Source organism: Flavobacterium psychrotolerans, assembly GCF_003097635.1.
In the GTDB taxonomy this organism is placed as follows: Bacteria; Bacteroidota; Bacteroidia; order Flavobacteriales; family Flavobacteriaceae; genus Flavobacterium; species Flavobacterium psychrotolerans.
Genome location: NZ_QCZI01000002.1, coordinates 115,344 through 173,014, shown reverse-complemented (window position 1 = coordinate 173,014; position 57,671 = coordinate 115,344). Strand labels below are relative to the sequence as shown.

Here is a 57,671-nt window from a genome sequence, read left to right as displayed (position 1 = left end):
CGGACGTGAATCAGGTTCCGATGCATGGAAAATCTATATGAGAAGACAAACAAATACCATTAATTACACCACGAGTTTGCCATTGGCACAAGGAATAAAATTCGATTTGTAAAAATCCAATTTGTTTTTAATAAAAAAGACAATTTGAAAGTTTAATTTTCAAATTGTCTTTTTTTATATAATCCTAGTATTATCAGCTAAAAACGGTATTACAAGTTAAATGAAACTCCAGCATTAACTATAAATTGGTTGTTGTAATGATCAAAACCAGTTAAATGAGTATCGTATTTAGCAATAGGAATTCCAGCTTCGGTAAAAACACCAAAACCTTCCGTAAAGAAATAACGGAATCCTAAGTGACCTCCAAAATTTTTCAACCCTAAATCCAAACCAGGGTATATATCCATCTTTGGATCTAGTTTAAGGACGTTTCCTAAATTGGCATTAAATCGCACTTTTACATCTATTCTGTCTCCAAATTTTGGTTTTTCTCCCAAAATATTTTCTTGAACAGACAATAAATATGTTCCAGTAAAACCATAAGACATGTTTTCTCCAAGTCCAAAATCTACTGAGGTGTGAATTCCAGTTGCGCCATCTTGAAAATTAGCGCCAACTTGCCCTTTAATGTCTCCATTCCCTTTGTATGCTTGTGCATTTACAAATCCGGCAGAAACTACAAATAATAATGTAATAATTTTTTTCATGGTGTATAATTTAAAATGTGGGCAAATGTAATAATTTTCAATCTAATTCCGACCTTTTTCATTTGGGTATAAATGAGGTAAAGGTTCGCTTTGCCAAAATTCTTTACTGTCGATATCCATAATGGTTAATGGGCCTGCAAATGCCGCACCTGTATCTAGATTCCAAACGGTTGCCATTTGTACCGGAATGGTTTTCCCAATTCGTGTTACGGGCGTGTGGCCGATGTAGATTTCTTTATATAATGTAAATCGTTTCGGATAGGTTAAATCGTTGGTTTTTATGTTTTTATCTAATGCTAAAGCCGTTTCCCATAACGTTCTGTCCCAATAAAACAATTCGGGAAAATATTCAAAATCAATGCCATTCATATTGGTGAATCCAGCGTGAACAAATAACCGGTTTTTTTCGTCGAGATAGTGATTTGATAATGATTTCAAAAATTTGATGTGTTTTTTCTTTGTCTCATCATCGACTTTTGCATAGGCTAACACAGTGGCTTCGCCTCCATGTTTGTACCACAACAGGTTGTCTTTGCTTTCATGGAGCCAAGAAAGTAAAAGATCATCGTGATTGCCACGGATGAAAACACAGTTTTGTTTTTTATCTAATTCAATTAAAAAATCTATAACCTGTGGTGATTGGCTCCAGCCATCTACATAATCTCCCAGAAAAATTAAGGTATCTTTTTGGGTCACATTAGCTCTTTCCAAAATTTGATGTAACGCACGCAAGCCTCCGTGTATGTCACCAATAATAAGTGTTCTCATTTATATTCAATATTTTTATTGCACATCGTATTTCATTTTCCTTAAAATCCGAAACGCTTCTTTAAAGGACAAATATACTTGTGGAAAAGGTTTTAATAGCAATTTCGCATCTATTAGTTTTTGTTTTGCATCTTCAAAACCGTTGAGGTAGCAAATCATAAAAGTCGATGGCAGGTTTTCTAAATCTTTATATTCCGTATCAGATAAGGAATGCTCTTTTTGAAGTTTTTTCAGCAATGCAATGTTGGAATTGTAAATGTGAAAAAGCATCTTCATGTTGAATTCGGGTGGTTGAAAAAGTATTTCATGGTCTATTTTATAATACCCATTTTCATAAAAACGAATGGTTTGTTTTTCTAGCGGATAGTAGCTTGTTTTGTCATTCAATCCCAAGGGGACATATTCAATAATTGTAAAAGTATCCTCGTCAAAATTGATGGATACTACATCCTGAGCAGAATAAAACAGTTTGATTTGTTCGTTTATTAACTCAATATCTACCCGAGACAAGTATGTTTTATCGTGGACTTTTTTAGGAATTCCGGCCCAGCATATCACGAACAATTCTTTAAAAACCTTATATTTTGGCGCCATATCTTTGTGCCGAAAATTCATGAAATCAATCACACCGTCTAAAGTGTACTCTATACTATTTCTGGAATTGTTTTCAATACCAATGACGGTTTCTGTATTTTGATAATTTTTCTCAAATTCAGTTTCAATGGGTACGGTATTACTTCCTCGCCTTATAAATATACTATTGGCTGGAATTGTATGGATGCCTTTTTTGAAATACGAGGTTGTGTTTTTAGCTTTTATGGTAACCAGACCTATTACTTTGTCTTTTGGTAAACTAGGGAACGGTACATTTTCGTATTGAATCTTTGGCGGAAATTCCAAATAAGCATTCACTAAATTCTGAATCCGACTGTCGTCAAAAAAATCGTCGCCAACAATTTCATTATCATAGTCTTCTACACCTACGACAATATAAGAATTGTTTGTTGGATTAGAATTTGATAGGGCGCAAATGTGCTTTAAAAATTTTGCCTTTCCCTCTCGGGTATGCAAATTTAACTGGCGTTTTTTATCATAAAAGCTGCATTCATCATTGTGAGCTAGCAGGTTTTTAATTAAAAGGCGTTTGTTAATCATTTTTTATAATCGTTACCCAAGCTATAATGGCGAATTAGTGAAGAAATTTGAAATTTTTAAGGCACGTTTTCACCCATACTTTCGGTCCAAATGGCAAACCAATCTTCTTTGTCCAGTTGCAATTCGGCAGCTTTCATCAAGGATTGGATTCGGGCTATGTTTACAGTCCCTGCTATTGGAATTATTTTTGCGGGATGTTGCAAAATCCAAGACAGTAAAATAGAATCGGCGCCCAAATGGTATTTTTCTACCAGTTGGGCCAGTAATTTTTTTAATCTTCGGGTTTGCTCGATATCTTCTCTAAAAACTGTTCCAAGAGGATTCCATGACATGGGCCTGATATTATGTATTTGCATATAATCCAAACTTCCGTCTACCATGGCTTCATAATGCGTTGCAGAAAATTGCACTTGATTGTAGCTGATTTCCGTTTTTTGCCGAATCAATTCAGTTTGTGATGGTGTAAAATTTGAAAGCCCGAAGTCTAAAATTTTCCCTTCAGTTTTTAGTTTCGATATCGCTTCGGCAATCTCATCGGCCTGCATCAATGGACTTGGTCGATGTAACAAAAGCACATCTAAATAATCCGTTTGCAAATTTTTCAATGAATTTTCAACAGACCAAATAATGTAGCTTTTGGAATAATCGTAATGCTTGATTTTGTTGTTTCTGTTTTCTGAAATATGCTGAATCCCACATTTCGAAATCAATTGCATTTTTTCTCTAGCAATCTTACTTGAGGCAAAGGCTTTTCCAAAATCAGATTCAGTGGTATAGGAACCGTAAATGTCGGCGTGATCAAAAGTGGTGATTTTGTTTTCTAAACAGATATGAATCATGTTTTCCATCTCTTTCGTCGTGAGATTCTTATCCCAAATTCCCCAGTTCATAGTGCCGGCAATAATGGGCGATACAGTTGTTTTATTCATGGCTTATTTTTCTTTATTTCCCCAATTGATATGAGGCGTGAATCCTTGATTTTTTAGTATTTGTTTTGAGTTCTTAAAAATAAGAAAAAACAATCATAAATCACCCTTAAAATTCAGCCTTTAAGACAAGTTTTAACCATAATTTAACATCTTACCTCTGATTTTTTTTTCAATTTGCACTCACAAAATTTAACAGTGCAATTCACAGTAATAAAAAAGGAAATGGAAGAAAATACATCGACTCTAGACATTAGAGCTATTAATGAAAAAATTGAAAGAGAAAGTGCTTTTATCGATTTGCTTACCATGGAAATGAACAAGGTAATTGTAGGTCAAAAACACATGATTGAGCGATTGCTAATTGGACTTTTGGGTCAAGGGCACATTTTATTGGAAGGAGTTCCCGGATTAGCAAAAACCTTGGCAATTAATACGCTTTCACAAGCCGTTCATGGAAGTTTTAGTAGAATCCAGTTTACACCCGATTTATTGCCAGCCGATGTCGTGGGAACCATGATATACAACATCAAACAGAACGAATTTTCTATAAAAAAGGGACCTATTTTTGCTAATTTTGTATTGGCAGATGAGATCAATCGTGCTCCGGCCAAAGTGCAATCGGCACTGTTAGAAGCTATGCAGGAAAAACAAGTAACTATTGGAGATACTACTTTTAAACTAGAAAGACCCTTCTTAGTTTTAGCAACTCAAAATCCAATTGAGCAAGAAGGAACTTATCCTTTGCCTGAAGCTCAGGTCGATCGTTTTATGCTAAAAACAGTTATCGATTACCCAAAAATGGACGAGGAGCGCATGGTAATTCGTCAAAACTTAAAAGGAAGTTACGAAAAAGTAAATCAAGTGGTTTCAGTAGAACAAATTCTTAGAGCTCAGGAAGCCGTTCGTGAGGTTTACATGGACGAAAAAATAGAAAAATACATTCTTGACATTATTTTCGCCACTCGTTACCCTGAAAAATACAAATTGGAAAGTTTAAAACCATTAATTAGTTTTGGCTCTTCTCCACGTGGAAGCATCAATTTGGCAAATGCTGCAAAATGCTATGCTTTTATCAAACGTCGCGGATATGTTATTCCAGAAGACGTTCGCGCCGTAGTTCATGATGTGTTGCGACACAGAATTGGATTGACTTATGAGGCAGAAGCAGAAAATATTACTACAGTTGACATTATCAACAAAATCATAAACGAAGTAGAAGTACCGTAAATAAGTTGGCAGTGTTCAGTTTTCAGTAATCAGTTGTCATCTGAACATATAAAGACTTACGAATTAAATAAAACTTTGCGCCTTTGTGCCTTTGTGGTAAGAAAAAAATGGATACAAAAGAGCTTTTAAAAAAAGTACGAAAGATAGAAATCAAAACCCGAAGATTGAGCGATCATATCTTTTCGGGCGAATACCATACGTCATTTAAAGGGCGTGGAATGACTTTCTCCGAAGTGCGTCCTTATCAATATGGTGATGACATTCGTGCCATTGACTGGAATGTTACGGCGCGTTATAACGAAGCACATGTAAAGGTTTTTGAAGAAGAACGAGAGCTTACCATGATGTTGATGGTTGATATTTCGGGTTCCGAAAGTTTTGGGACAAAAAACCAATTCAAAAAAGACATCGTTACCGAGATTGCCGCAACTATGGCTTTTTCGGCTACACAAAACAACGATAAAATTGGGTTGATTTTGTTTTCAGACCAAATCGAATTGTATATTCCACCAAAAAAAGGGCGTTCACATGTGTTGCGTATTATTAGGGAATTGATAGAATTTGAACCTAAAAGCTACAAAACGGACATTGCACAAGCATTAAAATTTTTATCGGGAACCCAGAAAAAGAAGGCTATTGTATTTGTGATTTCAGACTTTATGTCGGGCGATTATGAGCAAACCTTGAAAATCGCTTCCAAAAAACATGATATTACAGGCATTCGGGTTTATGATGTTCGCGAAGAAAAAATGCCAAATGTCGGAATGGTTTCCATGTTGGATGCCGAAACAGGAGAAACCCAACTGATAAATACCGGTTCGAAATCTTTGAGGCTGAATTATGAAAAATACTATCAAGATAATTTAAAATATTTTAAAGAAACATTTAGCAAATCAGGTTCAGGCGTTGTTAACACAAGGGTTGACGAAAGTTATGTTACTAAATTATTGGGGTATTTTAAATCGAGATAAATCCCCTCCCAGCCTCCCCGAAGGGGATGAGTTAGGAAAGGAAATAAAAACCAAAAATTAGAATTCAGTATGACTACTGATTATCAATACAGTAAATAAATTAACAAAAGCATACCAGGCTCGGCTCCCTCTCTTTTGGAGAGGGTTGGGGAGAGGATAATAAAATGAAAATTAAACTTTACTTACTATTACTGCTTTCCACCACCATTTTTGCACAACAAAAACAGGTGGTTACAAGCATTGATACTAACAAAAACAAGATTGGAGCGGAGTTTAAACTAACGCTAAAAACGTCTGTCAATACTTTGTCGAAAGTGGTTTTTCCAAATTCAAAAAACCTTGGGCCATTAGAAGTCATACGATCATATGCGGTTGATACCATAAAAAATAAAGACCGCTATGAGCTAATAAAAAAATACGGACTAACTCAATTTGATAGCGGGAAATATAGCATTCCAAGTGTCAAAGTTTTAATTAACAACAAACCTTTTTTTACAGACAGCATTAAAGTAGAGGTTTCAAATGTTGTGGTGGATACTTTAAAACAAAAAATGTACGACATCAAACCCATTGCCGAAGTTACATCGAGCAAAAGTTGGATTTGGAAATTGTTTTTAATCTTAGTTTTACTTGCCGGAATTGCAGCTTTTGTTTATTGGTGGCTTAAAATTCGTCAGAAGAAAGAAATAGAAGAAGAAATCTTTAAAACTCCAATAGAAAAAGCAACCAGTTTGCTGAATACTTTAGAGAAAAAAGAACTTTGGCAAAAAGGCGAAGTCAAAGCCTATTATAGCGAACTAACCGATATTGCCAGAAACTATATAGAAGAAGCAATTGATATTCCGGCCATGGAAAGTACTACTTCTGAATTGATTGAAGGAATTAGAGTGGCTTCTCTCAAAAAGAAAATGGTACTTTCTCAGGAAACCATCGAGAACCTGGAACGCGTTTTAAAACAAGCCGATTTAGTGAAATTCGCCAAATCAAAACCTTTAGATTTCGAAATTACAGAAGATCGCAAAAAAATAGAAAAGGCAATAATCACGCTTGATAAATCGATTCCAGTAGTTGTAGAAACCGAAGATGATATGTTGCTTAACGAATTGCAGCGTCAAGAACAACTTAAATTGCAATTGAAAAAACAGAGAAAAACTCAAATTATAATGTCTGTCGGAATTGTTGTCACATTAATTTTAGCCGTTTTTTTGTTCCTGATTACGACTAGAGGTTTTGATTATGTAAAGGACAATATTCTGGGAAATCCATCCAAAGAATTGCTGGAAGGCGAATGGATTTATAGCGAATACGGAAACCCAAGCGTGAAAATTGAAACGCCAAAAGTGCTTAAAAGAACTGATTTAACCCAGTCCTTGCCTAAAGACGGAATGGCGCTTATTAAAGAAATGCAATCCTTTGTTTATGGAAGTATTTCAGATAATTTTCAGTTGATTCTTTCTACTATAAAATACAAAAAGGAAGGTGAAATCGATTTGTCAAAATCAATGGAAAGTTCTTTACAAGTTCTAGAATCTCAAGGCGCTCAAAATATGATTGTCAAAAAAGAAGATTTTGAAACCAAAGAAGGCGTAAAAGGAATGAAAGGATTTGGTACTTTTTCTAGAATAGATGGAATCAATAAAACAAGCACCAAATTGTATTATGAAATCTTATTGTTCAGTCAAGAAGGAGGTTTACAACAAATTTTATTCTTGCACGAAGAAGGAGACAAATATGCCAACCAAATATCGGAACGAATTTTAAACTCAGTCGAACTTAAAAAAGCAAGCGAATAATGAAAAACGTCACCTTTTTAAATCCCGAGTTTTTTTGGTTATTTCTTTTAATTCCAGTGGCAATTGCATGGTTATTATGGAAGAGAAATCACCAAGAACCTACATTAAAAATAAGTTCCTTAAAAGGATTTCAAGCTTCAAGTTCTTTTTTGGCCAAATTAAAACCACTTTTAATGGTAATGCGGCTTTTGGCTTTAAGCTCGCTTATTGTTGCCATGGCACGGCCAAGAACGGTTGATGTAAGCAACAAAACCAAAACAACTAAAGGAATTGATATTGTGATGGCAGTAGACGTTTCCGGAAGTATGCTGGCCAAAGATTTAAAGCCCAGCCGAATGGAAGCGCTAAAACGAGTAGCTTCTGATTTTGTGGAAGAACGACCAAACGACCGAATAGGACTTGTTGTTTACGCAGCCGAAGCCTATACTAAATCGCCAGTAACCAGTGATAAAGCAGTTGTGTTAGACGCCATAAATAGCATAAAATACGACAACGTTTTGCAAGACGGAACGGGAATAGGAATGGGATTGACCACGGCCGTAAATCGATTAAAAGACAGCAAAGCCAAAAGCAAAATAATTATTTTATTGACCGATGGGGTAAACAATGCTGGATTTATTGAGCCCGAAACCGCTTCAGATATTGCACAACAATACGGCATAAAAGTATATACCATAGGAATTGGGACTAACGGAACGGCAGAATTCCCTTACGCTATTGCGCCAAACGGTCAGTTTCTTTTTAGAATGATGCCTGTAGAAATTGATGTGAAATTACTGCAAAGCATTGCCCAAAAAACGGGTGGAAAATATTTTAGAGCTACCGGAAACGAAAAATTAGCTCAAATTTATGCCGCTATCAACAAACTCGAAACTACCGAAATTGAAGAATTACGATTCTATGATTATGATGAAAAATTCCGTCCATTTGTTTGGATTGCAGGTTTATTGCTTTTTGCAGAAATTAGTTTACGAAATACAATTTTCAGAAGTTTTATATAAAGAACTATGTACGAATTAGAAGAAAAAGGTTATTTATATCTCTTATTTATTATACCACTTTTGGTAGTTGTTTTTTTGTATATTCAATATTGGAAAAGAAAAAAACAACGAGAGTTTGGAGATGTATTATTGGTAAAAAAATTAAGCCCAGAGAAATCTGTTTTTAAACCCGTTTTAAAATTTATTGTCTTTCTGTTGGCTTTGGTTGCTCTTGTTTTTGGCTTAGTAAATCCAAAAATCGGAACCAAAATGGAAACCGTAAAACGCGAAGGAATTGATATAGTATTTGCTGTCGATGTCTCTAAAAGTATGCTTGCCGAAGACGTTGCGCCAAGCCGATTAGAAAAAAGCAAACAAATTGTTTCCCAAATCATCAATCAATTAGGAAATGACCGAATTGGGATTGTGGCTTATGCCGGAAGTGCTTTTCCCGTATTGCCCATAACAACCGATTATGGTGTTGCCAAAATGTTTCTGCAAAGCATGAATACCACTATGGTTTCCTCCCAAGGAACCTCATTAGACGATGCAATAAAACTGTCAAATACGTATTTTGACAAAGGCAATAAAACAAGTAAATTACTGATTTTGATTTCTGACGGAGAAGATCATTCTGAAGGAGCGGAAGCTGCCGCTGATGAAGCCAATAAAAACGGCATGAAAATCATCACAATAGGCGTTGGAACCGAAAAAGGAGGGCCAATCCCGATGAAACGAAATGGGGTTGTTGAAAGTTTCAAGAGAGACAATAACAACGAGGTGGTAATTACTAAATTGAACCAAGAAAGTTTAATGGCAATCGCAAAGGCCACCAAAGGAGGTTACGTAAACGGGAACAATACCAAAGACGTTTTGGCCTATATTAAAAAAGCCTTAGAAAATATACAGAAAACAGAATTTGAATCCACGCAAATGGCCGATTTTCAATCGCAATTTCAGTGGTTTTTAGGAATCGCCTTTGCCTTGCTGTTTTTGGATATTTTTTTCTTGGAAAGAAAAACCAACTGGATTAAGAAGTTGAATTTATTTAATGAAAAGGAATAATGAAAAATTCAATTATATATGGGGTTTTATTGCTTTCTTTGGCATCATTTGCTCAAGAAAAGGACAAAAACCTGCCTAAAGGCAATGAAGAGTTTGTAGCAAAAAAATATACTGATGCCGAGGCGGATTACCGAATTTCACAGTCTAAGTCGCCAAAAAATGCTATCGCTTCGTATAATTTAGGGAATGCGATTTACATGCAAAATCAAGTTGGAGAGGCGAAATATTCCTATTTAAAAGCGATTGAAAACACAAATGAAAGATCTGAAAAACACCAAGCCTTTCACAATTTAGGGAATGTGTTGATGAAGGAAAAAAATTATACGCAAGCCGTTGAAGCCTATAAAAATGCCTTACGCAACAATCCGGGTGATGAAGAAACACGTTATAATTATGCTTTGGCAAAAAAAATGCTAAAAGAAAATCCGCCTAAAAAAGACGACAAGAAGGATAACAAAAATGATAAAAAGGACGACAAAAAGGATAAGAAAGATAAAGACAAAAAAGACGACAAGAAAGACGGAGACAAGGATAAGAAGGATGATAAAAAAGAGGGCGATAAGAATCCGAAAAACGATAAAGGCAACGATAAACAACAAGGACAACCACAGCCCAAACCTGGTGGAATTTCAAAGGAAAGGTTGCAGAGCCTAATGGATGCAGTGAATAATGAAGAAAAGAAAGTTCAGGATAAAGTAAATGCCCAGAAAGTAAAAGGCAAACCGGTTCAAACAGAAAAAGATTGGTAGTTGTATTTTCAACCCCCATACAAAAATGATTAAACACACAATGAAAAAGTATATTTTTCTATTTATATTAAGTTTTCAAGGACTTTTGGCACAAGTGCAATTTGAGGCTAAGGTTAGTAAAACGACATTAGGTCTTAACGAAAGACTTCGTATCGATTTTACCATGAATGATGATGGAGATAATTTCTCCCCGCCATCATTTGAGGGATTCCGAATTGTGGGCGGGCCAAGCCAGCAAGTGAGTCAATCCTGGATAAACGGACGGAGTTCCTTTAGCAAATCCTATTCCTATTTTTTATTACCAACCCAAAAAGGGAGTTTACTTATTAAGCAGGCTTCCATAGAAATTAATGGACAGATTTACAAGACCAATCCCATTAAAATTAATGTAACAGCAGCAGTAGAACAACCACGGGATCCTAATGAAGCACCACAAATTTCGGTAGATGATGCAATTCATTTGGTCGCCGAAATCTCAAAAGGGAATCCCTATGTAAACGAACCCATTACCGTAGTTTACAAGCTGTATTTTAGTTACAACATCGGAATCACCAACTGGAGAGAACTTAATAAGCCCAAATACAATGATTTTTGGAGCCAAAATATCGACATTAAACAATTAGTTGCTGAAGAAGGGAAATACAATGGGGAAAAATACCGATTTGTAGTTTTAAGAAAAACCGTTTTGTATCCACAAAAATCAGGAAAACTAGAAATCGAACCTCTTTCTTTGGATATTGATGTGCAAGTGCCAACCAACAGGCGAAATATTTTTGGACAAGTACAAGTGGTTGATGATAATAAAAGAGTATCCGCAGGGAGTAAAACCATTACAGTAAAACCATTGCCGGAAGCTGGAAAACCACAAGATTTTTCGGGTGCCGTCGGCAGATTTAATTTCACGGCAGTCCCTTCAAAAACAAATCTTAAAAACGGGGAATCGCTAGATTTAAAAGTGGCGGTGTCAGGAACCGGGAATTTAAAATTATTTACGTTGCCAAAACCGGTTCTGCCCAATTCACTTGAAATGTATGATCCAGTTCATAATGAACAAGTGCAAACACCACTTTCGGGAATGAACGGACAAATATCGGATTCTTATACCATTATACCCCAATTTAAAGGAAAGTATCCCATAAAACCATTGTCATTTACCTATTTTGATTTGGGTTCAGGAAGATACAAAACCATTACTTCTCCCGAAATCATGATTAACGTTTTAGACGGCCCATCAGCATCCGAAAATACGGTTGCCACAAACTCTGGGGTTTCTAAAATGAAAGTTTCTGCGGGAGAACAATTTAAATTTATCAAGCTAGAAACGAATCTTTTGAATAGTAAGACTACTGATTTTCTCGGTTCTACCATGTTTTATATTTTAATGTTTCTGCCGTTTTCCATCATTCCGATAATTGTGTTGCTTAAAAAGAAAAAAGAAGCCATCGACGGGGATATTCATGGAAACAGAATTAAAATGAATAACAAATTGGCGAAGAAATATTTGTCCGAAGCTAAAAATCAAATCAACAACAAAGAACCGTTTTATATTGCATTAGAAAAAGCAATGCACAATTTCCTGAAGGCCAAATTACATATCGAAACTTCAGAAATGAGTAAAGACAAGGTTCAGGAAATCTTACTGTCCAGAAAAGCCAAAACAGAAACGGTTCAGTCCTTTATTAATTTGACCGAAAACTGTGAATTGGCCCGATATGCACCATCGTCTAGCGTAGCGATTCAGCAGGATTATGACAAAGCGATTTCAATAATTTCAGAATTGGAAAAACAGATATAAAAATCTGCCACAAAGACACCAAGCCACAAAGAGTAAATAATATTGAGACAAATAATTTGCGCCTTAGCGTCTTTGCGGCAATAAACATAAAAAATGAAAAAGATATTATTTATACTACTGCTAACAACCCAGGTTTTCTTTGCCCAAAATGGCTTTGAAAAAGGGAACGCATTATACCAAAATGGAAATTATAAGGACGCAATTACGGCTTATGAAAGTGTTTTAAACGCTAACAAACAATCTGCGGAATTGTATTTTAATTTAGGAAATTGTTATTACAAACTCAATAAGGTGGCTCCGACCATTTACAATTATGAGAAGGCACTGGTGTTGAATCCAAACGACAATGAAATTCAGAATAACTTAAAATTTGCCCGCAAATTGCAAATTGATGAAATCAAAGAAGTGCCACAAGTGGGTTTTGCAAAATTAATTCGAGATTTCACAGGAATTTTTCATTACAATTCGTGGGCTTGGATCTCGGTATCTCTTGCAATATTATTTTTGTTGTTTTTTGTTGGCTATTATTTTTCGCAAACGACAGTATCAAAAAGAATTTTCTTTTTCGGAATGTTTTTTTTGGTGTTTCTGATCCTCATTAGTGTTTTAGCAGCGCTTTTCGAGAAAAGCCATTATGAAAATGAAAGACCAGCGATTGTTTTTGCCGAAATTGTTTCGGTAAAAAGCGAACCAAAATCCTCCAGTTCAGATGTTTTGGTGCTTCACGAAGGAACCAAAGTTTTTGTTCTAGAAGTTTTAGATAACTGGAAAAAAATTCAGTTGACTGACGGAACCGAAGGCTGGATTGCAAATAATGCTATTAAAGAAGTGAAATAATTCATTCTGTTTTTTCGGAATTTTCAAGTTCAAATTCCTTGGTTTTGAATGCCGTAAACCATTCCTCTATTGAAGGATAAATCTTTTTGGAAACCTTCGGATTGGATTGTAAAAGATGGATTTATCAAGTGTTTCTTTTTTTGCAAAAGTGTTATGGGAATTTATTTTCTGAAACAAATTCAATGTAATACTGATAATTAAAATGGTTTTCAAAACTCCGAAAACTCCGCCAAATAGTTTGTTGAACAAACCCAAGCTTGCAAAATTGGCAACTACAGTAAATGCTTTTGCTAACGCAGAAACACCTACAACCACAAGAATAAAGGTTAAAGCAAAAGCCGTAACTTGTATTGTTTTTGGGTTCCAAGAAACGTGATTTTCCAAAAAGGATTTCATTAAAAACGAGAATTTAATGGCGATATAAATACCAAGAAGCATCGAAACCAAGGATGCCAATTCTACAAAAAAACCATTCCAAATGCCACGAACGAACCCGTAAATCAAAAAGCCGCACAAAATAATATCTAAAAAGCCCATTTCATTTCTGTTTACATAGAATGGCAAATATAAAAGATTTGTTCCTTACGTGATGTCAATTTTCAAGTTCTTATCTTTGTCAAAATAATTTGATTGCCATTTTTGAAAATCTAAATTCAAAAATCGTTAATCTGAAATCAAAAATCAAAAATGTCAAGAGACAATCAACTGAAAGAACGCTGGGAACAGCTGGTAAATATACTTTCCAATCAATTTTCGCAAGGGGAAGACTTAGATTTGGATGCTATTATCTATTTGATAGGCGTTCAGGAACTGGGTAAAATACATCAAACTTTTAAAAAAGATGAAAAACTCAATTTGATGCACATTGCCATTTGCCGTTTGTTAGAACCCTATGGTTTCTATGAATTCGAGTTTTTTGATGAGGAAGGTTGGCCCCATTTTAAAGTAAAAGAAGAATTGCCATCCTTAAAAGCGGGTGAACAGTCGGTTCTAATGAAGGAAGCCATTGTGAATTACTTTTTAGAAAAAGAGTTAATAGATTAATAATTATTGATTTCAGATTTTGACAGGAAACTTTGAATTTTAAACTTTAAACTTCGAACAAATTCCTTAAATTTGCACACTCAATTACGGAATGAAAATGATAGACAAGATAAAAGAATATATTGGTGAAGCACAAGCTTTCTCGACTCAAAATGCTGCAGAATTAGAGACATTCCGAATTAAATTCCTAGGAAGTAAAGGACTTTTAAAGGACTTTTTTGCTGAGTTTAAAAGCGTGCCTAACGATCAAAAAAAGGAATTTGGGCAAGTGATCAATTTGCTTAAGACGACTGCAGAAGAAAAAGTAAAAACCATTCAGGAATTCTTAGAAAGCAAAGAGGAAATTAAGGGGTTTTATGGTGATTTAACCCGTTCTGCCGAGCCAGTTGCCATTGGTTCCCGTCACCCCATATCCTTGGTAAAAAACCAAATTATCGACATCTTTTCTAACGTTGGTTTCAATGTTTCCGAAGGACCGGAAATTGAGGACGATTGGCATAATTTTACTGCATTGAACCTGCCCGAATACCATCCGGCACGTGACATGCAAGACACCTTTTTCATCCAAACTAATCCCGATATTTTACTTAGAACCCATACGTCATCCGTACAGGTTCGGTATATGGAAAACAACAAACCGCCTATCCGGACGATTTCGCCAGGAAGGGTTTTCCGTAATGAGGCCATTTCCTCTCGTTCGCACTGTATTTTTCACCAAGTCGAAGGCTTGTATATTGATAAAGACGTTTCATTTGCCGACTTAAAGCAAACATTATTGTATTTTACCAAGGAGATGTTCGGGAAATCTAAAATCCGTTTGCGTCCTTCCTATTTTCCGTTTACGGAACCAAGTGCTGAAATTGATATTTATTGGGGTTTAAAAACCGAAACCGATTATCGAATTACCAAAGGAACCGGTTGGTTAGAAATTGGCGGTTGCGGAATGGTAGATCCGAATGTGTTGAAAAACTGCAACATCAACCCAGATGAATTTACTGGATTTGCCTTTGGAATGGGAGTAGAGCGTATCGCGATGCTTTTGTACCAAATTGGCGATATCAGAATGTTCTATGAAAATGACGTTCGTTTCTTAGAACAATTTAAATCATTTATTTAGTCGAAAGTCATAATGTCAAAAGTCGAAAGAGTTTCCTGTTTTAGGTAAAATCCGACTTTATGACCTTAAGACCTTAGACCTTAAGACTAACTTATGAAAAAAGACATCACAATCCCAACAGTAGAAAACGTTTTCCTGGCGGCAGTCCAAGAATGGAGTGACGATTTTATGGAAAAAGTGTGGTATGTATATCTCGTAAACGACAGCGATTTTCAACTCGATGGCGTGATGGTTGTGTCTAAAGCTTTTGGAACCATCGATGGCGAAATGAAAAAAACCTCCTTGTTGCGTCACGCTTTTGTAGAAATTCCAGCGGTTTCAGTCGTAAAAGTGGAGATGGTAGAAAAAAGCGTTTTGGCCTTAAACAATGAATTCATGGTTACTTTTTTCATTGAGAATACTTTATACGACAGAAAATATATTTTCAAAGCCAATTCTATCAGTGAAGATTTTGTGGAAGAAGTCCCAATTTTGTTTGTGGACGGGGTAATTGTGAGGTAATTATTGTTTATTATTGACTTTTACCTTGCCTTTCCATTTTATATAGCCTAAAATAAAAATTCCTGTCGTAAAGAAAATAAAGACCCTAAGAAAAAACTTCATTGAAAGTAATTCGTCTGCGACTGACCCTCCCCGCCATTGTAACATAGTCATACATGCAGTCAAAGTAATTCCATAAGAACTTCCCGTTTTAATTTGATATTTCCATCTTTCATTCATATCAATCCAACTTATCCGTCAGTTTTTTAAAGACTTTTTTCGCGTCTTTCCCTTCGTATAAAATGCTGTAAACGGCATCAATTATTGGCGTAGTAGCGCGATAACATTTGTTGAGTTCGTAAGCACTTTTGCTCGCATAGTACCCTTCGGCAACCATGCTCATTTCCATCATGGCACTTTTTACGGTGTAGCCTTTGCCAATCATGTTTCCGAACATTCTGTTGCGAGAAAAAATGGAGTACCCCGTCACCAATAAATCGCCCAAATAAGCAGAATCATTGATGTTGCGTTTCATTTTATGCACTTTTTTGATAAACTTTTTCATTTCCCGGATGCCATTACTCATCAAAACAGATTGGAAATTATCCCCATACCCTAATCCATGGGCTATTCCGGCTGCAATGGCATAAATGTTTTTAAGCATGGCAGCATATTCCGTTCCAATGATGTCATCGGTAATCTTGGCTTTAATGTAGTTACTAGATAAACATTTGGCCACTATTTTTGCCTTTTCGGCATCGCCACAAGCAATTGTTAGATAGGAAAGACGCTCTAGGGCCACTTCTTCTGCGTGACAAGGACCTGTAATTACACCAATGTTTTCGAAAGGAATGTCATAGACTTTATTGAAATGTTCTCCAACAATCAAACTCGTTTCGGGCACGATTCCTTTAATGGCGGAGAAAATTACTTTGTCTTTTAAACTCTCGGTTAATTTTGCCAATTCGCTACCTAAAAAGGCAGACGGAATCGCAAAAATGAGGTAATCGGCATAAGCCACGGCTTCATTAATGTCGCTGGTGAGTTTTAATTTTTCGATATGAAATTCAACCGAACTCAAGTAATTGGGGTTATGATGGTGCGTTTTAATGTGATCGATAGCATCTTCATTTCGCATGTACCATGCAATTTCCGGAAGATTCACACAAAGCATTTTGGCAATTGCAGTTGCCCAACTTCCGCCGCCAATCACTGCATATTTTGGATATTCTGTCATTTTTTTATTTTTTAGAACCTAAATCGATAATCTTTGAAGCAAGCAGCCCTAATAGTATTAATTATTCAAAAGTAACTAAAAATATACAGAATAGGATGCAATTCAATTTAAGAAAGGATAGGAAAGACTTGTTTTTTTCTCAAAAACAGTCTAAGATTTAGATAGTCAATGTGATAGTATCTATTTTTTTCGCGTTATGCAGGCTGAATCTTTTTTTTTTTTTTTTTGGATAATAAAAAGGCATTCTTAAATATACTCTAAGAATGCCTTATTCTTTTAGGACAAGATTTTAATTTTATCTGTTGATTAGAATAAATTACCTAAGAAATATTTAATAACTCCTTTCTACAATTTGTTTTACTTTGTCTAAAGTGATATTTTGTTTTTCTCCTAAAGCTTTCCAGCCTCTCTCTTCAAAACGATTGACAATAAAATCAGCGGTTTTGTCAAAGTCTTTGGTACACTCAGATAATTTGGTCTGCATGCCCATGGTATGGAAAAATGCAACCGTTTTATGAATGGCTTCCCGCGCAATCTCATCTTCAGTTCCGGATAAGTTAAAAATCCGTTTTCCGTATTGGGCTAATTTTTGTTTTTTAGTTTCAAACATTACCCGGTATAAGTTAGGCCCAATGATTGCCAAAGTTCTTGCATGATCAATTCCGTACATGGCTGTCAGTTCATGGCCAATCATGTGTGTCGCCCAATCGGAAGGAACCCCTTTTTGGATTAAACCGTTTAAAGCCATGGTGCAACACCACATATAGTTGGACGCCAAAGCATAGTCAGTTGGATTTTCTACCACTTTTGGACCAACTTCAATTAAAGTTTGCAAAATTCCTTCTGAAATTCGGTCTTGAAGATATCCTTCGTGTGGATAGGTTAAGTATTGTTCCAACACATGTGTATAGGCATCAATGATTCCATTTTGTATCTGTCTTTTGGGTAAAGAGACAATAACCGTAGGGTCGCAAATTGAAAATTTTGGAAATAGGGCTGAACCGCCAAAATCCAGTTTTTCTTGGGTAGCTTCAATTGTTATTACAGAACCCGAATTCATTTCGCTTCCGGTTGCCGGCAAAGTTAAAACAGTTCCAAAAGGAACAACTTGAGAAGGGTCTTTAAAAAGAATTCTTTTTTTAAGAATATCCATCATATCGCCTTCAAAATGTGTTGCAGCCGATAGAAATTTTACGCCATCAATTACGCTTCCGCCGCCTACTGCAAGAATAAAATCAATTTTTCTTTCTTTGATAATGGCAACAGCTTTAATCAAGGTTTCAAAATGAGGATTGGCTTCTATTCCACCAAATTCAATGACTTCAAAACCTTTAAGGCTTTCGTGAACTTGGTTATAGACTCCATTTTTAAAGATGCTTCCTCCTCCATAAGCAAGTAAGATTTTTGCGTTCTGGGGGATAAGTGTAGGCAGTTTATCTATTTGACCTTTACCGAAAACCAGTTTCGTAGGATTGTATAATTCAAAGTTTAACATATTTCTAGTTTTTTGAATTCAATTGATCCAATAATTTTCTGGCCACAAGTTTTGAAGATGCTGGATTTTGCCCTGTAATTAGCAATCCGTCTTCAACAACATAGGGATGCCAATCCTCAACTTTAGAATAAATAGCTCCATTTTCTTGTAACGCATCCTCTAATAAAAACGGAACAACATCAGTTAAACCTACTGCGGCTTCTTCGGTATTGGAGAACCCGGTCATTTTTTTCCCTTTTACTAAAAATTTTCCTTTTATTTTTACATTTTTCAGAACTGCCGGAGAGTGACAAACAAAAGCTATAGGTTTGTTATGGATATAAAAATCTTCAATTATTGCTATAGAAATTTTATCGGTCGTTAAATCCCAAAGAGGCCCGTGGCCACCTGGATAAAAAACGGCATCATAATCTTCTGAATTCATATCACCCAGTCGGTGGGTATTTTTTAATTTTTCTAAAAGTGTAGCATCATCGTCATATCTTTTTGTGTCTTCAGTGGCGGCAGAAGGGTCTTCACTTTTTGGATCAATAGGGGGTTGTCCACCAAGTGGTGTTGCAATATCAATTTCAACTCCTTGATCTGCTAATTCATAATAGGGACCTGCAAATTCCTCTGTCCAAAACCCTGTTTTTTCTCCAGTGTTTCCCAATTGATCGTGGCTGGTAAGAATAAATAGTACTTTTTTCATGATTTAATTTCTTATAATTTATGAGATTTCTCTCAATACGAATTTTATTGGTACAAATTTAGGGTTAATGTTTTTAGGGGTAAACGCATTTAAGTTTTGTTTGTGATAGCGGTGGTAATTTTAGAAAAGATATATATTATTTTATAACATTTACTTTAATAGTTTTGTTATAATATTGGTTGTGTTCTACTGCGGGTTTTAGAATATCGATACCCACGGGGCTATGAATTTTATTAGGTTGTTCCAGAAACTATAGGATTGAGGGAATGAGAAAGAACTTAGCGTTTAATAATTATACGATAAATACTTTAATAGATAGGGTAACGACGGTAATTTTAAGTATGTTTTTTTAAACAATGATTTTAATCCTGTTGTTTTTTATTCCTTTGTGAATTTTTTGGTAATAATTCCTTTGTCATAGGCAATTTGTATAAAATAATTTCCGGATTTTAATAACGAAATATCAAGAGACTTTAAATCCTGGGAATGTGGGACTATTTCAATTATTTGTCCTAACGTATTATAAATGGTAATTGACGGAATTTCGGGGATATCATCGATAGAAATATTTAAAATTTCTTTTGTCGGATTTGGAAAAATTACAATTTTATCGTTTTTACTAAAACTCTCGTTAGTGAGTAAGCAGTCTGTAAAGGTGATAATTTGTGCATTTGTATTTAGACACAAAAGCAAAATGATTTTTTAAAGTATTTTTCCTCATAAAATTTTCTTTATATCGAAGATACCCAAAAAACAGAATTGTCATCAATTTATTTCTGATTAAATTTATTGAAAAGGCATTTAAAAAGAAGTTTATTTTAAGAGTTATAACATTTGTGATAAATAAAATATATTTAATCATTTTATATAAAGAAAAAAAATATATTTTTGCATAAAATTTTTTAAAATGAAAGCAAAAGTAATTCTTGTTAGTTTATTTTTATCAGTAGCGTTTCTATCGTGTAAAAACGAAGCAAAAAAAGAGGAGATCCAGCCAGTTGAAGAAGTAAAAGCGAATACGTTTGATGTAGTTCTTGACTTGAATATTAAAAAAGATGATGAATTAATTCTTTTCTATAAAGACGCATCCATATCCTATTTTGATGAAGATCATACCGTTTATGCTGGAGTAAAAGGTAATGAACAATCCCAAAAGGTAATATTTAACATTCCGGAAGGAGTCTTGCCTAATGATATTCGGTTAGATATTAGTTCAAATAAAAAACAAGACCCAATTAAGATTAATTCAATTGAATTAAATTTTGAAGGAAGAACATTTAGAATTGATCAAAATAATTTTGAAAAATATTTTAAGCCAAATGATTTTATAAAATATGACGCTTCTTCTTCTTCGATAACGATGAGCGAAAAAGATGGTAATTATGACCCTTTTTTCACTACAAATCCAGCTATTTATGCTGAGTTAGAAAAAGTAGGAGGAAAAAAATTATAATAAAGCAAAAAATAGATTAAAAGGATGTTTGAGATTTTTCATGCATCCTTTTTTCATTATTTAAAATTTAAAGAATAAATTCGTCTTTAAAAAAACTTTCAATGATTGTAAAAAAATTAATTAATCATTCTTCGCTATTAGTTATTATTGCCGGAGCTGGAGGTTTTTTTTTAACGAATATAATCCTTAAAGAAATTTTATCAACAGTAGAATTTGGACAATTTTCCTTAGTTGTTACTTATTTATCGTTAATGTATATTTTTGGAATTTTTGGTTTTGAACAAGTTTTCATTAGACTTTCTGAAGTTAAGGAGAAAAATGTTGTTACGACTCAAATTTTCCAATTAAAGACAATTATTAAAATTTCCCTATTTTCCTCTATACTAGGTACAGTTTTGTTTAAAATTTTGTATTCAGAAATTGAAATTAATTATTTACTCTTATTCTTAGCAAGTTATAGTATTACCGCATTAATGCAAATTTTTACTATTTTTAGACTGAATTCTGATTTTTTTATTGCTCAAATAATAGTTAATTTCTGGAAAATCGCACTTTTTTTAATTTCAATATATACGATTAAATTTCAATTGTTTTTTTCATTAACAAATACATTGTTAATTATTATTGTCATTGGGTTTTTAGTTGCAATATTTGTTTTGAAGAAGAAAATAAATTTTGATTTCAATGAAAACTTTTCAAAAAAAGAAATCCTTGAATATTTTTTTCAATTCTTTTTTTCAATCCTAATTTTTTCTTTTTTAACATTTGGAGATCGATTTGTTTTTAATGAAATGTTTGGTATCAATGAATTTGGGGATTATTATTATCTGTCTAATTTTTTTCTAGCTCCATTTTCAATCTTTCAAAATTATATTGGATTCAAACATATTGTACGGTTTAAAGAATCATTTAATTTGGCGTTATTTAAAGATTTAATTAGAAAAATTCTTTTATTTGGTATTTTTTTAATTTTATTTTTAATTTTGGTCACATATTTTATTGATTATTATAAACTGCTTAATTTTAATTTCAAAAAACATACTATAGTAATTTTGCTGCTATTATTAATCGGATTAACCAAACTATACTATGCGGCTATAGCGGCATTGTTTGAAGCTACGGCTAGTAAAAAGACTTTAAAAAGTGTCAATTTATATTTTTTGGGTTTTTTAATTATGATTGGTTTCATTATTGTTTTTTTTATAAAAACGATTGTTTCATTAATTTCCATAGTACTTTTAGTTTGGATTTTTAGGTGCTTCATTTTTAGATTAATTTTATTCAAACAAATCAAAAAAGATTAATTCATTGTTTTACTTTTAACAAAAAAAAATTGCTCAAAAAAACATACCATATTTTATTTCTCCTAGGCCTCTTCTTCTTTCCTTTTAACGAATATGAAGGAATTCCAGTTTTGGGTGAATTTAAGACGGAAGCGGGGGCACTTTTCTTGATTTCAGGGTTTCTGTTATTGGTAATCGAATCTATGTTTACAAAAAAAATATCAATCCCTTATAAAAGTATTGTTTTTAAAATTTTGATAGTATTTTTATTGTGGTGTATTGTTTCAACGGTATTAAATGCACCATCTGTTTCAACAAATTTTTTCAAACATACAGGGGGGGTGAATCGGTTTATTAGACAATACTTTGCGTTATTAATTTCGAGTCTAATTTTCTTCCTTTTTTATTGGAATGTTTTGATAAAAATGGAATTAAAAGACATTCTTTTTAAGATTAGAAAAGTATTCCTTTACTCTTTAATTATTGCTTCAATTTATGGTTTTTTGGAGACGTTAGTTTCTTTTTTTCATATTGGATTTTTGCTTCCGGTTTTAAAATTATTAGATTACTTCCCCTTTTTAGAAGTTACTCTTCATGCTGAAGGCCGAATATCTTCGATTTCTTATGAACCTCCTTTTTTTGCTATTTATTTAATTACCATTTCGGGATGGATGTTTAGTTACATTTTGACAAATAAAGGGATTTTTAAATTTTTGCCTACAATTGCAATATTACTGCTAACCTTTTTTTCTGGTTCTAGAACTGGACTCATGGTAGTTTTCTTTCAATTTGTAATTTTAATAACTATTTTATTTAAAGAGAGAACTTTTAGGAAATATATTATTAACGCCTTAAGTAGTTTTATGATTATTCTTTCAATACTGCTTGTTTTTAATGGGGAGAAAATCATTAAAGCAGTTTCAGAAAAAATAGAATCATTAGATTTTAAAGGGAATTTAAAAAAGAACATTTCTAACAAATCCCGTTTCGGAATGCAATATGCGTCTTTACAGGTTTTTAAAGAAAACCCTATAATAGGCGTCGGGTTTGGACAGCAATCGTATTACAGTAGGCATCATTATCCTATATGGGCTACTAGTAATAATTATGAGTTTGATTTATGGTATAAAAATAAAAATGAAAAATCTTTCCCGCCAGGATATAACATTTACACTAGATTATTAGCGGAAACAGGCATCATAGGTTTTTTTATTTATTTAACTTTGATTTTCGTCTCGATTTCAATTTCTAAAAAAATTATTAAAAAGGCCTCTGCCGAAAAAAGATATTTAGGAATAATTTTACTCATTTCGTTTTCAGGATTATATATAAACGGTTTGCAAGTTGACACTTTTAGAATTTATGGAATATGGCTCTGTTTAGCAATTCTAATTAGAATCTTAAGCGAAAAACCAAATTATGTATCTCGGGTAAATACTGATTAAAAAGAATAGTTTTCTTGTAAATGAAATTTTGAAATTAGACAGAAGTATAAATGGGTTAAACATAATATTAAATGAATGAAATAGTTCTTTTGATTCCTCACTTTAATAATCCTTTGGGATTAATAGCTTCTTTGATGTCAATAGGTAGTACCGAAAAAATTGACGTTATTATTGTTGATGATGGAAGTACAAAACATGGAATAGATGAAATTGCGACAAGGAACGCTTTTACCGCAAATGGCAAACTTGTTTTTATCTATTTGGATATAAACAAGGGAATTGAACATGCTTTAAACAAAGGTTTAGAATATATATCTAAAAATATAGAATATAAGTTTGTTGCTCGATTGGATTGCGGAGATTTATGTACTGGGAAAAGGTTTGAGATTCAAGAAATTTTTCTAAAAGAAAATCCCGAAATAAAATTAGTTGGATCTAATGTGGTGGCCGTGAATACAAAAGGAGTATTTCTTTATAATATTAATATGCCAATTAATGACAAAGAAATAAAAAACAAAATGTATTTTAATTCAATGTTAATACACCCTACCATTATGTTTTCTAGTGAAATACTTGCAACAATTGGTCATTATCCAATTAATCATAAATATGCGGAAGATTATGCGTTTTTCTTTGCTATAATAAAAAAATATAAGGTGGCAAATATAAACCAGTATTTACTTCAAATTGAAATTAACGAAAATGGAATTTCTTTAAGCGGTAGAAGACAACAGGTAAAAAGTAGAATCAATATCATTAAAGGAAATTTTTATTTTGGTTATTATCCTATTTATGGTCTATTAAGAAATTATATTTTACTCTATACGCCTTATAAACTCATTCTTTTTCTGAAAAAAAAATTAAACAATGAAATCTCAAATTAAAGAAAATTTATTTGATTATTTGCTATACGCATTAATTCTAATTTTACCGTTTTCTCAAGCAATACCAAATATTATATTAGTTTTAATATCATTACTTTTTTTAAAAGATTTGACTTTTAACAAGATAAAAGAAACGTTCTTTTCTCCAATAATAATGTTGTTATTTCTAATCGTCTATTTATCTTTAAAAGGTTTGTTTTTCAAAACTTTAACCGAGGATTTTTTAATATATAAAGGTTATTTTTTAACACTTTGGTTATTAATGGTTCTTCAAAAAGTTGAAAACTGGGGGCAATTAAAACTTTTCATATTGCTCAGTATTAATGCAATGGTCGTAACTTCATTTTTTTTTATAGGAAATTATTATTATCACTATCATCAATTACCTTTTGTAAATACCGAGGAAGTTAATAGTTTGTTAGTACAAGAAAGACCTTATGCAGGATTTATGGCTGTTTTAGGCTTTTTTTTATCATTTGAATTTATTAAAATATTCCCAAAACATAAAATACTTTTCATTGCGGATTCAATAGTAATGATTGTTTTTGTTTTATTGATTTCAGCACGATTGTCAATTCTTACTATTTTTTGTGTATTAATTGTTTATTTGTTGTTCTATTTTAAAATTTCTATTTACAAAAAAATTGGGTCAATCCTTCTATTGATTTTACTATTGGGGAGCATGTTTTTCATAAATAAAAATATTGCACAACGGTTTTTTATAAAAGATAACATTAATAAATCCCTACAGGAAGCTACAGATTATGAGCCAAGAATAGTCATCTGGAATTGTGCAAAAGAAATGTTACAAAATAATGAATTCAATTTTTTTTTCGGATTTGATAGCTATAAAAAAATTTCAAATAATTATTTAGAATGCTATAGCTCTAATATTAAAAATTCATCGAAGAGAGATTATTTTTTAACAATCAAATTTAATTCCCACAATCAAATTATTGATTTTTTTTTAATAGGAGGTTTAATAGGTTTGGGTCTTTTATTTGGATTTTTTTTTATAATGTTTTATAATGTAAAAGACAATTTTTTTGAAACTGCATTGTTGGTGTCTATCCTGTTCTTTTTTATCGTTGAAAATGTTTTATACCGACAATTTGGATGTTATATTTTTAGTATATTTGTTGCAATGCTAGTCGTGAAAAACCCCACTGTCAATGACGAAAATTAAAATTGTACATATACTTCATTCAATAGGAGGTGTTGATGTTTCTTTACGGTTAATTTTAGAAAACATTGATTCGTCAGAATTTGAAAATATCATAATTCATGGCAATAGTGATACTATGAATCCATTTTATGATAAAAGTTTAAATCCCATAAAAGAGTATAAGCTTCCAATCTCAAGAGAAATTTCAATTATTGATGATTTTATTTCTATAGTGAAAGCATATAGGATAATTAGAAAGGAAAAGCCAAACTTAATACATGCTCATAGTGCTAAAGGCGGAGTTATTGGTCGATCAATTGGAACTTTAACAGGCATTAAGGTATTGTATACCCCTCAAGCATTTTCTTTTTTAAGTACATCTAATAAAATCAAAAGAAACGTTTTTCTATACATTGAAAAGCTCTTTTCAAAAGGCAATTCATTACTTTTGGCTTCGTCAATGTCGGAGTTGAATAGAGGTTTAAAAGAGGTAGGTTTTAATCAAAACAAAGTATTACTTTTCAACAATGCGATTGAACCAATAAAAGAGATTTCCAAATTGTCTATTGAGAAGACCTGGCCAGACAATTACATTTGCACCGTTGGGCGTCCCTCATATCAAAAAAATATTGAAATGATGGTTAGGGTACTTTATGAGGTTAAGAAAGTTAGAGAAATTTATCTAGTTATAATGGGTGTAGGGCCTGTTTCTGGTCAGCTCGAATCTGTAAAAAAATTGATAAAAGAGCTTGATTTATCTGAAAACATTACTCTATTAGACTGGACAACAAGAAAGGATGTACATAGTATAATAAGCAAATCACAATTGTATATTTCAACCGCAAGGTATGAAGGTTTGCCTTATTCTGTTATTGAAAGTCTAGCATTAGCGATTCCTTGTGTCGTTTCAAATTGCGATGGCAATAGAGACTTGATTATTGATGATTATAATGGTTATGTGATAAAAGAGGATCATGATATAATTGACTTCAGTAATAAAATAATCAATTTGTTAAAAAATAAAAATGTATTTGATAAGTTTTCGGCAAACGCAAAAAAAACATTTGAACAGCACTTTAATATTTTAGAAAAAATAAAAGACTTAGAATCTATTTATTCTGCACAAAAAAATAAATTTTATAATTAGCAATATTTGAATAGAATACTTTATTTTGCAAAAATAAAACGTTATCAAAAAAAATTATGAAAAGAATACTTATTACTGGAGCGGCAGGTTTTTTAGGATCCCATTTGTGCGATCGTTTTATTGCCGAGGGTTATTTCGTTATTGGAATGGATAATCTCATTACGGGAGATTTAAAAAATATTGAACACTTGTTCAAACTTAAGAATTTTGAGTTTTATCATCACGATATTACCAAGTTTGTGCATGTTCCAGGCGAATTGGATTATATTCTGCATTTTGCGTCCCCAGCAAGTCCCATCGATTATTTGAAAATTCCAATTCAAACATTGAAAGTGGGTTCATTAGGAACGCATAACCTTCTGGGTTTAGCCAGAGTAAAAAAAGCCCGGATATTAATAGCCTCTACTTCTGAAATTTACGGAGATCCATTGGTTCACCCACAAACCGAAGAATATTACGGCAACGTAAATACCATTGGGCCAAGGGGAGTTTATGATGAAGCCAAACGTTTTCAAGAATCCATAACCATGGCATACCATACTTTTCATGGTGTGGAAACTAGAATCGTTAGGATTTTCAATACTTATGGTCCTAGAATGAGACTCAATGACGGTCGAGTAATTCCGGCTTTTATAGGTCAGGCTTTGCGTGGGGAAGATTTAACTATTTTTGGAGACGGAATGCAAACCCGTTCTTTTTGTTATGTAGACGATCAAGTAGAAGGGATATTTAGATTGTTGCATTCGGACTATGTCTATCCTGTAAACATTGGTAATCCAGATGAAATCACAATCAAGGATTTTGCTGATGAAATTATAAAACTAACTGGAACAACCCAGAAAGTGGTTTATTTCCCTTTGCCTATAAACGATCCTTTGCAAAGACAACCGGACACTACAAAAGCTAAAGCCTTATTAGGATGGGAAGCAAAAGTGTCGAGAAGTGAAGGCATGAAAATCACGTATGACTATTTTAAATCATTGTCAACCGAAGAACTCTTGAAAGAAGAGCACAAAGATTTTACGGGTTACATTTATTAGCATGACGGGAACACGAACAGGAAGATATTCAAAATATATTAGACCAATAAGCATTCTATTTGACTTGTTGGTGATTACTGTTTTGTGTTTTTATTTTTTAAAAAGACTAAACCTAAATCCAGTAAATTATTTAGTCTATCAAACCGTTGCTTGGGTTATAATTGCATTTTTTATTAAGTTTTATGGCATATACCGGTTTACCACACCGGTTGAAATCACTTCTAAAATAATTAAACAAGGCATATTGTTTTCGTTGGTCATTATTGCTTTTTTCCCTTTTTCAAAGGAGGTGTTGTTTAGTGGCAAAGCGATTGCATACTTCATGGTTTCTAGCTTTACTTTGATAACCATATTTAAATACCTCCTTTTTTATTATTTAAAAAAATATAGAATTGTTACGGGGAGCAACTACAGAAACGCGGTTATCATTGGCTACACGCCAGAGGCAATACGACTAAAAGAACTTTTTGAAACCCGAAATGATTATGGGTATCGATTTTTAGGTTATTTCTCTAACAAAAAATCTAACGCTAATATTAAAGGGAAGTTAGACGATTTAAAGCCATTTGTAATTGAGAATGAGGTGGATGAAATTTACTGCTCGTTAAACGAAATAACAAACGAACAATTAAAAGATTTGGTTGATTTTGCCGATGAAAACAATACAGTCATTAAGTTTATTCCAGACACCAAAGAAATTTTTTCTAAAAATCTAAAAATAGATTATTATGAATTATTTCCAGTTCTTTCCTTGCAGAAAACAACTCTCCATGACCCTTTAACTAAAGTCTTTAAAAGAATTTTTGACATTGTTTTTTCACTAATAATAATTTTTGGATTATTGTCATGGCTGGTTCCGTTATTGGCGATTTTAATTAAATTGGAATCCCGAGGGCCAATTTTCTTTAAGCAAGGAAGACCAGGTATAGACGAAAAAGAATTTTTCTGTTATAAATTTCGCTCAATGCAAATCAATAAAACTACAGAAAGGGAGGCTTCAAAAAACGATCCCCGTGTAACAAAAATTGGAAGATTCATGAGGAAAACAAGCATTGATGAAATGCCACAATTTTTAAATGTTTTGTTAGGGGATATGTCAGTAGTTGGCCCAAGACCTCATCTTTGGTCACAGAACAAAGCCTACGGTCACCGAATTAATAAATATATGGTACGTCACTATGTGAAACCTGGAATCACTGGATTGGCTCAAGTAAGAGGTTTTCGTGGCGAAATCGAAACCGATGAAGACATGATTAATCGTATAAAATATGATGTTTTTTACATTGACAACTGGTCTATACTTCTTGATATAAAAATAATTGTACAAACCGTTATCAATATATTTGAAGGAGAAGATAAAGCCTACTAAAAGACATTTTTCTCAATTAAATTTTTAATTTGAAGGTCTAGGTCGAAATAGGTTTTAGATTGCTCATAAACCTGCTTTTTCATCAATTGAACGTCTTGTTTTTTCATCTTTGAGATTTCTCTCAATTTAGCATTTAAGTCATTGAAATTTTCTACTGCTGCGACCCAACCCAAATGGTTTTCATTAACAATGGTTTCGCCCTCACCGCCACCAAAATAAAGAATAGGGATGCCTAAAGTGCTGTATTCAAATATTTTTGACGGAACTGAACCGTAAATTCTAGTTTTCAAGGGGACAAGGGCAACATCAAAAGTAGCCAATCTCAAAATCAAATCATTGCGCTCCAACATGCCGTGATAAACAATATTTTTAGAAGGATTACTTTGTATGTATTTTTCTATCTGAACTTTTTCTGCGCCATCACCAAAAATATGAAATTCTATATTTAGGTTTTCTAAATCTATTTTTTCGCATACTTCTAAAACGCCCTGTGCAACGCCTAACAATCCAGCATAGAATAGTTTTACGATTGGGCTTTTAGAAGTCTCGACTTCAAAATTATCTAATTGGTGGTCAGGATAATTGCGGTATAAATGGCACTCTTTTTCAGGAAAGAGTTGTTGAATATGTGTTGTGATCTCGTTGGATTGCCCCAAAATAAGAGAGGATTTTTTGTAGATGAACCGTTCTAAAAACAAGGACATTTTATGCGAAAAGGAATTGACTTTCAATGCCTTTAATTCAATTGCTGCTAATGGCCAAAGGTCGGAAACATTCAAAATTATTTTTTTTCCTTTGAGGGAAAGCACGAAAACACTGATAAAGGAAAGCAATAGTGGTGGAGATTGAACCACCACTTTTTTTGGAGTTTTTTTTGTCAATAAAAACAGAAATAAGCAGACAGAAAACGATAAAATAGAGATTATTCGAATAAAAATAGATGCACTGTTGCTCGGATAAATCCAAAGCCGTTTTACCTTAATGTCTTGCAAGATTTCTTCCATGAAAAATTTCCCTTTATATTCTGGGAATAAGACACCTTTTGGATAATTTGCTAAAGGACAAATTACCGAAACCGCGTAATTGTTTTGATGCAATTTCAGAGCCAATTGTTCAATTCTATTAGCCGCAGCTCCTTTTTCTGGTGGGTAATAATTGGATATGATGAGTATTTCTTCCACTAGCATTGGTTCAGCAAAATTGAGATAATGCGTTCAGAAGCTTTTCCGTCCCATAGTTCTGGTATGCCACTTTTCCGTTTCCCGTTTAGAAGAAAGGCATTGTATATGACTTCCAGTTTTTCAATAGAAATCCCAACCAGAGTATTGGTTCCGATAGTTTGGGTTTCGGGTCTTTCGGTATTTTCCCGTAACGTGAAACACGGAATTCCCAGTACTGTAGTTTCTTCAGAAATTCCCCCGGAATCTGTAATCACGGCAAAACTGTTTTTAATTAAATACATAAACGATAAATAGCCTTGCGGTTCCACATAAATAATGTTGTTAAAATTTAATGAAGTGTTTTCTAATATGGCTTTAGTCCTTGGATGTACGGGAAATAGTACTTTTTTGTCTTTCGCTAAAGCGTCAATCCCAAGCAATAATTTTTGAAGCGATTGTTCTTCATCAACATTGGATGGCCGATGCAAAGTTAGAATGACATAATTTTCTGGTGACAATTGGAATTTATTCCAAAAATCAGGTTTTGTAATTCGATCCAAATTTTGATGTAAGGTGTCAATCATAACATTGCCCACAAAATGAATTTTTTCAGAGTCAGTGCCGTATTTCAAAAGGTTTTCGCTGGCCCAAGTTGAGGTGGTGAAAAAATAATCTGAAATGCTATCGGTCACAATCCGGTTGATTTCTTCGGGCATTGTCATGTCGCCGGAACGAATTCCTGCTTCAACATGTGCGACCTTGAGATTCAGTTTTTTTGCTACAATTGCGCAAGCCATAGTCGAATTGACGTCTCCAACAACCATTACCAAATCACAAGGGTTTTGAAGTAATTCCTGTTCAAAAGTCACCATTATGGCCGCCGTTTGTACCGATTGTGAACCACTCTTTACCTCTAAGTTGCTGTCCGGTTGAGGAATTTTGAGTTCTTCAAAAAAGGTATCACTCAAATTTTTGTCGTAATGCTGTCCCGTATGTACTAAACGATAGGATATATCTGCCCCTTCTGCCTGCTTTTTTTCAATCGCTTTAATGATGGGTGCGATTTTGATAAAATTAGGTCTTGCTCCAGCAACTAGTGTTATTTTCATAAATAGTATTTCAATTTTATTTTTAATGGTAATTTACAACATCAAATTATTTCACCATCGAAACAAATTGTTTTAATTTTCCGCTTGCGCCTCTTTCTAAAATTTCTTTTCTCATAAAAACATAGTTCAAATTGGGTTCTAAATATGTTGAAAATACTTTTTCTATGGTCTTAATTTCAGAGTCATGAAGTGGTATTTCACTTGTATATTGGATTTCAAAAGTATCTTTTTTTGTTTGTTTTATGACAAATTCTTTTACATTGCCCTCGTCTTCAAATAACTTTTTGGTGATAGAATAGAAAGTCATTCCAGGCGATTTTTTACCACTTGGCAAAATGGCCACATCACTGGTTCGACCTATTAATTTTTTAAGAATGGGTTTTTTTAAGGTACTTTTTTCATCAAGAACGCCATAATCACCCACCTCATAACGAATAAAAGGATGTGCTTTATTGTACAAACAAGTTACCACGATGCGACCTTCTTTTCCATAAGGTAAAACAGCATTATTTTCATCTAGAATTTCTACAAACAGCGTTTCGGCATTAACTTGCCATTCCCCATCGGGATTTTGAAAAGCAATGACATCCAGTTCCGCAGCTCCATATTCATTAACAATAGGAACACCCAGTTGCTTCTCCAACAGTATTTTGTCGTCTTCGAAAAGCATTTCGGAAGTGACAATACACACTTTTAAAGAGGGACAAATTTTAGTAAGAACTATATTATTGGTTTTTAAATATTTTGCCATCAAAACAACATTGCTCGTATAACCATTGATGTAATCAAATTTCTTTGTCCGAAAATGACCAATGATTTTTTCTAAGCCAATATCTGATAGGTCAAAAATATTGAAACGATAGCGGTGGCTTAATAAATCTTTTAAGCGAAGTTTTTTGTTAGCTACAAAATCCAATGGCATTCCGTAAAAACGAGCTTGATAGGAATGATTGAAATCAATACCGTACCAGCCAAAACGACGTATGATATTTGACCATATCAAGGCATGATACGGTTTGTCTTTTGCAAAAACCATTGGATTGCCGCTAGATCCTGAAGTTTTATTGATATATACATTATCCTCAGAAAAGCCTTTAGAAAGTCTTTCGTTCAAAGGTCTTTGAAAATTTATCTTTTTCATCACGGGTAAATCTTCCCACTTTTCAACGGGAGATTTGCCTATAAAATTTCTATAAAAAGCATTGTTTTCCAAATGAAATTTAACAATTTCAGCCTTCTTTTTATCTAAAAAATCGACATAATCTTCCTCTGAAACTGCTAAAATTTCAGCCAATTGTTTTTTTGCTTTTACTATGGGGAAACCATTTAGTTTTAAGGCAAGATTAAAAAGGTTCAACATGGAGTGGTTAATTTTTTATCAAAAATAATATATACCTCCAACTAAGCACTATCAATGCGCAATTTTTTAGAAATTAATTGTCATTTCCATGCAAAACCAACTATTTTTGCATTTCACAACACTAGAGCACACATGTGCACCAAACAACCTAAACAACAACACAATGACTATTTTACTCCTTGGTTCTGGCGGAAGAGAACATGCTTTTGCATGGAAAATGCTTCAAAGTCCGCTTTGTACCACACTTTTTGTCGCTCCTGGAAACGCTGGAACCGATGCTATTGCCACTAATGTAAATCTAAGTCCAACGGATTTTGAGTCTATTAAAACTTTTGTCCTTAAAGAAAAAGTCGAAATGGTGGTTGTTGGTCCAGAAGACCCATTAGTGAAAGGTATTTTTGACTTTTTTCAAAATGATAATGATTTAAAACATATTCCGGTTATTGGCCCATCAAAAATGGGGGCACAGTTAGAAGGAAGTAAGGAATTTGCCAAAGAATTTCTTGTAAGACACAATATTCCAACCGCGGGATACGATAGTTTTACAAAAGAAACGGTAGAAAAAGGATGTCAATTTTTAGAAACATTACAGCCACCCTATGTTCTAAAAGCAGATGGTTTAGCAGCAGGAAAAGGGGTGTTGATTATTCAAGATTTGGAGGAAGCCAAGGAGGAATTAAAAAACATGTTGGTAAATGAGAAGTTTGGAGAAGCGAGTTCTAAAGTGGTTATTGAGGAGTTTCTTGACGGAATAGAATTGAGTTGCTTTGTATTAACTGACGGTAAAAATTATAAAATCCTGCCAACCGCCAAAGATTACAAACGCATTGGCGAAGGTGATACGGGTTTAAATACGGGCGGAATGGGTGCTGTTTCCCCCGTGCCGTTTGCAGACGCGGTTTTAATGGAAAAAATAGAAACCCGAATTGTGAAACCTACGATTGACGGTTTGCAAAAAGACGGAATTACCTATAAAGGATTTGTGTTTATTGGGCTGATTAACGTAAAAGGGGAACCAATTGTCATTGAATATAACGTAAGAATGGGCGATCCGGAAACGGAAGTTGTTATTCCGAGATTAAAATCGGACTTAGTGGAATTGTTTTTGGCTGTAGCCAATGAAAAACTGGATGAAGTTTCATTGGAGATTGATTCCAGAAGTGCAACAACTATTATGGTAGTTTCGGGAGGCTATCCGGAAGATTTTGAAAAGGGAAAAGCAATTTCCGGGATTGAAAGCATAACGGATTCCATCGTTTTTCATGCAGGAACAAAAACCGAGAATGGAAAAGTAGTGAGTAACGGCGGAAGAGTTTTGGCTGTGACATCTTACGGGAATGATTTTCAAGAAGCCATAAAAAAATCGTATCAAAACATAGAAAAACTACATTTTGATACGATGTATTTTAGAAAAGATATCGGTTTCGACTTATTTAGTTAAGAATGAGTGTGCCGTTGTATCTTGATATTCTTCATTGTTGTCTTTGTGCAGTTTCAATTGTTTAATCCAATAAACCATCGCAACGGTACAGATAATCATGAAAATCCAGTTTATTGTATTTGCAGCAAACCAATTTTCAAGCTCTAATTTTCTCAAATAGTCTTGTGGAATAAAAAAAATATTCTCAAATAACCATTGTATTCCTTCAAAAAATGCTTTCATAATGTTTAGAATTATTTTTTGCTCTCCAATGGAAAACTTCGCATGAATAATTTTCTTTAATAAAGAAAATTTTATTCGGTTGCTTGTTTCCTATTTTTAAACAAGTATTATATTTACATTTACAAAAGTATAAAATATCCTTATGATTACAAGTCTTTTTAGAAAATCTACACCATTAAATTATTCGTTGGTAATTCTAGGGGTAATTGGTTTCTTTTTTTTATACCAAATACAACACGCAACTGGGGATAATTCAAGAGTAATAATAATAGAAAAATCATTGGTTTTTGGGGCGATATTAGTATCTATTTTTACGGCAAATTTTATTATAAAAAAAAATGGATTAGGTAAAGATAGCGCCTATACGGTTTTGTTTTATTTTTTATTTATGTTGTTTTTCCCTTCGGTATGGAATGATTTTAGTCTAATAGTATCAAATTTTTTTATTTTATTAGCATTACGAAGACTGGTTTCCTTGCAGTCACTTAAAGCACCAAAAGAGAAAATTTTTGATGCGTCCTTATGGATTTTTGTTGCGTCAGTATTTCATTTTTGGAGCATTCTATATATTATTTTGGTTTTTATCGCTATCCTTTTTCACATGGCAAGAGATTATAGGAATTGGGTTTTGCCTTTTGTTGCCTTTTTTACCACTTTATCCATATACTTGTTAGTGGCTTTGATTTTTGACAAAAATTGGATTGAAAACTTAATGACACAGATGACTGTGGATTATAAAATAAATTATTTTGTTACTGTTTATCAGAATTTAGCATTGTCTATTTACGCAACAATAGGGGTATTTTTTGTTTTTTCGCAGCTATTAACCTTGTCAAATCGACCACAGATTTTGCATTCGTCTTATAGAAAAATTATTTCTGCATTTGTTATTGGCATTATTGTTTTTGTGATTTCACCTAATAAAAGTAACGATTTGCTGGTATTTACCATAGGTCCTTTGGCAATGATGGCAACGAGTCATATTGAAATGGCTCAAATCAAATGGCAAAAAGAGGTGGCATTATCTGTTATAATTTTGTGCGGAATTTTTGCCTTTTTCTCCCAATTATAATTTGTTTCCGTATGCTAAATCACCTGCATCGCCTAAACCTGGCACGATATAATTTTTATCGTTTAGCTTTTCGTCTAGAGTGGCAACCCAAAGATGACAATGATCCGGCAAATGATTTTTTAGATAAGCAATACCTTCCGGTGCAGCAATAATAACAGCAATGTGAATTTCTTTTGGGGCTCCTTTTTGCATTAATTTTTCATAAACAGCAACCATAGATTGTCCCGTTGCTAGCATTGGGTCGATTAGTAATAAGCTTTTGTTTTCAATATTTGGAACGGCTTGATATTCAACTAAAATATCAAAAAAATCATCATTGTTTGGATGATGTCTGTAAGCAGAAACAAATCCGTTTTCGGCACTATCAAAATAATTTAGAAAACCCAGATGCAAAGGCAGTCCAGCTCTTAGAATAGAACACAAAACCAATTGATCTGCAATTTCAGTAGTTTTTTTAATCCCTAAAGGGGTTTGAATTTCTACATTTTTATAGTGCAAATCTTTACTCAGTTCATAAGCCATTACTTCACCAATACGTTCAATATTTCTGCGAAAGCGCATACTGTCATGTTGTACGTTTATGTTTCTTATTTGTCCCAAAAAATGATTGAGAATGCTATTTTCTTCTGATAAATAATGTACTTGCATAATTTGATTTATGATTTAATATTTATGAATTCGAATTACGGGATAATTTTTTTATACTTCTAAACTTTTTCAAAAGTATAAAAAGTATCTTTGTGTTTTAATATGTAAAGATATGTTTTCAAAATTAGCTTATTCTGTATTTGAACAAAGTATTCGCGATTATCATCAATTTGATAATGTAGATCACCCAATTACCAATCCTTACCCGAAGGATAAATTCGAACATTTACTGTATTTAAAAAATTGGATTGACACGGTACAATGGCATTTTGAAGATATTATTCGTGATCCAAATATTGACCCAGTTGCGGCATTAACCTTGAAAAGAAGAATTGATGCTTCAAATCAAGAACGTACCGATATGGTGGAATATATTGATGGTTATTTTCTTCAAAAACACAGTCATGTAAAAGTAAAAGAGAGTGCTAAAATCAATTCAGAAAGTCCAGCATGGGCATTTGACAGATTATCAATTTTAGCATTGAAAATTTACCACATGAATGAAGAAGCTACTCGTACCGAGGCTTCTCAAGATCACAGAGACAAATGTCAGGAAAAACTGAATGTTCTTTTAGAGCAAAGAACTGATTTGTCAACAGCAATTGATGATTTGTTGACCGATATAGAAAATGGAGATAAATTCATGAAAGTGTACAAACAAATGAAAATGTACAACGACGATGATTTAAACCCAGTTTTGTACCAGAACAAAAAGTAGTTTATTTTGACAACATCTATTTTGTCGAATAAAATCCAACATATTGCCGTCATGAGACTTTCCGCAATGGGAGATGTCGCCATGACGGTTCCTGTTTTACGCGCTTTTGTAAGCCAACACCCAGACGTAAAAATCACGTTAATTTCCCGGCCTTTCTTCAAGCCTTTTTTTTACGGAATTCCAAATCTTATTTTTTTTGCATTTGATGAAAATAAAAGACACAAAGGATTCTTTGGTTTGTTGCGATTGTTTCAAGATTTACAGCAATTAAACATTGACGCTTTCGCTGATTTACATAATGTTTTACGTTCTAAAATTATCAGAACGCTTTTTGTCTTGAGCGGAAAAATAGTGGCTTCAGTCGATAAAGGACGTGCTGAAAAAGAAGCATTGACGCGTCCTGAAAACAAAATATTCAAACCTCTGCCCAGCATGTTCGAGAGGCATGTAAAAGTTTTTGAACAATTAGGTTTCACCATAGATTTATCTCAGTCGATTTTCCTTCCAAAGCATAAATTAGACACAGAAATCTCAAATCTCATAGAGAATGGCAATCATAAACTAATAGGAATTGCTCCTTTTGCACAATATGATTCCAAGGTATATCCATTAGACTTAATGCGCAAGGTAATAGATGAATTGGCTTTAAACGAAAATTATAAAATATTACTTTTTGGCGGAGGAAAGAAAGAAATTGAAATCCTGAATACGCTTTCAGAAGCCAAATCTAATGTCATTTCCATTGCTGGAAAAATAAAATTTCAACAGGAATTACAACTCATTTCCAATCTTGATGTGATGCTCAGTATGGATAGTGGAAATGCCCATATAGCCGCAATGTTGGGTGTGAAAGTAGTTTCGCTTTGGGGTGCTACACATCCTTTTGCTGGATTTTTACCTTTTCATCAGTCGTTAGAAAATGCTTTAGTTTCTGATAGGGAAAAATACCCATTACTTCCTACTTCGGTTTACGGCAATAAAAAAGTGGAAGGTTATGAAGAAGCGATGCGGACCATTTTGCCAGAAACGATTGTTCAAAAAATTAAAAGTTCTTTAAAATAATATGCTTGTCCGTTTAGTTACTTATAATTTTGTTACCTTGAATTTCTTGTTTAATTTACTTTGGAAGACTCTTTCTTAAAACTTACCTGCATTGTGGTTCCTTTATTGAGCTCAGAACACAATACTTTTATTTTACCTTTGTGATATTCTTCCACAATACGTTTGGTTAGCGATAGGCCTAATCCCCAACCGCGTTTTTTAGTTGTGAATCCGGGTTCAAAAATACTTTTGAATTGATTTTTAGGAATCCCTTTACCAGAATCCATCACTTTAATTTTTACGAATTTCCAATCCTCTTCGATCACAACCGCTAATTTTCCGCGACCTTTCATGGCGTCAATAGCATTTTTTACTAAGTTTTCAATAGTCCAGCTGTGCAATGCGGAATTCAAAGGAACATAGATAGGCTTTTTTGGAGCTTCAAAATTAAATTCCACTTGTTTGGAAAATCGTGATTGCAAGTAATCATAAGATTCTTGGGTTTCCATAACAATGTCCCTAAATTCCAATACAGGTTCCGATCCGATTTTTGAAAATCGATCCGTAATGGTTTGAAGTCGAACGATGTCTTTTTCAATTTCTAAAACCGTGGTATCGTCCACATTATCAGTTTTCATAATTTCGAGCCAACCAATCAATGAGGACAATGGTGTCCCGATTTGATGCGCCGTTTCCTTTGCCATCCCTGCCCACAGTTTGTTTTGAGTTGCCATTTTCGTACTTTGGTAAAAGTTGAACACTAAGGCTCCAAAAAGCACAATAATTAGTACCAAAGCAATCGGGTAATATTTGAGTTTGTTTAGTAAAGATGAATTTCCATAGTATAAATATTGATATTTTCCCGGAACATATTCTATGACAATGGGTTCGTTTTGGTTTTTGAGTTTTGACAAAAATGCTAAAGACTCTGATTTGTTTTTCACAATACTTTCCTCAATATTTATGGTGTTAATTATTGAATCATTTTCAGTTAGAATAATGGGAATGTTAGCGTTTTGAATGATTTTTAATGGGAGTTCGATATCGGTATTTTCATCCGCATTTTTTAGGGTTTTTTGGGCTTCAGCCCAATGTTCCATTTTTACGCGTTCTTCGTTTTTGAAAATTTGAAAGAATGTGTAGGTGTTCCAAAGAATCAAAGTTATAATGATAAAAGATGCGGCGATTAACACCCATCGAGTAATATTTTTCCTATTAGAAAACTGCATATGAATTATTTTGTGGGAATAAATATAACGAAATAATCTTGCTAAGATTGTAAAATTTATTTTTCCATAAAAAAAGGCTTAAACATGTAGTATGTTTAAGCCTTAATTCAAATGGTTCCTCGATTATTTTTTTATAATTTGTTGTATTTGTTCGTTACCATCTTCAAATTTCATTTGCAAAAAATAAAGACCAGTACTAAAATCATGGAAATCTATGGAGTTTTCAACAGGCTTTCCTTCTTTTATAACAGTACCTTGGACACTCATGATTTTATAATCCTCAATAGTTGATTCTGAATTTATTTTGAGTACATCAGTTACAGGATTAGGATAAACGATTACAGTATTAGACTTTAATTCGGCTTTATTTATCATTCTTGCCACTGCTCCCCATGTATAAGAAAAGCCGTCAGTTTTGTTCAGTAAATCAGGGGTTTGATTACCTGTGCCACTATTTCCATTATTGAAAATTACATTTACAGAAGTTGGCCCAACTATAGTATATTTATAAAAACCATTTGTATCAACAATCATACTATTTCCGGGCCAAGTTGAGCCCGCTACACTTCCTGTTGGCACTGCGTTCCAATAATGTATTTTCGGTACAGTTGTCCATGTTGTTGGAGGTTTAAAATAAACAGTAACAGAGGTTGTTGACAGACATCTATTTGCAGGTTCAGCACTTAGCCAGCTGTTGTCATAATATTTAATGCCAGCCGTAGCTGTTAAATCAGCTGTTTTTAGTGTTCCGTCATTGAATAATAAGTTTGAAGCACTAACTGTTGATGGGAAGGTGTATTTATACCAATCGCCACAATCTAAAGTCATCGTGACTCCGGGATAAGTTACCGCTGGAGCAGTTCCTGTTGGAGACCAATAATAGATTTTGACTGCCGAGTTCCAGTTTGATGGTTTTTTGAAATAAACCGTAAAAGTGGTAGGTGTAGAAAAGGTATAGACTTCCGTTTTTATCGCAGAGCTAATTGCAGCAGTATTTACTACAAGTGCTTTTAAAGTTGTTGAGCTGGTTATAGTGAGAGATTTTGTTCCAACAGCAGAAGCGGAAGCTGTAGTTGGAGTCGAACCATTTAAAGTGTAATATATTGTAGACGTTGTTGCATTGGCAGTTAAAACGACATTTACGGTTGTTCCAGTTGTAAAAGTGCCGCCTAATTGCGATAGGGTAAAATCAGGCGCAATAACAGGACATCTGTTTGCAGGTTCTGCGCTTAGCCAAGCATTATCGTAATATTTTATACCCGCTGTTGCGGTCAAATCGGCAGTTTTTAATGTTCCGTCGTTGAACAATAAGTTTGAAGAACTAACTGTAGACGGGAATGTGTATTTATACCAACCTCCACAATCTAAAGTCATAGCTGCTCCGGGATAAGTAATGGCTGGGGCGGTTCCTGTAGGGGACCAATAATAGATTTTGATAGCCGAGTTCCAGTTTGATGGTTTTTTGAAATAAACCGTGAAAGTTGGAGGGGTTGTAAATGTATAGACTTCGCTCGAAATAGCTGAACTTACGTTTGAAATGTTTTTTACAAATGCTTTTAAAGTAGTTGTGCTGGTTATGGCCAGTGTTTTTGTTCCAACAGCAGATGTGGAAGATGTAGTTGGAGTTGTACCATCTAAAGTGTAAAAAATAGTGGAAGTAGCGTTATTTGCCGTTAAAACAACATTTACGGTTGTTCCGGTAACAAATGATCCTCCTTTCGGGGCGATAGTCAAACTTGGTACGTCGACAATGGTTTCTTTTTCCCAAACGGCATAGGCTGTTCCAGATATTTTTAAAATCCAACCTGTTCCTGGATTCCACAATCCAGGGCCAATTTTTACGACAATTTTATTGTCAATAGTAGCGGAATAGAATGAGCTTGCATTTGAAACAACGACAGAGCTATTGGCATTGATGCCATTTGCTTTTCTTATTGCCATTAGTTTGTCTATTTCTGTTTGATTAGAGGTGTAGACAACAGTTACTCCGTCTTTTTTATAGGTTCCACCGTAGTAATGAGGAAAGAAAACACATGGGATACCTGGGTGTGTGAGAATATAGGCGTATCCTTTCATAATGTTGTCGCTAGTTACAAAGCTCCCAGATTTAACAAAAGTATCATGATTATCTATAAAGGTAACTGCCTTTGTAGCATATCCAAATTGTCCTGCTAAACCAGGGTTTCCGGCAAGAGCCGCATAATTGCCATTATTAATTGCTGGCTGTAAAGCATTATAGTATAGAGCAAAATCAAATGCCGCAGATTTTCCGCCTGTTCCATTAATCCATGTTTTTAATGTTGCTGAATTTCCATCCCAATATTCTCCAACTGAAGCGTATGGTGAAGATGAATTTATATAATCGCCAAAATAACTCGCTGCAAATCCTTTGGCGACATCCCATCTCCAACTGTCAAAACCTAATGCTTTTAATCTAGTTAGATATTCCTTTACACCATTTTGGACTTGTAAATTTGAATGGTCTAGATCTCTTCCGCCGTTAAAGTCTTCACCAGTATCAGGAGTTCCACAAGGCTTAACGCCAGATATTGTCCCGAAATTGGCTTCGTCAGTACTTGTTATAGAATGACAATCCCATATTGGGTTCTTAAAATCAGTCCAATTGGTAGAGCCTCCTCTATGATTCACTACAATATCCGCCATTGGATGTATTCTAGGAGAACTTGTGTTCAAAGCGGTTAGTAATGCTTTTAATTGGGCTTCAGAGCCATAAGAAGTTTGGGTAAAGTTAAATAGTTCAGTAGGGATATATCCCACACCTCCTGTAGACTTGCTTGGTGGGGGCAACCAAATAACATTGAAACCTGCGGTGGCATATCCACTAACTCGGGTTTTTAAATAATTATAAAGTCCGCCTTCTGTAGATACGGAAGTTTGAGTATGTACATCCCAACCAAATGCTTGCAACATAATGTCATTTGCATTTGAGGGTGATTGTGCATTAACTTCTGAGAATATTGCAGAACAAAGAAATACCACTAATAGCAGTAATTTTTTTAAAAATAGATTAATTTTTTTTGGTTTCATGTGTTGGTTGGTTGGTTGGTTTGGTTCTAGGTTTGGTTCTAGGTTTGGTTCTAGGTTTGGTTCTAGGTTTGGTTCTAGGTTTGTGAAATTAATAATAAAATAGCAATAATATTGTGGCGTATTTTTATTTTAACTGTTTTTGGTGTATTAAATCAAAACTAAACCGTTGTAGTTGTGGTAATTGTTGATAAGTAATATAAATTGCAGAATCAATAAAAAAGGAAGCTGTCTCACAACTCGTGAAACAGCCTCTTTTTCTGTTTTTTATTCGAATCTTATCGGAGACTGTGCCTCAAATATTCAATTCTCAAGGACTTGTTTTAATTATGAGACAGCCTCCTTTTTTAAAATGGATTTTTAAATTATTTTTTTATAAATCGCTGTGTTTTTTCGACACCATTTTCAAATTTAATTTGTAAAAAATAAATACCCGTGCTAAGATTGCTTACATCTATTGAGTTTTCAATTGGCTTCCCTTCTTTTAAAATAACCCCCTGAATACTTATGATTTTATAATTACTAATTACTGATTCTGAACTAATCTTGAGTATGTCAATCACTGGATTTGGATGAATTATTGCAGTACGTTTTTTTTCATCTGGAATTATTGTCGAATCTTCTCCCCAAGTATAGGAGTACCCATCCGTTTTATTTAGTAAATCAGGCGACTGATTGCCAGTACCACTGCTTCCGTTATTAAAAATTACATTTATAGAGGTCGGTCCAACAATAGTATATTTATAGAAGCCATCTTTATCAGCAATCATACTAATACCTGGCCAAGTTGTGCTTGCAACACTTCCTGTCGGCAACGCATTCCAATAGTTTACTTTTGGAATGGTTGTCCATGTTGTTGGAGGTTTAAAGTAAACGGTAACGCTAGATTTAGGCAATATTGCACATCTACCAATGGGTTCAGCGACTAGCCAAGCATTATCATAATATTTTATGCCTGCTGTAGCCTTTAAATCAACCGTTTTTAATGTTCCATCATTAAACAATAAACTTGAAGCACTTACCGTAGAGGGGAAGGTATATTTGTACCAATCGCCACAATCTAAGGTCATGGCAACACCGGGCCAAGCGACAGCTGGAGCGGTTCCGGTTGGAGACCAATACAATACTTTAACCGCGGCATTCCAATTGGAAGGTTTTTTGAAATAAACCGTGAAAGTTGAAGGAGGAGCAGAAAAGGTATACACTTCCGTTTTTATGGCAGAGCTAACTCCCGCTGCGTTAATCACAATCGCTTTTAAAGTAGAAGTGCTGGTTATCACAAGTGTTTTCGTCCCAACAGCAGAAGTTGAAGCTTTAGTGGGAGTTGAACCATCCAACGTGTAATAAATGGTTGACGAGGCCACATCGGCTGTCAAAACAACGCTTACCGAAGTTCCAGTTGAAAAAGTTCCCCCTGATTTCGAGATTGTGAGGTCGGGAGCAATGGCGGTTTGACATCTGTTAACGGGCTCTGGGCTAAGCCAAGCTGCATCGTAATATTTTATTCCTGCTGTAATTGTTAGGTCAGCAGTTTTCAGTGTTCCGTCATTAAACGATAAATTGGAAGCACTTACCGTAGATGGGAACGTGTATTTGTACCAATCGCTACAATCCAAGGTCATGGCAACCCCTGGCCAAGTGACAACTGGAGCGCTTCCGGTAGTAGACCAATACAATATTTTAACTGCGGCATTCCAATTGGAAGGTTTTTTGAAATATACAGTGAAAGTTGGAGGAGGAGCAGTAAAGGTGTATACTTCCGTTTTTATGGCTGAGCTAACTCCAGCTGCATTAATCACAAACGCTTTTAAAGTGGTTGTATTAGTTATCGCTAGCGTTTTTGTTCCTATAGCAGATGTTGAAGCAGTGGTTGGTGTTGATCCATCTAGAGTATAATAAATGGTAGATGCCGTTACATTGGCAGTCAAAACAACATTTACCGAAGTTCCAGTTGAAAAAGTTCCCCCTGATTTCGAGATTGTGAGGTCGGGAGCAATGGCGGTTTGACATCTGTTAACGGGTTCTGCGTTTAGCCAAGCTACATCGTAATATTTTATTCCTGCTGTAATTGTTAGGTCAGCAGTTTTCAGTGTTCCGTCATTAAACGATAAATTAGAAGTACTCCCAGTTGATTGGAAAGTGTATTTGTACCAATCCCCACAATCTAAACTCATAGCAACTCCAACAACTGGTGCTGTTCCTATAGTAGACCAATACAATATTTTAACTGCAGCATTCCAATTGGAAGGTTTTTTGAAATAAACCGTAAATGTCTGAGGGGTAGTAAATGTGTATACTTCCGTTTTTATGGCTGAGCTAACTCCTGTTGCATTAATCACAAACGCTTTTAAAGTGGTTGTATTAGTTATCGCTAGCGTTTTTGTTCCTATAGCTGATGCTGAAGCAGTGGTTGGTGTCGATCCATCTAGAGTATAATAAATGGTAGATGCGGTTACATTGGCAGTCAAAACAACGTTTACTGAAGTTCCAGTTGTAAAAGTTCCTCCTAGTTGTGAGATTGTGAGGTCGGGAGCAATTGCGGTTTGACATCTGTTAACGGGTTCTGCGCTTAACCAAGCGGCATCGTAATATTTTATTCCGGCTGTGGCTGTTAAATCAGTAGTTTTTAGTGTCCCGTCATTAAACAATAAATTGGAAGCACTTACCGTAGATGGGAACGTGTATTTGTACCAATCGCCACAATCTAAGGTCATGGCAGCTCCGGGCCAGGCAATAACTGGAGCAGTTCCAGTGGGGGACCAATAATAGATTTTGACTTCAGCATTCCAATTGGATGGTTTTTTGAAATAGACTGTGAAAGTTGTAGGTGCGCCAAAAGTATAAATTTCTGTTACAACAACAGAACTTACATTTAATGAATTTTTCACAAACGCTTTTAGTGTTGTTGAATTAGTGATAGCAAGTGTTTTTGTCCCTATAGCTGATGCTGAAACCGTAGTTGGCGTTGAACCATCCAACGTGTAATAAATGGTAGAAGTAGCATTATTGGCGGTTAAAACAACATTAACAGTTGTTCCGGTAATAAAGGTTCCGCCACTAGGAGTTATAGTTAAACTCGGGACGTCAATAACAGTTCCCTTATCCCAAATTGAAAAACCTGTCCCTGATAATTTCAAAACCCATCCCGTTCCGGATGGAGACCAATTGTCAGAGCCTAATTTTAAAGCTACTTTGTCATCAATTATTGCGGCGTACAAATTGTTAGAGGCTTGCACAATATTTAGATTGGAAGTACTGCTTAATAAGTTATCTTTTCTGATTTTAATCATTGCGTCAATTTCCTTTTTGATTCCCCAATCAAAGTAATGGGGCCACCAAACCATGGGAGTTCCTGGATGGGTTAATATATAAGCATATCCTTTCAAGACTTGAGTGCCCGGGAAAACCCATAAGTCTTGACCGTAGGGCTTTGGTCCAGTGTCGTGGTTGTCAAGCATTGTACATGCTTTTTCTGGAGAAATTCCAATTAAACCTGCGGCTTTTCCGGATCCGTCTTTTAAATAACTTAAATTATTGTCATTGAAGGCGTTTTGCAAAGCGCTTTTTGTTGCGAAATCAAATGCAGCTGAGGATGCGGTTGCGGTTCCTGCTTTAGTATAATCAATCCATTTTGCAAGTCTGTTTCTATCACCTTCTAACAATTCTCCCACAGAGTAATAAGGATTTGTGGCGTCATTATACTCCTTGATGTATTTGCCGTCATAACCATGAACAAAATCATAGCGCCACCCATCAAAACCAATGTCGGTTTTTAACCAATTCATCCAAGTTTTTATTCCGTTACGGACTTCCACATTGGAATGGTCCAAATCTCTTGCGGCTGAAAATGAACCGGATTCTCCAGAAGATTTTAAACCGGCTTGAACAGGGTCATAATCGGTATTTCCAGTTCCTTTTTGTCCACTGGAACTAATATTCGAATTGTTACAAATGGACCAAGTTTGACCAGGAGTGCTCCAAGTGGGTGTTGAAAAATCGTACCAGCCCGTAGTTCCCCCTCTATGATTGATTACAATATCTGCAAGAACTTTGATATTTTTTGCATGTAGATCGCTGATTAATGAGACTAATTGCGCTTGGGTTCCATGAGGAGTATTCAGGTCATACCATACGGTAGGAATATATCCCATACCTCCGGTTGATTTGCTTGGCGGAGGCAGCCATATAGCATCAAAACCGGCATTTTGAAGGGTTGTTGTGTTACTTTTAATCACTTCGTACCATTTCGTAGCCGATATATCGGTAGTCCAGTGAAAACCTTGTATCATTACCTCTTTTCCATTTGCTTTTGTTTGCGCAAAAAGAAACGAATGGAAAAAATAAAAGAGTAATGTTAGAAATTTGATTTTTGATTTCATGAAGTTGGTTGGTTTTTGTTAAAATTACCTTTATTTTCTATAAGAAATCTATAATAAATCCAGATTTTTACCGCCTAATAATTTTTTTGAAGCTGAAAAACAAACTAAAACGTTATAGTTTTTGTAATTGTTGATAAATAATCTTGATTGCAAAATGACCTGGCAAACGATATTTTGAAAATAAGGGTCTTATACTTTTTTGTTTAAGAACAATTCAAATGTTTGTGCCGGGTAGTTTAATTGATTTATATTTTCGAGGACGGCCTTAAACGAATTTCAATTTCACTATTTTTGCCTAAACAATAATGGTAATGATAAGTATTGAACCAAAAGATATTTCTTTAGTCAAGCTTCAAGACTATTTGCAAAGCGCCGTAGCGCCACGTCCTATTGCCTTTGCAAGCACAATGAGCAAAAGTGGCAGACCCAATTTGTCGCCTTTTAGTTTCTTTAATGTCTTTAGTTCGAATCCACCGATACTTATTTTCTCGCCTGCTCGCCGCGTTCGTGACAACACTATAAAACATACGTTAATTAATGCCGAAGCCACTCGGGAAGTCGTGATTAATGTTGTGAATTTTGACATGGTGCATCAAGTATCACTTTCGAGTACCGAATATGCTGATGGCGTCAATGAATTTTTAAAATCGGGATTAACCCAAATCCCGTCAGACATGGTAAAACCATATCGTGTCAAAGAATCGCCAGTTCAGTTTGAATGCAGAGTCAATGAAATCATCAGTTTAGGAAATGAAGGCGGAGCAGGGAATTTGATTATTTGTGAAGTGTTGAAAATCCATATTGTTGAAAATATTTTGGATGAAAATGGTTCTATTGACCAGTATAAAATTGATTTAATTTCCAGAATGGGCCAAAACTGGTATTCACGCTCCAATCAAGGGCTGTTTGAAGTGCCAAAACCATTAGCAACAATAGGAATTGGGGTAGATGCTATTCCAGATTATATCAAACAAAGCCCAATTTTTGATGGAAATGATTTAGGGAGGTTAGGAAATATAGAATCCTTGCCTACAAACCAAGAAGTTAGTATATTTGTAAAAGAAAATTTTGCCGTAAAAGGAGTTTTGAGTGCCGATGATATTTTGAAAGTACATCAAAAAGCCAAAGAATTTTTGCAGAATGACGACGTTCTTTCTGCATGGAAGGTTTTGCTGGCCGAGAGAATTTAAAAATAAAAGCAATAAAATAACAAACAATAAATAAGACAGAAGATGGAAGTTTCAGGAAAAATTAAAGTGATTAATGCAGAACAACAAGTGAGCGCCTCATTTAAAAAAAGAGAATTAGTAGTCACTACAGACGAGCAATATCCTCAACATATCATGATTGAGTTTACTCAGGATAAATGCGATTTGTTAAACAATTATCATATTGGAGAACCCGTAAAAGTTTCCATCAATATTAGAGGAAGAGAATGGGTAAGCCCTCAAGGGGAAACCAAATATTTCAACAGCATTCAAGGTTGGAGAATTGAAAAATTAGCTACCGAAGCACCACAAGGTCAAGTGCCGCCAATGCCTGCTGCAGCTGCTTTTGAACCAGCATCAAATTTCACCGAAGAAGAGCATGACGATTTGCCTTTCTAGCATTTAGTTAGTAAAATAAATGACTTGGTTTTAGTCATGAACCAATAAGCCTATGCCGTAATTACTTCCAATTTGAGGATATAATAAGGCATGGGCTTTGTTTTTCCCTAATGTAATCGATTTAAACGGACTCCAGTAAGAAACGGCAAGACCAACTCCAAGTCCGATTCCAGCACCGGTAAGAACATCGGACATGTAATGTTTGTTGTTGGCAATTCTTAAAATGCCAGTAGCTGAAGCAAATAAAAAACCACTGCTCGCATACCAAACATTAGAGTCTTTGTATTCATAATATAATAAAGAAGCATTTGTAAATGCAGTTGCAGTATGTCCGGAAGGGAAGCTAAGATTATCGGACATATCAGGTCTTTCTTCTTTAAATGTATGTTTCATAGTTAAAACTACTCCCCCCATAATGACATTTGCAATAACAATGTTGATACTTTGATGCAGAAAATCATTTTTTGGCTTGAAACCTAAATATTTTCCGCCGTAAATTTGAAGAACAGATTCAAATTGAAGGTAATTATCAGCCTTGGTATGAAAATCAGTCCCGAAAATTTTTCTGATGTCACTTTGAAAATTTCGATTTACTCCCGTACCCTTCAATAAAAATCCTCCGGTAATAAGTGTGGCGGGGGCAATGAATTGTTTGTATGATATTTTTTTTTGGTTTTTAATCAAAGAAATAGTATCGTTAGATTGAGCATTTCCGTTAAAAATTACTAGGAAGAATATAGTAGATAAAAGTTTGATTTTCATTTTATTTTCATTTTATTAAAAAGTAATATTAGCTCCTATCATGTTAAATCCGGATCTCCGTGAAGCATTGTAATTTATTGAATATTTTTTTGTCTTCTCATTTCCAATTGTCCTTTTTTCGATTTTGTTGTTGGCAATATTTTTTCCAATGATATAACCCATAACTAGAGCTATCGGATAATCGGAAACCCAATGTACATTAGCCTGAACCATTTCAAATCCTAAGGCTCCAATTAGAGTGTAACCAACAGGTTTAATCCATTTTACATCAGGATAATTCCCGAGAATTACATACAAGGCTGAGGTAGCGGTCATTAAATGTCCCGAAGGAAATGCATCATAGTTTGGAGTGTGTTTTGTAAAGGCCGAAAAGCTAGGTGTTGGATTCCAATCTCCGCCAGGATTTCTGTCTCTTAAGGCAGGTTCAGGACTTTGCCTCCCCGAAATCCGTTTTATAGTTTGACTATAAACACCTGATATGGCAAGACTTTCTATTAATCCAGTGGCTGTATTTAGGGAGCGATAATCATTTTTAATCAAACCGTAAGTGGCAAACCCCATACTCAACAATATTGAGGTGCTGCCATTGCCAATTAGATAGATTGCAGATGTCTCATTGGGAGGAATATTGTTTAGAGGGCCAAAATTTTTATATCGGGCAACTTCTTTTAATCCAATTTTTTCTCCAACGGATCTCGATTTTTCAAGTAAATATTGATCCGCTGGCAACAAGGCTACAGTTGCCACTGTAGCTCCGCCTAGAGCGATGAGGTTGTTCGTTTTCCCGAAATCTTTTATTGAGCCTACAAAATCTTTAGGTAATTGGGTAACCATCTCAAACAATCTAGGTTTTTTATACAAGTAGATCTCGCTTCTAGAAATAGAATAACTTTGAAATGTTTCACTTTTTACTAATGTGTCCTCAACTTGAGATTTCATGAATTGAAAACTTAATAGGGCAAAACTAATAAGTATCGTTTTATGCATGTGCAATATAATTAATAATTATACGAGTATAAATTTTTCAAATATCATCTAATAAACTTAATAATGCATTAAATTTGGAATTAAATTAGTATCAACTATAAAATAAAATTAACATATATTGTATTTCTTATCAAAAGATCTATTTTTCCCACCCGTTCATGAAGCGTCATCGGAAGGGATTTTGGCTTTTGGAGGTGATTTATCAACTGAACGACTACGATTGGCTTATAATAGTGGAGTTTTTCCTTGGTATGAAGACGGTCAACCCATAATTTGGTGGTCTCCCAACCCTCGAATGGTGTTGTTTCTAGATGAATTGATTGTCTCCAAGAGTATGCGAAATGTTTTCAATAGAAATGTGTTTAAAGTTACTTTCAATCAAAATTTTAGGGAAGTCATCTCTCATTGTCAGGAGATTAAACGAAGGGGACAGTATGGGACCTGGATAACCAATGATATGATTGAGGCCTATTGCAAACTGAACGAACTTGGGATTGCAAAATCAGTTGAGGTTTGGCAAAACGAAGGGCTAGTTGGTGGATTGTACGGAATTGATTTGGGCCATGTCTTTTGTGGAGAAAGCATGTTTTCTAAAGTTTCAAATGCTTCGAAGGTGGCTTTTATTGCTTTGGTAAAACAATTGAAAGAGTCGAATTACCAACTATTAGATTGCCAGGTTTATAATGAACATCTGGAAAGTTTAGGTTGTAGGGAAATTGAAAGATCCAATTTTATGGAAATATTAATAAAGAAATAAGCCCTGGTTGTTCATCTTAATTCCAAATTTTGATTATCCGCTAATCGATTTCTAGGCTCTTTTCCAACAGCCTTCAACATGGTCATCTACCATTCCAGTGGCTTGCATGTGAGCGTAAACCACTGTTGAGCCTACAAACTTAAATCCTCGTTTTTTTAAATCCTTACTAATTTTGTCAGAAAGAGGTGTGGTTGGCTGGATGTCAGCAACAGTTTTCAAATGATTCACAATTGGTTTGCCATCAATAAATCCCCATATGTAATTGGAGAAACTGCCAAATTCTTTTTGCACTTCTATGAAAGCCAAAGCGTTAGAAACTGCGGAACGTACCTTTAATCGGTTTCTGATAATTCCCGCATCAAGTAATAATTCATGTATTTTATCTTCGTCATAAAGCGCTATTTTTTTATAGTCAAATTGGTCAAAAGCATTTCTGAAATTTTCCCTTTTGTTTAAAATAGTGATCCAACTTAAACCCGCCTGGAAAGTTTCCAGAATCAGGAATTCAAATAAGGTTTCATCATCATAAACTGGAATGCCCCATTCTTCGTCATGGTATTTTTTGTATATATCACTAGACAAACACCACTTGCATCTTGTTTTTTCTTGTTCCATTTTCAAATTTAATGCTCAAATATAAACAAAAATCCCATTTCAAAATTAAATTTAAAATGGGATTTGTATTTAGAATCTGGAATAGGTCAGAATAGATTATCCTAAAGCTGCTCTTTTGAAACCCGTTACGGTTAAATTAGCATCAACAGATTTAATGTAGTTCGCTACGCTTAATTTGCTGTCTTTAATATAATCTTGGTTTACTAAAGTATTGTCTTTAAAGAAACGAGCTAGTTTTCCTTTTGAGATACTGTCTAACATAGCTTCTGGTTTTCCTTCTTGACGCAAAAGATCTTTTGCAATTTCAATTTCCTTGGCAATAGTTTCTGAATCTACACCTGCTTCATTCAAAGCAATTGGGTTCATTGCTGCCGCTTGCATGGCTATGTTTCTAGCAGCTTCATCTCCATCAGCAACAACAGCTGACAATGAAACTAAAGTTGCAATTTTATTTCCAGAATGGATGTAAGACCCGATGAAAGCACCTTCTAATTTTTCGAAAGTTCTAATTTCTAGTTTTTCTCCGATAACTCCAGTTTGTTCAATTAATTTCTCAGCAACAGTGATTCCGTTGAAATCAGCAGCTAAAAATTCTTCTTTTGTATTGAAGTTCAATGCTAAATTAGCCATTTCAGTAGCCATTTTCACAAAATTTTCGTTCATCCCTACGAAGTCAGTTTCACAGTTTAAAGTAATAACTACACCGGCAGTTTTGTCAGCATTTACAACAGCAATTGCAGCACCTTCAGTAGATTCTCTGTCGGAACGGTTTGCAGCTACTTTTTGTCCTTTTTTACGAAGATTTTCAATGGCTAAATCGAAATCTCCGTCTGATTCTACAAGTGCTTTCTTGCAGTCCATCATTCCTGCTCCTGTGATTGTTCTTAATTTATTTACGTCTGCAGCAGTTATAGTTGCCATATTTGTATAATTTTAATGTTAAAAAAATAAGTCGCTTTGTTGAGAATGGCTACAAAAGTAAACACGCATCAGCAAAACGACTTTAATCTAATGTTGTTTTATTCTTCAGTTTTAGTTTCTACTGTTTCAGTAGCCACAGCCACTGCTTCTGGAGCAGCCACTTCAGCTACCGCCTCTTTTGCAGTTTCAGTAACGTTTTCATCTCCTTCTTTATCAGAAGTTCTGTTTGAAAGTCCGTCAATAACTGCAGCAGTCACTAAAGATAAAATTTTATCGATTGATTTAGAAGCATCATCATTTGATGGGATAACATAATCTACCTCACGTGGGTCAGAATTGGTATCAACCATTGCAAAAACTGGAATGTTTAATTTTTGAGCTTCTTTTATTGCGATGTGTTCTGCTTTGATATCTACTACGAACAATGCAGCAGGTAGTCTAGACATGTCAGCGATTGAACCTAAGTTTTTCTCTAATTTAGCACGAAGACGATCCACTTGCAAACGCTCTTTCTTAGAAAGGGTCATGAATGTACCATCTTTCTTCATTTTATCAATAGTTGCCATTTTTTTAACAGCTTTACGGATAGTTACGAAGTTAGTTAGCATTCCACCAGGCCATCTTTCAGTGATGTATGGCATGTTTGCAGCTTTTGCTTTTTCAGCAACGATGTCTTTTGCTTGTTTTTTGGTAGCTACGAATAGTATTTTTCTACCGGATGCAGCGATTTTTTTCAAAGCTTCATTCGCTTCTTCAATTTTAGCTGCAGTTTTATATAGATTGATAATGTGAATACCATTACGCTCCATATAAATGTAAGGGGCCATGTTTGGATCCCATTTTCTAGTCATGTGTCCGAAGTGAACACCTGCTTCTAGTAATTCTTTTACTTCTACTTTGTTTGACATTTTTTGTTTAGTTTACGTTCTGTTGATTAGCAATGTATAAATGGCGGTTTCCCGGCTGTACACATTTAGATGCTAAACTAATTTCAAGCCTCGGCTTGACAACAACAACATTGTTTTTAATTTAATGATCATCAATAGGTCTTGTACCAATTGCACAAGACAGGTACTATTAACGTTTAGAGAATTGGAATCTCTTACGAGCTTTTTTCTGACCGAATTTTTTACGTTCAACCATTCTTGGATCTCTTGTTAATAAACCTTGTGGTTTAAGTATAGCTCTGTTTCCTTCGCCAACTTCACACATTACTCTTGCTAAAGCCATACGAACAGCTTCTGCTTGACCTGTTGAACCTCCTCCGTATACATTTACTTTTACATCATAGTTAGTTACGTTTTCTGTCATAGACATTGGTTGTAACACTTTGTACTGTAAAGTTGCAGTCGGGAAATAAGTTGCAAATGGTTTTTTGTTTACAGTGATTGTTCCTGTTCCTTCAGAAACGTAAACACGTGCAACAGCACATTTTCTTCTACCGATTTTGTGAATTGTAGCCATTACTTAAGATCGTTAAGGTTAACTGTTTTAGGTTTTTGAGCGCCTTGTTTGTGCTCTGATCCTACAACAACATTTAAATTTCTGAAAAGTTCTGCTCCTAATTTGTTTTTAGGTAACATTCCTTTTACTGCTTTTTCCACTAGTAATGCAGGGTTTTTGCTTTGCAATACTTTAGCGGTTAAAGTTCTTTGTCCTCCTGGATACCCTGTGTGACGTACATAAGTTTTGTCGTCCATTTTGGTACCTGTAAGGTTGATTTTTTCTGAGTTGATAACAATTACGTTATCTCCGCAGTCCACGTGTGGTGTGTAACTTGGCTTGTACTTGCCTCTAAGGATCATAGCGACCTTTGATGCAAGACGACCTAAGTTATGACCGTCAGCGTCTACAACAATCCACTCTTTTGTAATAGTGGCTTTGCTGGCTGATTGTGTCTTGTAGCTTAATGCGTCCATAATATTATTTTAATTAAACATTCCATCCCCAATAAAGGGGTTGCAAAAGTACAAATATTTATTTTAAATACAAATAGCTGTAAAATTTATTTTAAGTGTTTGTTTTTGTGTTGTTTATTTTTTTTGGCGAAAATTATAGAAGTTAAAATGATTTGTCTTTTAGCCCTGATGGAAGCGGAAATCCTTCTCTTTTTAGATTGTGAAGCAAATCTAAAAAGGGAAGATTGAAACGGACAGCAGGAACGGGACTTGTAAAAATTCACGAACCTTTTGCTTCAAAAAAAAATTATATGAATTGTTTTCTTATTTTTACAGCTCAATAAAACCATTATGAAACCAAAAGCAACTCTAAAACAAATCGCTAAAGAACTTCAAGTTTCGGTTTCTACCGTTTCTAAAGCCCTAAACGACAGTCCGGAAATTAGTGAGCAAACTAAAATTAAGGTTAAGGAATATGCCAAACTTAAAAATTACAAGCCTAATATTATAGGTTTGAATCTTAAAAACAGGAAAACCAAGACCATTGGTGTGATTATTCCCAATATTTTGAATTCATTTTTCGCTAAGGTTTTTACTGGAATTGAAAAAGTGGCTGAAGAGAAAGGCTACAATGTTATAACGTGTATTTCTAATGAATCCTTAGAGAAAGAAATTAACACCTTAGAAATGTTGAGCAATGGCACCATTGATGGATTTATTTTGTCCGTTTCTGAAGAAGCCCAAAAATTACAGGAGTTCTCTCATTTTAATGATATTATTAATGAAGGGACACCAATTGTGATGTTCGACAGGATTTCTGAAGAGGTGAATTGCGATAAGGTAATTGTTGATGATTTCGAATCGTCTGTTGAAGCCACGCAGCATTTAATAAATATTGGTTGTAAAAAAATCGCAATGTTTTCGGCAATTGATAATTTGAGCGTGGGGAAATTGAGAGCGAAAGGCTTTTTTCAGGCTTTGGAAAAAAACAATATCGCTCTAAACGATGATATAATTATCCTGACCGATTCGGATGAAGATTTTGACAGTAAAGCAAAATTATTATTTGCAAAACACAAAATTGACGGTGTTTTTGCATTAGATGAACACACTTCGGTTTCTGCAATAAAATTGGGTTTAAAAAATGGGTATGCAATTCCGGAAAACTTGTCCATTATTGGTTTTGCAGATGGTGTATGGTCCAGAAGATTGTCTCCAAGTTTGTCAACTGTGAGCCAACACGGACCAGAAATAGGGGAAGCCGCCGCAAAATTACTTATTTCCAGGCTAGAGAGCAAAGAGGAAACACATTCGAACACGACTACCGTTATTAAAACAGAATTGAGACAAAGGGAATCGACAAGGAAGTTGTAATTGTTATTTGTCTTTTAGTATCGATTGAAGCAAATGGGCAGTTGATGTGGCATAAAGTCTGCCAATAGGCAGATTCTTATTCTGAATGGTTACTGTTCGGCTGTTGAATTGTGTGACTTTTTTGATGGTTACCAAAAAGGAACGGTGGATTCTGCCAAACAATCCTTCTGGTAGTTTCTCTTCCATTTCTGTTATGGACTGATAGGTTTTGTAACATCCCGTTTCAGTATAAATCAGGAGATAATTGCCCTGCGATTCAAAATAGTCAATTTCATCCAGATACAATTTAAGCATTTTTCTTTCGCACTTCACAAAGACAAAAGATCGACTGGCTTCAGCTTGATTTAATTGTTCCGTTTCCTGACTTGTTTTTTGAATCTTAGAATACTTGTGTATTGCTTTTGAAAAGCGCTCCAATGAAATGGGTTTCAATAAATAATCCACTGCGTCTAACTCAAATCCTTCTAAGGCATGTTCAGGATTGGCGGTTGTAAAAATGATTCCAATATCTTTTGGTAGTGATTTCGCAAATTCAATTCCTGATTTTCCGGGCAAATTGATGTCCAGAAAGACAAGGTCTATTTTTTGTGTCTTGAGGGTATGGAGTGCATTATTCACACTCATGAATTTCCCTTTCAAATCCAAGAAATCAAATTTGGCAATGTGCATTTCAAGCAATATCGATGCTGGCAGCTCGTCTTCTATAATGATGCAATTGGTTCTACTGGGCGTCATTCATCTTTATTTTTAATGAAACAAAAAAGGAATCTACATCGTCTTTGAGGGTCAAAATATGTTGATCCGGATACAGTAATTCCAATCTCCTTTTTACATTTGCAATTCCAACTCCGCTGTACGGATTTTCCGCTGTATTGTTTTTTATAAAATTTGAAGGCAAGCTATTTGCAATTTTAATAATGAGCCATTCTTCTGTTACCGCTATGGAAATGGTAATCCAGGCTTTTGAATTTACATCATCTAAGCCATATTTGAAACTGTTTTCAATAAAAGGAAGTATCAAAAAAGGCTCGATAGTTTGGTTTTCCGTGATTCCGTTGGTGCTGAAACTGATTTCCAATCGGTTGTCAAATCGCAATTGTTGCAAGGAAATATAGTTTTTTAGATATTCAATTTCTTTTTCTAAAGGAATATTTTTAGTGTTCACTTCATAAACAGAATACCGAAGAAAATCGGATATTTTGAGTACAATATCGGCGGAATCGTCTGATTTGCTTAAGATTTTGGAATATAAACTATTGAGTACATTGAACAAAAAATGCGGATGGAACTGGTTTCTTAACGAAAATACTTCGGCTTGCAGTTTTTCAGAGAGGATGGATTGGACTCTGTTTTTTTCTTCGGATAAATAATAAAAAAGTTTAATCGTTAGCGGAATGGTAACAACGAATTGTAATTTTATCACATTATATAAATATACGGGAACCGATAATAGAGGCTCCATTTTCCAATCCGTTAAATAGTAGGCAATAATAATGTAGTTGTCTATCAGTCTTTGAACGAAGGCGAAAAAAAGAATCAGAAGAACATAAATAATAATAAAGAGGGCTGTTTTTTTTTGAAATAACAGCTTGGACATTAACACTTCTACGATTAAAACTACAAATAGAATTTTAGGAAATAGGCTGAAACACTCGTTTCTTAAGGGCATTAAAAAATCCCTGTAAGGCAATCCCTGAATTAAGCCAAACAAGATGACGTAACCTATCCAATAGAAGGTGTACATTTTAATTTTTTGGAATCTACTCCAGGAATAGACAGATAAATGATTCATTTTCCCAATTTATTTTCAGAAACGTAAAGCTAGTGTTTTGTTTTACAATCAAAATTGTTTTGATGCAAAAAACGACTTTAGGAATTTAAAAAACGAAACTCATTGAAGTCTATTTCGATTCAATTAATAATTAAAAATAGGTGGATCATTAATAGATTGCTAATATTCATTAAAAAATAGATAGTATTTTTAAAAGTATTAATAATAAGACTATAAATATTATTAATAAGTATCAAAAAATTAATAAAATTTATTAAAACATTAATAAAAATTATTTAAAAATTTAATTGAATAGTTAAATCATTACTGATAATTAATAAATTGTCGTTTTATGAAAGAAGCTATTTAATCGAATTTAGGTTTAAGTGCAAAATGTCGTTTGCAATAGAAATAAGGTTGTTTAAATAAGGGGTTGTTGGATGTCTAAAAAAGAGAAATACCTTTAGCACATTTATATATCCATAGATTTATTACATAAAAAGAATAATTCATTTTAGGCATGAGATACATTCTGTTATTTGTATTTATTTTCCAATGCACTTTTGGGCAACAAGCAGCTAAAGTCGAAAAGAAAATATATACTACAAAATCGTTAGAAACTTTAGCACCGCCAATTATAGATGGACTTCTAACCGACTCGAGTTGGGATATTGTAGATTGGACGGGTGATTATATAGAAAATTTACCGGATGAAAACACACCACCAAT

At 34.3% G+C, this 57,671-nt stretch carries 55 protein-coding genes (2 of these 55 cut by a window edge); 29 read left to right on the top strand and 26 right to left on the bottom strand.

Annotation, left to right across the window (positions count from 1 at the left end; translation table 11 throughout):
• A protein-coding gene (gene amaB, locus DB895_RS02620) for an L-piperidine-6-carboxylate dehydrogenase (RefSeq protein ID WP_116723793.1) crosses the window boundary here: on the top strand, positions 1-112 show its final stretch. The gene continues 1,442 nt to the left of window position 1, outside the view; only the last 112 of its 1,554 coding nucleotides appear in the window; its start codon lies beyond the left edge, outside the window; the stop codon is at positions 110-112.
• 97 nt (positions 113-209) lie between these two features.
• Here amaB and DB895_RS02615 read toward each other — a convergent pair whose 3' ends face one another.
• The 4 genes from DB895_RS02615 to DB895_RS02600 are packed head-to-tail and all read right to left on the bottom strand — an operon-like array spanning position 210 to position 3,559.
• On the bottom strand, positions 210-707 hold the full coding sequence (locus DB895_RS02615; RefSeq protein ID WP_116723792.1) for a DUF6646 family protein: 498 nt from the start codon (positions 705-707) through the stop codon (positions 210-212).
• 42 nt (positions 708-749) lie between these two features.
• Positions 750-1,475 (bottom strand): metallophosphoesterase family protein, encoded by a 726-nt coding sequence (locus DB895_RS02610; RefSeq protein WP_116723791.1) that lies wholly within the window; start codon positions 1,473-1,475, stop codon positions 750-752.
• A gap of 15 nt (positions 1,476-1,490) precedes the next feature.
• Positions 1,491-2,630, bottom strand: coding sequence for an ATP-binding protein (locus DB895_RS02605; protein WP_116723790.1), 1,140 nt, complete (start codon positions 2,628-2,630; stop codon positions 1,491-1,493).
• A gap of 56 nt (positions 2,631-2,686) precedes the next feature.
• Positions 2,687-3,559 (bottom strand): aldo/keto reductase, encoded by an 873-nt coding sequence (locus DB895_RS02600; protein ID WP_116723789.1) that lies wholly within the window; start codon positions 3,557-3,559, stop codon positions 2,687-2,689.
• A 222-nt stretch (positions 3,560-3,781) separates the two neighbouring features.
• Between DB895_RS02600 and DB895_RS02595 the strand changes: the two genes are divergently transcribed.
• The 8 genes from DB895_RS02595 to DB895_RS02560 all read left to right on the top strand — a co-directional run bounded on the left by DB895_RS02595 (position 3,782) and on the right by DB895_RS02560 (position 12,976).
• On the top strand, positions 3,782-4,786 hold the full coding sequence (locus DB895_RS02595; protein WP_116723868.1) for an AAA family ATPase: 1,005 nt from the start codon (positions 3,782-3,784) through the stop codon (positions 4,784-4,786).
• Positions 4,787-4,893: 107 nt separating this feature from the next.
• On the top strand, positions 4,894-5,757 hold the full coding sequence (locus DB895_RS02590; RefSeq protein ID WP_116723788.1) for a DUF58 domain-containing protein: 864 nt from the start codon (positions 4,894-4,896) through the stop codon (positions 5,755-5,757).
• A gap of 164 nt (positions 5,758-5,921) precedes the next feature.
• On the top strand, positions 5,922-7,550 hold the full coding sequence (locus tag DB895_RS02585) for a hypothetical protein (protein WP_116723787.1): 1,629 nt from the start codon (positions 5,922-5,924) through the stop codon (positions 7,548-7,550).
• Positions 7,550-8,551 carry a vWA domain-containing protein gene (locus tag DB895_RS02580; protein WP_116723786.1) on the top strand — a complete coding sequence of 334 codons (1,002 nt, stop codon included), beginning with the start codon at positions 7,550-7,552 and terminating at the stop codon, positions 8,549-8,551. Before DB895_RS02585 ends, DB895_RS02580 begins: the two co-directional genes overlap by 1 nt.
• A gap of 6 nt (positions 8,552-8,557) precedes the next feature.
• Positions 8,558-9,595, top strand: coding sequence for a VWA domain-containing protein (locus tag DB895_RS02575; protein ID WP_116723785.1), 1,038 nt, complete (start codon positions 8,558-8,560; stop codon positions 9,593-9,595).
• Positions 9,595-10,344 carry a tetratricopeptide repeat protein gene (locus DB895_RS02570; RefSeq protein ID WP_116723784.1) on the top strand — a complete coding sequence of 250 codons (750 nt, stop codon included), beginning with the start codon at positions 9,595-9,597 and terminating at the stop codon, positions 10,342-10,344. Before DB895_RS02575 ends, DB895_RS02570 begins: the two co-directional genes overlap by 1 nt.
• A 40-nt stretch (positions 10,345-10,384) precedes the next feature.
• Positions 10,385-12,139 (top strand): BatD family protein, encoded by a 1,755-nt coding sequence (locus tag DB895_RS02565; RefSeq protein ID WP_116723783.1) that lies wholly within the window; start codon positions 10,385-10,387, stop codon positions 12,137-12,139.
• 93 nt (positions 12,140-12,232) lie between these two features.
• Entirely contained in the window at positions 12,233-12,976 is a 744-nt protein-coding gene (locus DB895_RS02560; RefSeq protein ID WP_116723782.1) for a tetratricopeptide repeat protein, read from the top strand.
• Positions 12,977-13,042: 66 nt separating this feature from the next.
• Here the strand turns inward: DB895_RS02560 and DB895_RS02555 are convergent, their stop codons facing one another.
• Entirely contained in the window at positions 13,043-13,513 is a 471-nt protein-coding gene (locus tag DB895_RS02555) for a CvpA family protein (RefSeq protein ID WP_317046094.1), read from the bottom strand.
• Between the two features lie 150 nt (positions 13,514-13,663).
• Between DB895_RS02555 and DB895_RS02550 the strand changes: the two genes are divergently transcribed.
• From DB895_RS02550 to DB895_RS02540, 3 genes are all read left to right on the top strand, one after another.
• The gene (locus DB895_RS02550) at positions 13,664-14,020 is read left to right on the top strand and encodes a hypothetical protein (RefSeq protein ID WP_116723781.1); all 357 of its coding nucleotides are present in this window, start codon (positions 13,664-13,666) and stop codon (positions 14,018-14,020) included.
• 97 nt (positions 14,021-14,117) lie between these two features.
• Positions 14,118-15,137, top strand: a complete 1,020-nt coding sequence (gene pheS, locus DB895_RS02545; RefSeq protein WP_116723867.1) for a phenylalanine--tRNA ligase subunit alpha — start codon at positions 14,118-14,120, stop codon at positions 15,135-15,137.
• 93 nt (positions 15,138-15,230) lie between these two features.
• On the top strand, positions 15,231-15,638 hold the full coding sequence (locus DB895_RS02540) for a hypothetical protein (RefSeq protein WP_116723780.1): 408 nt from the start codon (positions 15,231-15,233) through the stop codon (positions 15,636-15,638).
• A 220-nt stretch (positions 15,639-15,858) separates the two neighbouring features.
• Here the strand turns inward: DB895_RS02540 and DB895_RS02530 are convergent, their stop codons facing one another.
• The 4 genes from DB895_RS02530 to DB895_RS02515 form a co-directional block, all read right to left on the bottom strand.
• Positions 15,859-16,854, bottom strand: a complete 996-nt coding sequence (locus DB895_RS02530) for an NAD(P)H-dependent glycerol-3-phosphate dehydrogenase (protein ID WP_116723778.1) — start codon at positions 16,852-16,854, stop codon at positions 15,859-15,861.
• Positions 16,855-17,185: 331 nt separating this feature from the next.
• Complete coding sequence (locus tag DB895_RS02525; protein WP_116723777.1) at positions 17,186-18,349, bottom strand: iron-containing alcohol dehydrogenase; 1,164 nt, start codon at positions 18,347-18,349, stop codon at positions 17,186-17,188.
• A 4-nt stretch (positions 18,350-18,353) separates the two neighbouring features.
• Positions 18,354-19,040, bottom strand: coding sequence for a type 1 glutamine amidotransferase domain-containing protein (locus DB895_RS02520; RefSeq protein ID WP_116723776.1), 687 nt, complete (start codon positions 19,038-19,040; stop codon positions 18,354-18,356).
• 378 nt (positions 19,041-19,418) lie between these two features.
• Positions 19,419-19,727, bottom strand: coding sequence for a T9SS type A sorting domain-containing protein (locus DB895_RS02515; protein ID WP_166426924.1), 309 nt, complete (start codon positions 19,725-19,727; stop codon positions 19,419-19,421).
• 220 nt (positions 19,728-19,947) lie between these two features.
• On the opposite strand from DB895_RS02515, the gene DB895_RS02510 reads away from it, so the two are divergent.
• The 8 genes from DB895_RS02510 (at position 19,948) to DB895_RS02475 (ending at position 28,826) form a co-directional block, all read left to right on the top strand.
• The gene (locus tag DB895_RS02510; protein WP_116723774.1) at positions 19,948-20,493 is read left to right on the top strand and encodes a hypothetical protein; all 546 of its coding nucleotides are present in this window, start codon (positions 19,948-19,950) and stop codon (positions 20,491-20,493) included.
• A gap of 101 nt (positions 20,494-20,594) precedes the next feature.
• Positions 20,595-21,797, top strand: a complete 1,203-nt coding sequence (locus tag DB895_RS02505) for an oligosaccharide flippase family protein (protein ID WP_116723773.1) — start codon at positions 20,595-20,597, stop codon at positions 21,795-21,797.
• A 404-nt stretch (positions 21,798-22,201) separates the two neighbouring features.
• Entirely contained in the window at positions 22,202-23,221 is a 1,020-nt protein-coding gene (locus DB895_RS02500; RefSeq protein ID WP_166426923.1) for an O-antigen ligase family protein, read from the top strand.
• Between the two features lie 71 nt (positions 23,222-23,292).
• Complete coding sequence (locus tag DB895_RS02495) at positions 23,293-24,105, top strand: glycosyltransferase (protein WP_116723771.1); 813 nt, start codon at positions 23,293-23,295, stop codon at positions 24,103-24,105.
• Positions 24,089-25,291: an O-antigen ligase family protein gene (locus DB895_RS02490; protein ID WP_116723770.1), complete on the top strand. Its 1,203-nt coding sequence runs from the start codon at positions 24,089-24,091 to the stop codon at positions 25,289-25,291. The genes DB895_RS02495 and DB895_RS02490 overlap by 17 nt, the downstream gene beginning before the upstream one ends.
• Positions 25,278-26,417, top strand: a complete 1,140-nt coding sequence (locus DB895_RS02485) for a glycosyltransferase (RefSeq protein ID WP_116723769.1) — start codon at positions 25,278-25,280, stop codon at positions 26,415-26,417. Before DB895_RS02490 ends, DB895_RS02485 begins: the two co-directional genes overlap by 14 nt.
• A gap of 56 nt (positions 26,418-26,473) precedes the next feature.
• Positions 26,474-27,457 carry a UDP-glucuronic acid decarboxylase family protein gene (locus DB895_RS02480; protein ID WP_116723768.1) on the top strand — a complete coding sequence of 328 codons (984 nt, stop codon included), beginning with the start codon at positions 26,474-26,476 and terminating at the stop codon, positions 27,455-27,457.
• A gap of 1 nt (position 27,458) precedes the next feature.
• Positions 27,459-28,826 carry an undecaprenyl-phosphate glucose phosphotransferase gene (locus tag DB895_RS02475; RefSeq protein ID WP_116723767.1) on the top strand — a complete coding sequence of 456 codons (1,368 nt, stop codon included), beginning with the start codon at positions 27,459-27,461 and terminating at the stop codon, positions 28,824-28,826.
• On the opposite strand, the gene DB895_RS02470 is transcribed toward DB895_RS02475, so the two are convergent.
• The 3 genes from DB895_RS02470 to DB895_RS02460 are packed head-to-tail and all read right to left on the bottom strand — an operon-like array spanning position 28,823 to position 32,455.
• Positions 28,823-30,013 (bottom strand): glycosyltransferase family 4 protein, encoded by a 1,191-nt coding sequence (locus tag DB895_RS02470; protein ID WP_243694614.1) that lies wholly within the window; start codon positions 30,011-30,013, stop codon positions 28,823-28,825. The two genes, DB895_RS02475 and DB895_RS02470, sit on opposite strands and share 4 nt — an antisense overlap.
• Positions 30,007-31,095 carry a non-hydrolyzing UDP-N-acetylglucosamine 2-epimerase gene (wecB, locus tag DB895_RS02465; protein ID WP_116723766.1) on the bottom strand — a complete coding sequence of 363 codons (1,089 nt, stop codon included), beginning with the start codon at positions 31,093-31,095 and terminating at the stop codon, positions 30,007-30,009. The genes DB895_RS02470 and wecB overlap by 7 nt, the downstream gene beginning before the upstream one ends.
• 46 nt (positions 31,096-31,141) lie before the next feature.
• A complete protein-coding gene (locus DB895_RS02460) occupies positions 31,142-32,455 on the bottom strand; it encodes a phenylacetate--CoA ligase family protein (protein ID WP_116723765.1) in 1,314 nt (437 codons plus the stop codon).
• A 163-nt stretch (positions 32,456-32,618) separates the two neighbouring features.
• Between DB895_RS02460 and purD the strand changes: the two genes are divergently transcribed.
• Complete coding sequence (gene purD / locus DB895_RS02455) at positions 32,619-33,896, top strand: phosphoribosylamine--glycine ligase (protein ID WP_116723865.1); 1,278 nt, start codon at positions 32,619-32,621, stop codon at positions 33,894-33,896.
• On the opposite strand, the gene DB895_RS02450 is transcribed toward purD, so the two are convergent.
• Positions 33,885-34,118 carry a DUF6341 family protein gene (locus DB895_RS02450; protein ID WP_116723764.1) on the bottom strand — a complete coding sequence of 78 codons (234 nt, stop codon included), beginning with the start codon at positions 34,116-34,118 and terminating at the stop codon, positions 33,885-33,887. The two genes, purD and DB895_RS02450, sit on opposite strands and share 12 nt — an antisense overlap.
• A 142-nt stretch (positions 34,119-34,260) precedes the next feature.
• Here DB895_RS02450 and DB895_RS02445 point away from each other — a divergent pair, with 142 nt between their 5' ends.
• Positions 34,261-35,190 carry a DUF6427 family protein gene (locus DB895_RS02445; protein WP_116723763.1) on the top strand — a complete coding sequence of 310 codons (930 nt, stop codon included), beginning with the start codon at positions 34,261-34,263 and terminating at the stop codon, positions 35,188-35,190.
• Here the strand turns inward: DB895_RS02445 and upp are convergent.
• Positions 35,185-35,838, bottom strand: coding sequence for a uracil phosphoribosyltransferase (gene upp / locus DB895_RS02440; protein WP_116723762.1), 654 nt, complete (start codon positions 35,836-35,838; stop codon positions 35,185-35,187). The two genes, DB895_RS02445 and upp, sit on opposite strands and share 6 nt — an antisense overlap.
• Positions 35,839-35,950: 112 nt before the next feature.
• Between upp and DB895_RS02435 the strand changes: the two genes are divergently transcribed.
• Positions 35,951-36,556 carry a DUF4254 domain-containing protein gene (locus DB895_RS02435; RefSeq protein WP_116723761.1) on the top strand — a complete coding sequence of 202 codons (606 nt, stop codon included), beginning with the start codon at positions 35,951-35,953 and terminating at the stop codon, positions 36,554-36,556.
• A 51-nt stretch (positions 36,557-36,607) separates the two neighbouring features.
• Positions 36,608-37,618: a glycosyltransferase family 9 protein gene (locus DB895_RS02430; protein ID WP_116723760.1), complete on the top strand. Its 1,011-nt coding sequence runs from the start codon at positions 36,608-36,610 to the stop codon at positions 37,616-37,618.
• Between the two features lie 50 nt (positions 37,619-37,668).
• On the opposite strand, the gene DB895_RS02425 is transcribed toward DB895_RS02430, so the two are convergent.
• The 3 genes from DB895_RS02425 to DB895_RS02415 all read right to left on the bottom strand — a co-directional run bounded on the left by DB895_RS02425 (position 37,669) and on the right by DB895_RS02415 (position 46,250).
• Positions 37,669-38,826 carry a sensor histidine kinase gene (locus DB895_RS02425; protein ID WP_116723759.1) on the bottom strand — a complete coding sequence of 386 codons (1,158 nt, stop codon included), beginning with the start codon at positions 38,824-38,826 and terminating at the stop codon, positions 37,669-37,671.
• 123 nt (positions 38,827-38,949) lie between these two features.
• Positions 38,950-41,874, bottom strand: coding sequence for a starch-binding protein (locus DB895_RS02420; protein WP_116723758.1), 2,925 nt, complete (start codon positions 41,872-41,874; stop codon positions 38,950-38,952).
• 362 nt (positions 41,875-42,236) lie between these two features.
• Positions 42,237-46,250 carry a starch-binding protein gene (locus DB895_RS02415; RefSeq protein ID WP_116723757.1) on the bottom strand — a complete coding sequence of 1,338 codons (4,014 nt, stop codon included), beginning with the start codon at positions 46,248-46,250 and terminating at the stop codon, positions 42,237-42,239.
• 311 nt (positions 46,251-46,561) lie between these two features.
• On the opposite strand from DB895_RS02415, the gene DB895_RS02410 reads away from it, so the two are divergent.
• Together DB895_RS02410 and DB895_RS02405 are read left to right on the top strand one after the other, a co-directional pair.
• Positions 46,562-47,440, top strand: coding sequence for a flavin reductase family protein (locus DB895_RS02410; RefSeq protein ID WP_116723756.1), 879 nt, complete (start codon positions 46,562-46,564; stop codon positions 47,438-47,440).
• 42 nt (positions 47,441-47,482) lie between these two features.
• A complete protein-coding gene (locus tag DB895_RS02405) occupies positions 47,483-47,857 on the top strand; it encodes a DUF3127 domain-containing protein (protein ID WP_116723755.1) in 375 nt (124 codons plus the stop codon).
• A gap of 30 nt (positions 47,858-47,887) precedes the next feature.
• Here DB895_RS02405 and DB895_RS02400 read toward each other — a convergent pair whose 3' ends face one another.
• Together DB895_RS02400 and DB895_RS02395 are read right to left on the bottom strand one after the other, a co-directional pair.
• Positions 47,888-48,619 (bottom strand): phosphatase PAP2 family protein, encoded by a 732-nt coding sequence (locus tag DB895_RS02400; RefSeq protein ID WP_116723754.1) that lies wholly within the window; start codon positions 48,617-48,619, stop codon positions 47,888-47,890.
• Positions 48,620-48,634: 15 nt separating this feature from the next.
• Positions 48,635-49,558: a phosphatase PAP2 family protein gene (locus tag DB895_RS02395; protein WP_116723753.1), complete on the bottom strand. Its 924-nt coding sequence runs from the start codon at positions 49,556-49,558 to the stop codon at positions 48,635-48,637.
• A 166-nt stretch (positions 49,559-49,724) separates the two neighbouring features.
• Here DB895_RS02395 and aat point away from each other — a divergent pair, with 166 nt between their 5' ends.
• Entirely contained in the window at positions 49,725-50,363 is a 639-nt protein-coding gene (aat, locus tag DB895_RS02390) for a leucyl/phenylalanyl-tRNA--protein transferase (protein ID WP_116723752.1), read from the top strand.
• Between the two features lie 51 nt (positions 50,364-50,414).
• Here the strand turns inward: aat and DB895_RS02385 are convergent, their stop codons facing one another.
• From DB895_RS02385 to rplM, 5 genes are all read right to left on the bottom strand, one after another.
• On the bottom strand, positions 50,415-50,978 hold the full coding sequence (locus DB895_RS02385) for a DNA-3-methyladenine glycosylase I (protein ID WP_116723751.1): 564 nt from the start codon (positions 50,976-50,978) through the stop codon (positions 50,415-50,417).
• A 96-nt stretch (positions 50,979-51,074) separates the two neighbouring features.
• Complete coding sequence (gene tsf / locus DB895_RS02380) at positions 51,075-51,899, bottom strand: translation elongation factor Ts (protein ID WP_116723750.1); 825 nt, start codon at positions 51,897-51,899, stop codon at positions 51,075-51,077.
• Positions 51,900-51,997: 98 nt separating this feature from the next.
• Positions 51,998-52,807 carry a 30S ribosomal protein S2 gene (rpsB, locus tag DB895_RS02375; protein WP_116723749.1) on the bottom strand — a complete coding sequence of 270 codons (810 nt, stop codon included), beginning with the start codon at positions 52,805-52,807 and terminating at the stop codon, positions 51,998-52,000.
• Positions 52,808-52,976: 169 nt separating this feature from the next.
• Positions 52,977-53,363, bottom strand: a complete 387-nt coding sequence (gene rpsI, locus DB895_RS02370; protein ID WP_116723748.1) for a 30S ribosomal protein S9 — start codon at positions 53,361-53,363, stop codon at positions 52,977-52,979.
• Positions 53,363-53,818: a 50S ribosomal protein L13 gene (gene rplM, locus DB895_RS02365; protein ID WP_116723747.1), complete on the bottom strand. Its 456-nt coding sequence runs from the start codon at positions 53,816-53,818 to the stop codon at positions 53,363-53,365. Before rplM ends, rpsI begins: the two co-directional genes overlap by 1 nt.
• Positions 53,819-54,148: 330 nt before the next feature.
• Between rplM and DB895_RS02360 the strand changes: the two genes are divergently transcribed.
• Entirely contained in the window at positions 54,149-55,171 is a 1,023-nt protein-coding gene (locus tag DB895_RS02360) for a LacI family DNA-binding transcriptional regulator (RefSeq protein WP_116723746.1), read from the top strand.
• A gap of 3 nt (positions 55,172-55,174) precedes the next feature.
• On the opposite strand, the gene DB895_RS02355 is transcribed toward DB895_RS02360, so the two are convergent.
• Together DB895_RS02355 and DB895_RS02350 are read right to left on the bottom strand one after the other, a co-directional pair.
• Positions 55,175-55,906, bottom strand: coding sequence for a LytR/AlgR family response regulator transcription factor (locus DB895_RS02355; protein WP_116723745.1), 732 nt, complete (start codon positions 55,904-55,906; stop codon positions 55,175-55,177).
• The gene (locus DB895_RS02350; RefSeq protein ID WP_116723744.1) at positions 55,893-56,963 is read right to left on the bottom strand and encodes a sensor histidine kinase; all 1,071 of its coding nucleotides are present in this window, start codon (positions 56,961-56,963) and stop codon (positions 55,893-55,895) included. The genes DB895_RS02355 and DB895_RS02350 overlap by 14 nt, the downstream gene beginning before the upstream one ends.
• A 499-nt stretch (positions 56,964-57,462) precedes the next feature.
• Between DB895_RS02350 and DB895_RS02345 the strand changes: the two genes are divergently transcribed.
• A protein-coding gene (locus tag DB895_RS02345) for a DUF5916 domain-containing protein (RefSeq protein ID WP_116723743.1) crosses the window boundary here: on the top strand, positions 57,463-57,671 show its beginning. Its footprint extends 2,410 nt past the window's final position; the window shows 209 of its 2,619 coding nt (coding positions 1-209); the start codon lies at positions 57,463-57,465; its stop codon lies beyond the right edge, outside the window.

Bases quoted from the DNA above. Each gene is read 5' to 3' on its own strand.
- DB895_RS02615 (WP_116723792.1), bottom strand. From the start codon at position 707: ATGAAAAAAATTATTACATTATTATTTGTAGTTTCTGCCGGATTTGTA.
- DB895_RS02610 (WP_116723791.1), bottom strand. From the start codon at position 1,475: ATGAGAACACTTATTATTGGTGACATACACGGAGGCTTGCGTGCGTTA.
- DB895_RS02605 (WP_116723790.1), bottom strand. From the start codon at position 2,630: ATGATTAACAAACGCCTTTTAATTAAAAACCTGCTAGCTCACAATGAT.
- DB895_RS02600 (WP_116723789.1), bottom strand. From the start codon at position 3,559: ATGAATAAAACAACTGTATCGCCCATTATTGCCGGCACTATGAACTGG.
- DB895_RS02595 (WP_116723868.1), top strand. From the start codon at position 3,782: ATGGAAGAAAATACATCGACTCTAGACATTAGAGCTATTAATGAAAAA.
- DB895_RS02590 (WP_116723788.1), top strand. From the start codon at position 4,894: ATGGATACAAAAGAGCTTTTAAAAAAAGTACGAAAGATAGAAATCAAA.
- DB895_RS02585 (WP_116723787.1), top strand. From the start codon at position 5,922: ATGAAAATTAAACTTTACTTACTATTACTGCTTTCCACCACCATTTTT.
- DB895_RS02580 (WP_116723786.1), top strand. From the start codon at position 7,550: ATGAAAAACGTCACCTTTTTAAATCCCGAGTTTTTTTGGTTATTTCTT.
- DB895_RS02575 (WP_116723785.1), top strand. From the start codon at position 8,558: ATGTACGAATTAGAAGAAAAAGGTTATTTATATCTCTTATTTATTATA.
- DB895_RS02570 (WP_116723784.1), top strand. From the start codon at position 9,595: ATGAAAAATTCAATTATATATGGGGTTTTATTGCTTTCTTTGGCATCA.
- DB895_RS02565 (WP_116723783.1), top strand. From the start codon at position 10,385: ATGAAAAAGTATATTTTTCTATTTATATTAAGTTTTCAAGGACTTTTG.
- DB895_RS02560 (WP_116723782.1), top strand. From the start codon at position 12,233: ATGAAAAAGATATTATTTATACTACTGCTAACAACCCAGGTTTTCTTT.
- DB895_RS02555 (WP_317046094.1), bottom strand. From the start codon at position 13,513: ATGGGCTTTTTAGATATTATTTTGTGCGGCTTTTTGATTTACGGGTTC.
- DB895_RS02550 (WP_116723781.1), top strand. From the start codon at position 13,664: ATGTCAAGAGACAATCAACTGAAAGAACGCTGGGAACAGCTGGTAAAT.
- pheS (WP_116723867.1), top strand. From the start codon at position 14,118: ATGATAGACAAGATAAAAGAATATATTGGTGAAGCACAAGCTTTCTCG.
- DB895_RS02540 (WP_116723780.1), top strand. From the start codon at position 15,231: ATGAAAAAAGACATCACAATCCCAACAGTAGAAAACGTTTTCCTGGCG.
- DB895_RS02530 (WP_116723778.1), bottom strand. From the start codon at position 16,854: ATGACAGAATATCCAAAATATGCAGTGATTGGCGGCGGAAGTTGGGCA.
- DB895_RS02525 (WP_116723777.1), bottom strand. From the start codon at position 18,349: ATGTTAAACTTTGAATTATACAATCCTACGAAACTGGTTTTCGGTAAA.
- DB895_RS02520 (WP_116723776.1), bottom strand. From the start codon at position 19,040: ATGAAAAAAGTACTATTTATTCTTACCAGCCACGATCAATTGGGAAAC.
- DB895_RS02510 (WP_116723774.1), top strand. From the start codon at position 19,948: ATGAAAGCAAAAGTAATTCTTGTTAGTTTATTTTTATCAGTAGCGTTT.
- DB895_RS02505 (WP_116723773.1), top strand. From the start codon at position 20,595: ATGATTGTAAAAAAATTAATTAATCATTCTTCGCTATTAGTTATTATT.
- DB895_RS02500 (WP_166426923.1), top strand. From the start codon at position 22,202: ATGGAATTAAAAGACATTCTTTTTAAGATTAGAAAAGTATTCCTTTAC.
- DB895_RS02495 (WP_116723771.1), top strand. From the start codon at position 23,293: ATGAATGAAATAGTTCTTTTGATTCCTCACTTTAATAATCCTTTGGGA.
- DB895_RS02490 (WP_116723770.1), top strand. From the start codon at position 24,089: ATGAAATCTCAAATTAAAGAAAATTTATTTGATTATTTGCTATACGCA.
- DB895_RS02485 (WP_116723769.1), top strand. From the start codon at position 25,278: ATGACGAAAATTAAAATTGTACATATACTTCATTCAATAGGAGGTGTT.
- DB895_RS02480 (WP_116723768.1), top strand. From the start codon at position 26,474: ATGAAAAGAATACTTATTACTGGAGCGGCAGGTTTTTTAGGATCCCAT.
- DB895_RS02475 (WP_116723767.1), top strand. From the start codon at position 27,459: ATGACGGGAACACGAACAGGAAGATATTCAAAATATATTAGACCAATA.
- DB895_RS02470 (WP_243694614.1), bottom strand. From the start codon at position 30,013: ATGCTAGTGGAAGAAATACTCATCATATCCAATTATTACCCACCAGAA.
- wecB (WP_116723766.1), bottom strand. From the start codon at position 31,095: ATGAAAATAACACTAGTTGCTGGAGCAAGACCTAATTTTATCAAAATC.
- DB895_RS02460 (WP_116723765.1), bottom strand. From the start codon at position 32,455: ATGTTGAACCTTTTTAATCTTGCCTTAAAACTAAATGGTTTCCCCATA.
- purD (WP_116723865.1), top strand. From the start codon at position 32,619: ATGACTATTTTACTCCTTGGTTCTGGCGGAAGAGAACATGCTTTTGCA.
- DB895_RS02450 (WP_116723764.1), bottom strand. From the start codon at position 34,118: ATGAAAGCATTTTTTGAAGGAATACAATGGTTATTTGAGAATATTTTT.
- DB895_RS02445 (WP_116723763.1), top strand. From the start codon at position 34,261: ATGATTACAAGTCTTTTTAGAAAATCTACACCATTAAATTATTCGTTG.
- upp (WP_116723762.1), bottom strand. From the start codon at position 35,838: ATGCAAGTACATTATTTATCAGAAGAAAATAGCATTCTCAATCATTTT.
- DB895_RS02435 (WP_116723761.1), top strand. From the start codon at position 35,951: ATGTTTTCAAAATTAGCTTATTCTGTATTTGAACAAAGTATTCGCGAT.
- DB895_RS02430 (WP_116723760.1), top strand. From the start codon at position 36,608: ATGAGACTTTCCGCAATGGGAGATGTCGCCATGACGGTTCCTGTTTTA.
- DB895_RS02425 (WP_116723759.1), bottom strand. From the start codon at position 38,826: ATGCAGTTTTCTAATAGGAAAAATATTACTCGATGGGTGTTAATCGCC.
- DB895_RS02420 (WP_116723758.1), bottom strand. From the start codon at position 41,874: ATGAAACCAAAAAAAATTAATCTATTTTTAAAAAAATTACTGCTATTA.
- DB895_RS02415 (WP_116723757.1), bottom strand. From the start codon at position 46,250: ATGAAATCAAAAATCAAATTTCTAACATTACTCTTTTATTTTTTCCAT.
- DB895_RS02410 (WP_116723756.1), top strand. From the start codon at position 46,562: ATGATAAGTATTGAACCAAAAGATATTTCTTTAGTCAAGCTTCAAGAC.
- DB895_RS02405 (WP_116723755.1), top strand. From the start codon at position 47,483: ATGGAAGTTTCAGGAAAAATTAAAGTGATTAATGCAGAACAACAAGTG.
- DB895_RS02400 (WP_116723754.1), bottom strand. From the start codon at position 48,619: ATGAAAATCAAACTTTTATCTACTATATTCTTCCTAGTAATTTTTAAC.
- DB895_RS02395 (WP_116723753.1), bottom strand. From the start codon at position 49,558: ATGAAATCTCAAGTTGAGGACACATTAGTAAAAAGTGAAACATTTCAA.
- DB895_RS02385 (WP_116723751.1), bottom strand. From the start codon at position 50,978: ATGGAACAAGAAAAAACAAGATGCAAGTGGTGTTTGTCTAGTGATATA.
- tsf (WP_116723750.1), bottom strand. From the start codon at position 51,899: ATGGCAACTATAACTGCTGCAGACGTAAATAAATTAAGAACAATCACA.
- rpsB (WP_116723749.1), bottom strand. From the start codon at position 52,807: ATGTCAAACAAAGTAGAAGTAAAAGAATTACTAGAAGCAGGTGTTCAC.
- rpsI (WP_116723748.1), bottom strand. From the start codon at position 53,363: ATGGCTACAATTCACAAAATCGGTAGAAGAAAATGTGCTGTTGCACGT.
- rplM (WP_116723747.1), bottom strand. From the start codon at position 53,818: ATGGACGCATTAAGCTACAAGACACAATCAGCCAGCAAAGCCACTATT.
- DB895_RS02360 (WP_116723746.1), top strand. From the start codon at position 54,149: ATGAAACCAAAAGCAACTCTAAAACAAATCGCTAAAGAACTTCAAGTT.
- DB895_RS02355 (WP_116723745.1), bottom strand. From the start codon at position 55,906: ATGACGCCCAGTAGAACCAATTGCATCATTATAGAAGACGAGCTGCCA.
- DB895_RS02350 (WP_116723744.1), bottom strand. From the start codon at position 56,963: ATGAATCATTTATCTGTCTATTCCTGGAGTAGATTCCAAAAAATTAAA.